General features: G+C 34.8%; 46 protein-coding genes and 8 pseudogenes (1 of these 54 running past the window's edge). 35 read left to right on the top strand and 19 right to left on the bottom strand.

Annotated elements, in window-relative coordinates; all coding sequences use genetic code 11:
* Together ACM6HU_RS11670 and ACM6HU_RS11665 are read left to right on the top strand one after the other, a co-directional pair.
* Window positions 1-143: the end of a sensor histidine kinase gene (locus ACM6HU_RS11670; protein ID WP_016113360.1), read on the top strand. It extends 1,321 nt beyond the left edge of the window; 143 of the gene's 1,464 nt are visible here — the last part of the coding sequence; its start codon lies off the left edge, out of view; its stop codon occupies window positions 141-143.
* Window positions 112-762 (top strand): response regulator, encoded by a 651-nt coding sequence (locus ACM6HU_RS11665; RefSeq protein WP_016113361.1) that lies wholly within the window; start codon window positions 112-114, stop codon window positions 760-762. The genes ACM6HU_RS11670 and ACM6HU_RS11665 overlap by 32 nt, the downstream gene beginning before the upstream one ends.
* Before the next feature lie 121 nt (window positions 763-883).
* On the opposite strand, the gene ACM6HU_RS11660 is transcribed toward ACM6HU_RS11665, so the two are convergent.
* Both ACM6HU_RS11660 and ACM6HU_RS11655 read right to left on the bottom strand, forming a co-directional pair.
* Window positions 884-1,417 carry an MFS transporter gene (locus tag ACM6HU_RS11660; protein ID WP_414848193.1) on the bottom strand — a complete coding sequence of 178 codons (534 nt, stop codon included), beginning with the start codon at window positions 1,415-1,417 and terminating at the stop codon, window positions 884-886.
* Window positions 1,414-2,853, bottom strand: coding sequence for an FAD-binding oxidoreductase (locus ACM6HU_RS11655; protein ID WP_016131657.1), 1,440 nt, complete (start codon window positions 2,851-2,853; stop codon window positions 1,414-1,416). The genes ACM6HU_RS11660 and ACM6HU_RS11655 overlap by 4 nt, the downstream gene beginning before the upstream one ends.
* Before the next feature lie 495 nt (window positions 2,854-3,348).
* Between ACM6HU_RS11655 and ACM6HU_RS11650 the strand changes: the two genes are divergently transcribed.
* The gene (locus ACM6HU_RS11650; protein ID WP_414848192.1) at window positions 3,349-4,029 is read left to right on the top strand and encodes a hypothetical protein; all 681 of its coding nucleotides are present in this window, start codon (window positions 3,349-3,351) and stop codon (window positions 4,027-4,029) included.
* Between the two features lie 106 nt (window positions 4,030-4,135).
* Here ACM6HU_RS11650 and ACM6HU_RS11645 read toward each other — a convergent pair whose 3' ends face one another.
* Entirely contained in the window at window positions 4,136-5,167 is a 1,032-nt protein-coding gene (locus tag ACM6HU_RS11645; protein ID WP_016113365.1) for a S66 peptidase family protein, read from the bottom strand.
* Between the two features lie 258 nt (window positions 5,168-5,425).
* Between ACM6HU_RS11645 and ACM6HU_RS11640 the strand changes: the two genes are divergently transcribed.
* Together ACM6HU_RS11640 and ACM6HU_RS11635 are read left to right on the top strand one after the other, a co-directional pair.
* On the top strand, window positions 5,426-7,099 hold the full coding sequence (locus ACM6HU_RS11640) for an alkaline phosphatase (RefSeq protein ID WP_414848191.1): 1,674 nt from the start codon (window positions 5,426-5,428) through the stop codon (window positions 7,097-7,099).
* A gap of 241 nt (window positions 7,100-7,340) precedes the next feature.
* Window positions 7,341-7,806, top strand: a pseudogene (locus ACM6HU_RS11635) (NADP-dependent oxidoreductase); the annotation flags it as partial.
* 31 nt (window positions 7,807-7,837) lie between these two features.
* Here ACM6HU_RS11635 and ACM6HU_RS11630 read toward each other — a convergent pair.
* On the bottom strand, window positions 7,838-8,200 hold the full coding sequence (locus tag ACM6HU_RS11630) for a hypothetical protein (RefSeq protein WP_016113368.1): 363 nt from the start codon (window positions 8,198-8,200) through the stop codon (window positions 7,838-7,840).
* A gap of 273 nt (window positions 8,201-8,473) precedes the next feature.
* On the opposite strand from ACM6HU_RS11630, the gene ACM6HU_RS11625 reads away from it, so the two are divergent.
* Both ACM6HU_RS11625 and ACM6HU_RS11620 read left to right on the top strand, forming a co-directional pair.
* Window positions 8,474-9,541 (top strand): LPXTG cell wall anchor domain-containing protein, encoded by a 1,068-nt coding sequence (locus tag ACM6HU_RS11625; RefSeq protein ID WP_414848190.1) that lies wholly within the window; start codon window positions 8,474-8,476, stop codon window positions 9,539-9,541.
* 299 nt (window positions 9,542-9,840) lie between these two features.
* Window positions 9,841-10,593, top strand: coding sequence for a class I SAM-dependent methyltransferase (locus tag ACM6HU_RS11620; RefSeq protein ID WP_088094452.1), 753 nt, complete (start codon window positions 9,841-9,843; stop codon window positions 10,591-10,593).
* 132 nt (window positions 10,594-10,725) lie between these two features.
* Here ACM6HU_RS11620 and ACM6HU_RS11615 read toward each other — a convergent pair whose 3' ends face one another.
* Window positions 10,726-11,256: a GNAT family N-acetyltransferase gene (locus ACM6HU_RS11615; protein WP_275857853.1), complete on the bottom strand. Its 531-nt coding sequence runs from the start codon at window positions 11,254-11,256 to the stop codon at window positions 10,726-10,728.
* A gap of 210 nt (window positions 11,257-11,466) precedes the next feature.
* Between ACM6HU_RS11615 and ACM6HU_RS11610 the strand changes: the two genes are divergently transcribed.
* Window positions 11,467-11,847: a VOC family protein gene (locus ACM6HU_RS11610; protein ID WP_016132973.1), complete on the top strand. Its 381-nt coding sequence runs from the start codon at window positions 11,467-11,469 to the stop codon at window positions 11,845-11,847.
* Between the two features lie 165 nt (window positions 11,848-12,012).
* On the opposite strand, the gene ACM6HU_RS11605 is transcribed toward ACM6HU_RS11610, so the two are convergent.
* The 3 genes from ACM6HU_RS11605 to ACM6HU_RS11595 form a co-directional block, all read right to left on the bottom strand.
* Window positions 12,013-12,216, bottom strand: coding sequence for a hypothetical protein (locus ACM6HU_RS11605; RefSeq protein ID WP_077295241.1), 204 nt, complete (start codon window positions 12,214-12,216; stop codon window positions 12,013-12,015).
* 149 nt (window positions 12,217-12,365) lie between these two features.
* The gene (locus ACM6HU_RS11600) at window positions 12,366-12,755 is read right to left on the bottom strand and encodes a GRAM domain-containing protein (protein ID WP_016113374.1); all 390 of its coding nucleotides are present in this window, start codon (window positions 12,753-12,755) and stop codon (window positions 12,366-12,368) included.
* 24 nt (window positions 12,756-12,779) lie between these two features.
* Window positions 12,780-13,148: a disulfide bond formation protein B gene (locus tag ACM6HU_RS11595; RefSeq protein ID WP_414848195.1), complete on the bottom strand. Its 369-nt coding sequence runs from the start codon at window positions 13,146-13,148 to the stop codon at window positions 12,780-12,782.
* A 1,470-nt stretch (window positions 13,149-14,618) separates the two neighbouring features.
* Here ACM6HU_RS11595 and ACM6HU_RS11590 point away from each other — a divergent pair.
* The 8 genes from ACM6HU_RS11590 (at window position 14,619) to colA (ending at window position 24,411) form a co-directional block, all read left to right on the top strand.
* Window positions 14,619-15,842, top strand: coding sequence for a PucR family transcriptional regulator (locus ACM6HU_RS11590; protein ID WP_016113375.1), 1,224 nt, complete (start codon window positions 14,619-14,621; stop codon window positions 15,840-15,842).
* A gap of 224 nt (window positions 15,843-16,066) precedes the next feature.
* A complete protein-coding gene (locus tag ACM6HU_RS11585) occupies window positions 16,067-16,888 on the top strand; it encodes a peptidoglycan-N-acetylglucosamine deacetylase (RefSeq protein WP_016113376.1) in 822 nt (273 codons plus the stop codon).
* Window positions 16,889-16,923: 35 nt separating this feature from the next.
* Window positions 16,924-17,565: a YkyA family protein gene (locus ACM6HU_RS11580; protein WP_375337745.1), complete on the top strand. Its 642-nt coding sequence runs from the start codon at window positions 16,924-16,926 to the stop codon at window positions 17,563-17,565.
* Window positions 17,566-17,656: 91 nt separating this feature from the next.
* Window positions 17,657-17,977 carry a hypothetical protein gene (locus tag ACM6HU_RS11575; protein WP_003195641.1) on the top strand — a complete coding sequence of 107 codons (321 nt, stop codon included), beginning with the start codon at window positions 17,657-17,659 and terminating at the stop codon, window positions 17,975-17,977.
* A 316-nt stretch (window positions 17,978-18,293) separates the two neighbouring features.
* Window positions 18,294-19,223 carry a VanW family protein gene (locus ACM6HU_RS11570; protein ID WP_016113378.1) on the top strand — a complete coding sequence of 310 codons (930 nt, stop codon included), beginning with the start codon at window positions 18,294-18,296 and terminating at the stop codon, window positions 19,221-19,223.
* Window positions 19,224-19,469: 246 nt separating this feature from the next.
* Window positions 19,470-19,907: a GNAT family N-acetyltransferase gene (locus ACM6HU_RS11565; RefSeq protein ID WP_016113379.1), complete on the top strand. Its 438-nt coding sequence runs from the start codon at window positions 19,470-19,472 to the stop codon at window positions 19,905-19,907.
* Window positions 19,908-20,002: 95 nt separating this feature from the next.
* Window positions 20,003-20,548, top strand: coding sequence for an SMI1/KNR4 family protein (locus ACM6HU_RS11560; protein ID WP_003195646.1), 546 nt, complete (start codon window positions 20,003-20,005; stop codon window positions 20,546-20,548).
* Window positions 20,549-21,522: 974 nt separating this feature from the next.
* Complete coding sequence (gene colA / locus ACM6HU_RS11555) at window positions 21,523-24,411, top strand: collagenase ColA (RefSeq protein ID WP_414848189.1); 2,889 nt, start codon at window positions 21,523-21,525, stop codon at window positions 24,409-24,411.
* Window positions 24,412-24,664: 253 nt separating this feature from the next.
* Here the strand turns inward: colA and ACM6HU_RS11550 are convergent.
* Window positions 24,665-24,851, bottom strand: a pseudogene (locus tag ACM6HU_RS11550) (hypothetical protein).
* Window positions 24,852-25,085: 234 nt separating this feature from the next.
* Between ACM6HU_RS11550 and ACM6HU_RS11545 the strand changes: the two are divergent.
* On the top strand, window positions 25,086-25,853 hold the full coding sequence (locus ACM6HU_RS11545; RefSeq protein WP_016113381.1) for a hypothetical protein: 768 nt from the start codon (window positions 25,086-25,088) through the stop codon (window positions 25,851-25,853).
* A gap of 120 nt (window positions 25,854-25,973) precedes the next feature.
* Complete coding sequence (locus ACM6HU_RS11540) at window positions 25,974-26,828, top strand: phospholipase C (RefSeq protein WP_016113382.1); 855 nt, start codon at window positions 25,974-25,976, stop codon at window positions 26,826-26,828.
* Window positions 26,829-26,964: 136 nt separating this feature from the next.
* Here the strand turns inward: ACM6HU_RS11540 and ACM6HU_RS11535 are convergent, their stop codons facing one another.
* A complete protein-coding gene (locus ACM6HU_RS11535) occupies window positions 26,965-28,836 on the bottom strand; it encodes an ABC transporter ATP-binding protein (RefSeq protein ID WP_016113383.1) in 1,872 nt (623 codons plus the stop codon).
* Window positions 28,833-31,073 carry an ABC transporter ATP-binding protein gene (locus ACM6HU_RS11530; protein ID WP_016113384.1) on the bottom strand — a complete coding sequence of 747 codons (2,241 nt, stop codon included), beginning with the start codon at window positions 31,071-31,073 and terminating at the stop codon, window positions 28,833-28,835. Before ACM6HU_RS11530 ends, ACM6HU_RS11535 begins: the two co-directional genes overlap by 4 nt.
* Before the next feature lie 387 nt (window positions 31,074-31,460).
* On the opposite strand from ACM6HU_RS11530, the gene ACM6HU_RS11525 reads away from it, so the two are divergent.
* Window positions 31,461-32,126: a YdeI/OmpD-associated family protein gene (locus ACM6HU_RS11525; protein WP_077295249.1), complete on the top strand. Its 666-nt coding sequence runs from the start codon at window positions 31,461-31,463 to the stop codon at window positions 32,124-32,126.
* A gap of 785 nt (window positions 32,127-32,911) precedes the next feature.
* On the opposite strand, the gene ACM6HU_RS11520 is transcribed toward ACM6HU_RS11525, so the two are convergent.
* Complete coding sequence (locus tag ACM6HU_RS11520; RefSeq protein ID WP_016113386.1) at window positions 32,912-34,219, bottom strand: condensation domain-containing protein; 1,308 nt, start codon at window positions 34,217-34,219, stop codon at window positions 32,912-32,914.
* 641 nt (window positions 34,220-34,860) lie between these two features.
* Here ACM6HU_RS11520 and ACM6HU_RS11515 point away from each other — a divergent pair.
* Window positions 34,861-35,886 (top strand): serine hydrolase domain-containing protein, encoded by a 1,026-nt coding sequence (locus tag ACM6HU_RS11515; protein WP_016113387.1) that lies wholly within the window; start codon window positions 34,861-34,863, stop codon window positions 35,884-35,886.
* Between the two features lie 290 nt (window positions 35,887-36,176).
* Here ACM6HU_RS11515 and ACM6HU_RS11510 read toward each other — a convergent pair.
* Window positions 36,177-37,306, bottom strand: a pseudogene (locus ACM6HU_RS11510) (IS3 family transposase).
* A 754-nt stretch (window positions 37,307-38,060) separates the two neighbouring features.
* Between ACM6HU_RS11510 and ACM6HU_RS11505 the strand changes: the two are divergent.
* The gene (locus ACM6HU_RS11505) at window positions 38,061-39,230 is read left to right on the top strand and encodes a serine hydrolase domain-containing protein (protein ID WP_414848188.1); all 1,170 of its coding nucleotides are present in this window, start codon (window positions 38,061-38,063) and stop codon (window positions 39,228-39,230) included.
* 595 nt (window positions 39,231-39,825) lie between these two features.
* On the opposite strand, the gene ACM6HU_RS11500 is transcribed toward ACM6HU_RS11505, so the two are convergent.
* Entirely contained in the window at window positions 39,826-41,241 is a 1,416-nt protein-coding gene (locus tag ACM6HU_RS11500; RefSeq protein ID WP_016113560.1) for an amino acid permease, read from the bottom strand.
* Between the two features lie 926 nt (window positions 41,242-42,167).
* Here ACM6HU_RS11500 and ACM6HU_RS11495 point away from each other — a divergent pair.
* From ACM6HU_RS11495 to ACM6HU_RS11445, 11 genes and pseudogenes are all read left to right on the top strand, one after another.
* Window positions 42,168-42,737 (top strand): dihydrofolate reductase family protein, encoded by a 570-nt coding sequence (locus ACM6HU_RS11495; RefSeq protein ID WP_016113561.1) that lies wholly within the window; start codon window positions 42,168-42,170, stop codon window positions 42,735-42,737.
* Between the two features lie 236 nt (window positions 42,738-42,973).
* Entirely contained in the window at window positions 42,974-43,489 is a 516-nt protein-coding gene (locus tag ACM6HU_RS11490) for a DinB family protein (RefSeq protein ID WP_016131647.1), read from the top strand.
* A gap of 170 nt (window positions 43,490-43,659) precedes the next feature.
* Complete coding sequence (locus ACM6HU_RS11485) at window positions 43,660-44,181, top strand: DinB family protein (protein WP_097969794.1); 522 nt, start codon at window positions 43,660-43,662, stop codon at window positions 44,179-44,181.
* A 209-nt stretch (window positions 44,182-44,390) separates the two neighbouring features.
* Entirely contained in the window at window positions 44,391-44,888 is a 498-nt protein-coding gene (locus ACM6HU_RS11480; protein ID WP_414848187.1) for a DinB family protein, read from the top strand.
* A 476-nt stretch (window positions 44,889-45,364) separates the two neighbouring features.
* Window positions 45,365-45,898: a sigma-70 family RNA polymerase sigma factor gene (locus ACM6HU_RS11475; RefSeq protein ID WP_414848186.1), complete on the top strand. Its 534-nt coding sequence runs from the start codon at window positions 45,365-45,367 to the stop codon at window positions 45,896-45,898.
* Window positions 45,899-45,902: 4 nt separating this feature from the next.
* Window positions 45,903-46,310, top strand: a complete 408-nt coding sequence (locus ACM6HU_RS11470) for a PadR family transcriptional regulator (protein ID WP_016113565.1) — start codon at window positions 45,903-45,905, stop codon at window positions 46,308-46,310.
* Window positions 46,311-46,317: 7 nt separating this feature from the next.
* A complete protein-coding gene (locus ACM6HU_RS11465; protein ID WP_016113566.1) occupies window positions 46,318-47,583 on the top strand; it encodes an FtsW/RodA/SpoVE family cell cycle protein in 1,266 nt (421 codons plus the stop codon).
* A 285-nt stretch (window positions 47,584-47,868) separates the two neighbouring features.
* A complete protein-coding gene (locus ACM6HU_RS11460) occupies window positions 47,869-48,426 on the top strand; it encodes an AAA family ATPase (RefSeq protein ID WP_016113567.1) in 558 nt (185 codons plus the stop codon).
* A gap of 843 nt (window positions 48,427-49,269) precedes the next feature.
* Window positions 49,270-49,866, top strand: coding sequence for a GNAT family N-acetyltransferase (locus ACM6HU_RS11455; protein WP_016132966.1), 597 nt, complete (start codon window positions 49,270-49,272; stop codon window positions 49,864-49,866).
* Between the two features lie 442 nt (window positions 49,867-50,308).
* Window positions 50,309-50,473, top strand: a pseudogene (locus tag ACM6HU_RS11450) (tyrosine-type recombinase/integrase); the annotation flags it as partial.
* A 187-nt stretch (window positions 50,474-50,660) separates the two neighbouring features.
* Window positions 50,661-51,857: an FAD-dependent monooxygenase gene (locus ACM6HU_RS11445; protein ID WP_016113572.1), complete on the top strand. Its 1,197-nt coding sequence runs from the start codon at window positions 50,661-50,663 to the stop codon at window positions 51,855-51,857.
* A gap of 225 nt (window positions 51,858-52,082) precedes the next feature.
* Here the strand turns inward: ACM6HU_RS11445 and ACM6HU_RS11440 are convergent, their stop codons facing one another.
* Both ACM6HU_RS11440 and ACM6HU_RS11435 read right to left on the bottom strand, forming a co-directional pair.
* On the bottom strand, window positions 52,083-52,181 hold the full coding sequence (locus ACM6HU_RS11440) for a YjcZ family sporulation protein (protein ID WP_077295726.1): 99 nt from the start codon (window positions 52,179-52,181) through the stop codon (window positions 52,083-52,085).
* A gap of 150 nt (window positions 52,182-52,331) precedes the next feature.
* Window positions 52,332-52,454 carry a YjcZ family sporulation protein gene (locus ACM6HU_RS11435; RefSeq protein ID WP_077295728.1) on the bottom strand — a complete coding sequence of 41 codons (123 nt, stop codon included), beginning with the start codon at window positions 52,452-52,454 and terminating at the stop codon, window positions 52,332-52,334.
* 727 nt (window positions 52,455-53,181) lie between these two features.
* Here ACM6HU_RS11435 and ACM6HU_RS11430 point away from each other — a divergent pair.
* Complete coding sequence (locus ACM6HU_RS11430) at window positions 53,182-54,420, top strand: YcaO-like family protein (RefSeq protein WP_016113574.1); 1,239 nt, start codon at window positions 53,182-53,184, stop codon at window positions 54,418-54,420.
* Window positions 54,421-54,547: 127 nt separating this feature from the next.
* On the opposite strand, the pseudogene ACM6HU_RS11425 reads toward ACM6HU_RS11430, so the two are convergent.
* From ACM6HU_RS11425 to ACM6HU_RS11415, 3 pseudogenes are all read right to left on the bottom strand, one after another.
* A pseudogene (locus ACM6HU_RS11425) lies at window positions 54,548-54,997 on the bottom strand (tyrosine-type recombinase/integrase); the annotation flags it as partial.
* Window positions 54,993-55,478, bottom strand: a pseudogene (locus ACM6HU_RS11420) (transposase); the annotation flags it as partial. The pseudogenes ACM6HU_RS11420 and ACM6HU_RS11425, both read right to left, overlap by 5 nt.
* 376 nt (window positions 55,479-55,854) lie before the next feature.
* Window positions 55,855-56,031, bottom strand: a pseudogene (locus ACM6HU_RS11415) (IS1595 family transposase); the annotation flags it as partial.
* A 107-nt stretch (window positions 56,032-56,138) separates the two neighbouring features.
* Here ACM6HU_RS11415 and ACM6HU_RS11410 point away from each other — a divergent pair.
* Together ACM6HU_RS11410 and ACM6HU_RS11405 are read left to right on the top strand one after the other, a co-directional pair.
* Window positions 56,139-57,047: an alpha/beta fold hydrolase gene (locus ACM6HU_RS11410; protein ID WP_016113577.1), complete on the top strand. Its 909-nt coding sequence runs from the start codon at window positions 56,139-56,141 to the stop codon at window positions 57,045-57,047.
* A gap of 379 nt (window positions 57,048-57,426) precedes the next feature.
* Window positions 57,427-57,671 (top strand): annotated as a pseudogene (locus ACM6HU_RS11405) (alveolysin); the annotation flags it as partial.

Here is a 57,671-nt window from a genome sequence, read left to right as displayed (position 1 = left end):
TGAAAGAAAGAGCAGAATTACTAGGTGGTTCATTTTTTATCAGAACGCACAATATCGGCGGGACTGAGATTATGGTGTCTATCCCATTAAAACAGAGAGAAGGGTGTCAAGATGGAAAAGACAATCAGCATAATGCTAGTTGATGACCACGCTTTGATGAGAGCGGGTTTAAAACTACTATTACAAAAAAGACCGTCCTTAAAAGTTGTAGGTGAAGCCTCTGATGGACTCGAAGCACTTCAACTTTACGGCATTTTAAGGCCCGATATTCTAATATTGGATATATCTTTGCCACGCATGGATGGAATTCAGGTTCTAACAGAGGTTAAATTACGTTATGAACAAGCGAAAGTCATAGTGCTTACCATGCATGAAGATGAGGATTATATAACATCAATCATGAACGCGGGAGCTTCAGGTTACGTCCCGAAAGCAGCTGTGGATGAAGAGTTATACAATGCCATTGATTCCGTTATGGATGGGTACATATACCTTCGCCCAAAGGAAATTTCAACGATGCTTAAAAAAATGCAAAACGAAACAGATTCTCGAAATCCGTATGTAATTTTAAGTCCACGTGAACGAGAGGTATTGCAACTTCTTGTGCAAGGTTTTTCATTGTCTGAAATTGCTCGAGAATTAACTATCAGTATAAAAACGGTTGATACTCATAAGACGAGAATGTTGAACAAACTTAATCTTTCTAAAAAAAGTGAACTTGTTCAATATGCCATAAAGTATAATTTAATAAACATGATATAATGGGATAGCGTAAGGATTACGCCGATTTAGCAAGAAATAAAACGATTTTGTTCATGACAAAATTGTTTTTCAATACTCTGTAAAAAAGAGCATTAGTAATGCTCTTTTTTTATTTATTTATTTATTTATTCTGCCTCCCTATTACAATACCGCTCACCATATATAAAGCTGAAGCAATATAAAAAATGGTACCAATCGTTAAAAAATCTACTAGATACCCTGTTGCAATAACAGCTACTGCACCACCAATTGAAGTCCATACATGGTATTTTCCTATTTCATAGCCTGCTTCTTTACTTTCTACTTTTCGTGCAAGTGATGTTTTTTCTGTGTTGCGTTGCACGGCACCTAAGCAGCCCATTATAATTTGCAGAATATAAACATGCCAAACTTCTGTAGCAATGGGAAAAAAGAGCATTAATACCGCCATAGACCAAGCATATACAATTAATAGCCTTTTATCCCCAAACCTGTCAGATATCTTTCCAACTAGTGGGTACACTAAAGCTGAAGTTAACGTAAATAAGCCATATGCCCAACCAAATTGAGAGAAACTATCTTCAACATTTCGAAGCAGTAGTATGTAAAAGGGGAATACCATACTACCGGCCATCATGATTATACTTTGCGAAGTTACAAATCTTCTATATGTCATTCACTGTACTCCTTATAAAATAAATTTACAAAACGTTCTTGCGGATCACTTTCCTTCTTTTTTTGAAGAAACTCTTCTATACGAGGATATGCTTGCTCAAGCTGCTGCTTCGTCGGATAGGAATAATAAGGTAAATAATAACTTCCATTGTGCTTTAAAGTAACATCTATCATCTTCCCTAACACTGCTTTCGTTTTCTTTATTTCACTCTCAGAACGTCCTTGATTAATAAGAAGCACAAGTGCAAACATATCATCTTTTGCATAGGATAAAACCGCATTCTCATTTTTTTCTACATAACGGATCGTAATGTTAAGAAGGTTTAATTCTTCTTTGTTTAATACATTTCGCAAATCATCTATATACGCTGTAAAGTGATCGATAGGTACAAAATATTCTTGTAAAACCTCTGTTCGATTTGGATTTTCGTATTCCATAAACGTACTATCTGATCGCATCACATTATTTCGAGTTTCATATGTTCCATTTATGCGTTCCATGTAGTTCCTTTGTATATCCCAAAACGTATTCTTTCCCCAGTCACTATACCTTGATAATCCAAGGAAAAATTTCGGTGCAGCAATAATATTTTCTTCCTTTAGTTTGCTGTATTCTTCCCGTTTATTTTGGTTCTCTGCTACAACATAATCTGTTACATACATTTCTTTTAAAAATGAGTTTGGAGCTACGGAAATACGCGCTAGGTGCATTCGAACATTCTCTTCCTTTTTCACCTTCTCTTTAAAATATGCTGTATACTCCTTATAATCTAGCGTTTTTGTCTGCATTTCATATAGTTCGTCATCCGTTAGCTTAAGCGTCACATCTAAGATCACACCGAATAATCCGTAACCTCCAATAACATAAGGAAACAAATCAGCATTTTCTTCTCTGCTTACATTCTTAACCGTACCATCTGCCATTAACAATCGAAATGATTCTACTGTATCAATGAGTGCTTCATGACGAATATCACGTCCATGTACATTTACGCTTAGCGAACCGCCAACTGTAAAAATATTTTGAGACTGCATCACTTGCACAGCAAGACCATATGGATTTACTTTCTTTTGAATATCATCCCATGTCACACCGCTTTGCACGCGAATTCTCTTTTTCTCTGGATCAAACTCTAATATTTTGTTATAACCTTTCATATCTAGCACCGTACCATTTGGATAATAAGTTTGTCCGCCTTGGCTATGCTGCATTCCGGCAATTGAAATCTTCTCACCTGAAGTATTCGCATCTTTCACTAGCTTCTGTAAGGCATGCTCATCCCCCGCATTTTCAACCCGCTTAATCTTTGTAGGAAGTAATTTACCTACATCACTCATAACAGGATTGGCGATCTGTTTTGTATATATATACACAGATGACATGCATAACAAGCCATATGCAGTAATACCTATTATTATTGTTCGTTTTTTCAACATGCACTCTCCTTTTTTAGCTGTAATATAAAGAATTCAATGTATATTCGAGATTTATATTATATCTTTTTCTAAAACCAAGGAACATTATGTAAATAAAAAAACACGTTATCGGAAGGAAAATATCTTCCGTGACAACGTGCCCGTTCACATGTATAGAACTTTGAAATGTTGATACCCCAGTATTTTCTATGTGCCTATCAACTTAAGAATATTTACTATCCTCTGTGTAAAACTGTTTGTGATTTCCTCGATTCATTAATATTTGTAACCGTACAAAATAGGAGAAAAAAGCATGTAACAAGGTATCTAATTTCATTTTCATCTAGCATACGTCATCTCCTAAAATACATAACATATTCAATACATGTATATAATTTACTAATGTTATATTCTATCTCCTTTCTTTTTGTTTTTTATTCGACATAATATGACGAAAAAGTTGTAATTCAATCTGTTAGGATCGCTTTGGAAATCTTACATTTTGGGAGGTTTAGGATGAATAAAAAACTGATTTTCGGTGTGCTAGGTGTTGTAATTGCATTTATTGTCATTATTGGCATTAGTAGTATCTTTACTACGACAGAAAACTCAACAACAAGTAGCAAAAATACGTATACGGAAGCGGAGTATAATAAATTAGTAGATGAGCACTTTAAAGAAAAAGAAAAATTAAAAGGGGATATTTCTGTATTAGAATCAGAAAATAAAGTTCTTGATGCACAAGTGAAAAAATTAAAAGAGGAATTGGCGAAGAAAGAACAGGCAAATGTCCAAACTCCGGCGGCTCAAACTGCAAAGCAAGAACAACCTAAGAAAGAAGAGCCAAAACAAGAAGCGAAGCAACCTGCTGCGCAACCAGAAAAGAAAGAAGAACCTAAAAAGGAACCGCAACAAGCTACAGGTGCTTTCACAAATCCTATGAAAAGCATTGATAAGGCAGGTGCTATGAATAAAGTGAAAGAAAAAGCAAAACAAGATTTCCCAGATGATTACATGACGCAGAACTTCGTTGCGGGTGAACAATCTAAGGCTTTCGATTTCTTAAATGGTGTTGAAATTAAATCACAAGAGGAATTAAATGTTATGAAAAAAGCATTAGGTGATTTTCCTAATGATTTTATGACTGCTAAGTTTGTGTATGAGGAACAAATAAAGGCAAAGAGTAAACAGGAATAATAAATGATAAAAAGGTTCCTTAACAAACGAAGTGTAAATGTTAAGGAACCTTTTTCAGTTGTAAAAATATATCCTGAAACCCATCAGCAAAGGAGAATTGGCAATTCTATTGCACGCCACTCTCCAAAATCGAAAATGTCTTCCTTTCACAATTAATCTCTGCCATTACACCATAAGGTAAAATAAACTTAGGTTCGGTATGACCAAAGTTTAAATTATAAAGAATCGGTAAATCTTCTAAACCATATTCTTTCATAACTGTTACAATTTCTTGTTTATATTCTTCATAATATTTCTCGTCTTTCGGTTTGCCGAAAATGAGTCCATTCGTGTTTTGTAAAATGCCTTGCGCAGCATAATTTCGTAACCAATATCTTATATAAGTTGGATCTGGTTTGTCTTCAGATGTTTCAAAGAACAGAATGCTGTTTTCCCAATATTTTTTCTCAGGCCAAAGTTCTGTTCCTTTTGCGAATTCCAGTACTTCAATACAACCTCCAATTAAACGGCCTTGTACAATACCGGAGCCTTGAAGTAGTTCATATCCAGTGTTCTGCTGCATGGTCCGCCGTTTATTCTTGTTCGATTCTATCCATTCTAAACGCTCACTTGTCCATTCTTTAGCCGGTCCAATTTCACCAATCATCTCATTTGAAAAGAGTGTTCGATTTACCATTTCAATCGTATATGGATCCATCTCAACGTTTTCAGCAAAATCGGTTAAAATGGCTGGACCGTAAAAAGAAGAAATGCCTGCTTTATGACAAAATAAATGTGAAACTGTCACATCAGAGTAACCCATAAAAACTTTTGGGTTTTCACGTATAACATCAAAATCAATATAAGGAAGCAAGCGAATACTATCTTCGCCACCAATATTCGCAAAGATGCCTGTAATACTTTTATCTTGAAATGCCGTCATTAAATCTATTGCACGAGCTTGTGGGTTCTCATAAATATAATCTGAACCTTTCAAACTATTTGGCATAGGTACAACCACAAGACCAAAAACTTCTTCTAATCTTTTTATCCCTTGCTCATAACGCCATCTAAGTTCCGGATCGCCTGCGCCTCCCCAAGAAGGACTAATTGTCGCGACTCGATCTCCTGGTTGTAATCTCTTTGGTTTTCTTAACACAATAACTCCCACCCTTATATCATTTGATTCACTATACGATTCGTATAGCATATGACCTTTTTCTACATCATCAAGAAATTCCCTGCTATTATGCAAGGGTGGGGGGGATTCAAGTGTTAGCTTCGTGACAATAGGGTACTACTAACAAAAAGCAAAAGAAAATATATAAGCTTGCATAAACTTAATAAAAAATCAAAAGCTTGTTTACATACGAATGTTAGATTGGGGATGTCGAAAACAACCTATGGAGGGACAACAATGACTAATTTTCGTAAAAAGATGATGGGACTAACATTAGCTGGAACGGTAGCACTAGGTTTGTTAGGTGCAGGAATCATGATGAACGATAACGAGGTAAAAGCTGAGGCAAAAAAAGTAGGAAAGCAGCCAAAAAATGTCATTATGATGGTTGTGGATGGGACAAGCTCTTCAGCCACAACATTGGCTCGATGGTATAAAGGTGCACCTCTTGCACTAGATCAAATCGTATCAGGAGGTGTTCGTACTTATTCGGCAGAATCAGCCATTACGGATTCAGCGCCAGCAGCAACAGCTTTAGCGACAGGAAATAAATCAAATTCAAGCTACGTGGGTGTATTACCTTCTGTTGTGAATTCACCTGGCTTAGAACCAATCAAAGAAGAAGACAAGTTTCGCCCGGTTGCCAACGTCTTAGAAGGCGCAGAGCGTTCAGGCCGCGCAACAGGAATCATTGCTACATCGGAAATTCAGCATGCAACTCCGGCTGGTTTTTCTGCTCACCATGTTATTCGCAAAAATTTTGAGGTGATTGGTGAGCAGCAAGTGTATCAAAATATGGAAGTCGTGTTAGGCGGGGGAAAGGCAGTACTTCAGCCTGCGGCAAGCAGTGGAATCCGGCAAGACAACGAAGATTTAATAAAAGTGATTCAAGACAAAGGGTACGACTTTGTGGAAACAAAGGATGCCCTGTTAAACTCTAAATCCGATAAAATTTGGGGCTCGTTCTCAAATACTGCACTTGCGTTCGATATGGATCGTGAAGCGACCAACCCTGAGCAGCCAACACTTTCCCAAATGACGAGAAAAGCAATTCAAACATTATCAAAAGATAAAGATGGTTTCTTCTTATTTGTAGAAGGTAGTAAGCCAGATTGGGCAGCACATGTCAATGATCCAATCGGGATGATTAGCGATGTATTGGCATTTGATGATGCGGTTGCAGAAGCGTTAAAGTTTGCGAAAAAAGATGGAAACACGATGGTCATTGCTTTAGCGGACCATGGTAATAGCGGTATTTCCATTGGTAATAAAAATACTACAAAAGGATATGATACCACACCGGTATCTGCCTACATTGCTCCACTGAAAAAGGCAAAAATGACACTTGAAGGTGCTACAAATAAACTAAAAGATGATTTATCTAATATAAAAGAGGTAGCTGCACTTTACGGTTTAGACAACCTAACTGATGATGAAAAAGAAAAGTTAAAAGCTGCACAAAAGAAAGCCGATGTAGGTCCAATCCTTACTAAATTATTGGCCAACCGTGCGAACATCGGTTTTACAACAGGTGGTCATACGGGTGAAGATGTATTCTTATACTCTTACGGCCCCGGGAAGCCATACGGTTTCGTCCAAAATACGGACATTGCGAAGACAATGGCCAAAGCAATGGGCTTTAACTTAGGAGAATTAACAAACAAATTATTCTTAGATGCTGAAATAGCCTTTAAACAAATTGGTGCAACTGTAACGATTGACAAAAAAGATGTAGCAAACCCGGTGCTTGTAGTAAAACACAATAAAGCGCAGGCTCAATTGTTTGTTAATAAAAATATGATCCGTATCGATGGAAAAGATTATGAATTAGGAAGCATCGTTGTAGAAAGCAATGGGAAATTCTATGTACCTGAAAAAGTAATTCATCTATTCACAAAGCATTCTCGCTAAACTAAAAAAGAATCAAAAAGGCCTGCCAACCACTTAGCCTAGCTAGGCTAAGTAGTTGGCAATTTTCTTGATATGCTGTGCGGCAGCTATAAAGTGAAACTTTAATCAGTGGGGGTTTTCTTCATCCCCCACTGATTATTAGCCCTCACCAATCGGGCTTTTACGGACCGTAACACTCCCACCTAACTTCTTCGCTTCCGCTGAATTTTGAGGTGGGAGTGTTACGGTCCGTTAATGCGGGATAAATCCAGTTGATTGGAAAACGAGAAAGGGAGAATTACAAGAGAAATTGCCTTTTTCATTCCCTATTATTTTTAGGATTAGATGCTTCAGGTATTGTAGTGAAAGTAGGTACAAATATAACAAAATATAAGCCTGGTGATGAAGTGTATACAAAACTAGCGAATGTAGGTAAGGGTTCTTATGCAGAATATGTGATTGCAAAAGAAGAACATATAGCAAAGATGCCTGAGAACCTTCGCTTTGTTCAGGCGGCCTCTGTTCCTCTTGCTGGATTAACAGCTTGGCAAAGCTTAGTGGATTATGGACGAATTCAAAAGGGTGATCGAGTGTTCATTCATGCAGGAGCAGGCGGGATCGGGAGTTTTGCGATTCTGATTGCGAAAGCATTTGGTACACATGTCACAACAACCGCTAGCTCTGTAAATCATGTTTTCCTTAAAGAGCTCGGAGCGGATGTTATCATTTAAAGCTAAGTATTCTTCATAGTGATTCACCCTATGAGTCCCCACTATCGAATGAATCAGTATGGCTTGCTGCATCGGAACTATCGTTGCTAGTTCCTGAATCATGGTCGATATTTGAATCTTCATTAGCATTTTTCATAGCTGCAGCAAGAAAAGATGTTGTCATCACTGCATTCATCCAATCTGCTTCAGCATCTTTGGTAGTTATGTTTGAGTCTTTATGTCCTGCTGTATCTGTTATTGAAGAATGTTTTTTTAGTTCTTTTTCAACAGAGCGACGATTATTCATTTGTTTTCCGAAAATCTTCATGAGTACTAATAAGATGAAACAGACTATGGATATAATTAGGATAAACAAAATGAAGTATAAAGATAAATTCAATATCTCTGTCATATGTATACCTTCCTTTCTTACGGGATAGTTAATGTGGTGAATTTTTCCTGAAATTTCGTATTTGCCATACGGACACTTTCTCCTTGAAATCCATTGTAAAGACTGAACTACATTATGTCCACATGACTATACTGGCTCCAATTACACATAGACCTACTATTCTAGTTTTGTTTGTAAACATTTGGTATAATGTTATACTGGTATTATGATATTTGCATCTTTAGATTTATACATAATGGTTCATTACTCATGAAAGAAAAGAGGTACAAAATGATGAGTACGAAAAAAACAGTAGCAATATCCACACTAGCTTTAGCAATGATAACAGGAGCTGATACCATTAATGCTGAAGTTCCTGATACCGTCAAAATACACGATTCTATCAAACAACATGCAGAAGAGAGAGTATCTGAATTAAAGCAGGCGAAACAACATGCAGAAGAGAGAGTATCTGAATTAAAGCAGGCGAAGCAAAATGCAGAAGAGAAGGTCTCTGAATTAAAACAGGCGAAGCAAAATGCAGAAGAGAAAGTCTCTGAATTAAAGCAGACGAAGCAAAATGCAGAAGAGAAAGTCTCTGAATTAAAGCAGACGAAGCAAAATGCAGAAGAGAAAGCCTCTGAATTAAAGCAGACGAAGCAAAATGCAGAAGAGAAAGTCTCTGAATTAAAACAGACGAAGCAGAATACAGAAGAAAAATTATCTGAATTAAAGCAGATCAAGCAAAATGCAGAAGAAAAATTGTCTGAATTAAAACAGACGAAACAAAATGCAGAAGAGAAATTATCTGAATTAAAGCAGATCAAGCAAAATGCAGAAGAGAAATTGTCTGAATTAAAACAGACAAAGCAAAATGCAGAAGAGAAAGTCTCTGAATTGAAACAGACGAAGCAAAATATAGAAGAGAAATTAACTGAATTAGCACGTACGAAGCAAAATATAGAAGAGAAAGTATCTGAATTAAAACAGATCAAGCAAACTATAGAAAATAAATTAACTGAATTAGCACGTACGAAGCAAAATGTAGCAGAAGAGAAAGTCTCTGAATTGAAACAGACGAAGCAAAATGTAGAAAATAAATTAACTGAATTAACACGTACGAAGAAAAATGTAGAAGAGAAAATAGCTGAATTAACACAGACAAAGCAAAATGTAGACAAGAAAGTCTCTGAATTAACACAGACGAAACAAACTAACACTCCTCTTAAAATGAAAAACGATAACAGGGAACTTCCTAACGCCGGAGGTACAGAATCCAATACAATGCCTTTAGGGATGTTATCAATTTTAGGTGGAATTATATTAATAGTGCGAAATAGAATTAAAAATACGTTTCAATAGAATTCATCTAATAGTCTGCATTCCACGATATATACAAAAATTGTTATGGCGTATAATGAAATATAATCTTTCAAATGAGGTGAAGTAGATGACTTTCCGTATTGTTCGAAGTAACTAGTTTTCGGGTTGGAAAAAAACGCGTACCAGCCATCAAGGGAGAAGTCTGCCCTTTTTCGGAAATATAGGCTTTGAATCTGTTTCGGTAGTCACTGTTCTTATCAAGCTAAGGGACTGGACGATTTCATTAACAAGTCTCAGAAACTTAGTTTTTACACTCTTTTGGAAGGTGGATATACAAAATGAATGAATTAGATTACAAAAATTTTTATGATAAAGTTGGAAAATTAAACGGCTGGGATTTTAGTAAACTGAAATACGTAACTGAAGGTGCGATGTGGGAGTTTTATGAAGAAGTAATAGAGAGATGCAAACCCTCAGATGTTTTGCTGGATATTGGTACAGGCGGGGGAGAGAATGTATTAAGAATTGCACCGGCAGCCTTATTCATGATTGGGATTGATAATTCAAGTGGAATGATAGAAACAGCACAGTCTAATTTGGAAAAAGCAAGTGTATCAAACGTTAGATTTTTCAAAATGGAGTCCGAAGGCTTGATGTTTCCACACTCTTTTTTTGACATTGTGTCTTGTTGTCATGCGCCTTTTGTTGCAGCAGAAGTAGCAAAAGTAATAAAAAAGGGTGGTATCTTTTTGACGCAGCAAGTCAGCGAACATGATAAATGGAACTTAAAAGCAGCGTTTGGAAGAGGACAATGCTTAGGGGAAAAAGACGGCACATTAAAAGAAAAGTATGTTCGAGAGTTGAAGTCTGCAGGCTTTACTGATGTGCAAATATTAGAATATGATGCGATTGATTATTACCAAACACCTGAAGACCTCCTGTTCCTATTAACACACACACCTATCATACCAAGATTTGGTGAAGAGAAAGAGGACTTTGGTATTTTGGAAAAATTCATCATAACAAATAAAACGGAAAAAGGAATCCGTACAAATTCAAAACGTTTTATGATAATCGCTAATAAATCTTAATCTTTTCACATGAATAAAAGTGTTCAATATAAGTGATAAGAGCCGATTTCCATAGTTGATAGGAGAACGGCTTTTTTTACGTGGTACCTGTTATCGTCCTTTAGTTCAAAAAGCTTCATTCAATCAATTCTACTAAACGAACTTGTACATAAGAATATCATCTACATATTCATTATCAGTCATTTTAAACTCTTTCATTTTGCGGCCTTCTTCAATAAACCCCATCTTTTTGTACAAAGAGATTGCACTATGATTTGTTGAGAAAACTCCTAAACTTACTTTTTCAATGAGAGGATTTTTCTCTGCCCAGTCTAATAAAGCTTGTAGTAGCATTGTCCCAATTCCTAGTCCTCTGTAATTTTTACTGATCATGATTCCAAAGGAACCTGTATGAGACAATCGTTTTTTATTTTCGCTAAGGAAAACAATCCAGCCAACCACTTCACCATCTTTTTCAGCAACAAGTAATGTTTCTCTTTCATTCTCCAATACGCCTTGTACCCATTCCTTTTGCTCGGATGACGTTTTATTAAATTCTTCGGATAACGAAATGAGAAACTTGCCTTCGGAAACAACGGATTTCTGTATGTCTAAAATGGCCTCGGAATCTTCTATTTTTCCTGTGCGAATCATGTAGCTGGCAGTATCTTTTGAAATTGACAATTATATACCCCCTTATAAAATATTTTGTTAATATTCTATCTTTCTTTTATAATCTCCTACTTAAACGAAAATGCTCCGTTTCTTTTAGAAGGAAGTTTTCATTTCTTGGCGTATCTATTAAGTTGTCACGGGGTTTCAGAAACCTTGGCGATGGAAAGAATTAGAAGCATCGGGTTTGGTATTTACTTATATAAGGGGGTGGGGAAGTCTATGATTCATAAAGTTGGTCAAATTATGTTGTATGTAAATAACCAAGATGAGGCAGTGGATTTTTGGACAGAAAAAGTAGGGTTTACTGTAGTTTCTGAAGAAAATAACGGTCAAGGAATGAGATGGATTGAAATTGCTCCAACAAAGGGCGCAGAAACAAGCATCATTCTGCACAATAAGGAATTGGTTGCTAAAATGTCACCTGGGTTAAATCTTGGTACACCTTCTCTAATGTTTTTCACAGAAAATCTTGATGAATTACGTAGCAACTTATTAAATAAAAATATCACAGTCGGAGAAATTGTAAATATGCCTTCCGGTAGAGTGTTTAATTTTGCGGATCATGAAGAGAATTACTTTGCTGTGATGGAGAAGAAATAAATAGAAAAACCCCCTGCTTTTTGTTCAAAAAGCAGGGGGTTTTTCTATGTTTCATAATCGGATTTATTTTCAAAATGCTTTCATTTTACTATGTTTTCAGATAAAACAAATCCCCATACAATGATATTTGTAATTACTAAGCTTTTTCCACATATGTATTCGCTCCTAATCTGTTGAAGTTCTATAGTTCTTCTTGATGATATCTCGCATGTCTCTGATAAAGAATAGAAGGAACATTATACCTATGATGCCACTAATCCAAAAATATGTATTTCCGGTTGTGAATTTGTCATAGAAGGTATAGGCATTCCAAGTTATAAGGATTACTGAACATATAGTAGAGGTTACTAATGAACCTAAACTTCTCATAATTGTCACCTCGATTCAAAATGTTGTAATTTTATATAATTATACATATAAATAAAAGGATTTAGAAGTAGTCAGGTTACAGTAACTGGGATAATTGCTAGAAAAATATGCTTAACGTTGTAAAAGCACAAAATCCTGACGCTACCCCATTAATTGGACAGAGCTTTTACTTTTTCAAAAAAATCTTTTAAGTGTATAAATTCCTCTTCATTTCCGCGGGTTGAAAAAACATCTTGATCTTGATGGGAAACAACAATAGAAGGAATCGTTTTAAAAAAGGCAAAAGGTTGTTTTTTCTCTTTTATTTTATGAATTTTATGGTAAGGTATCTGTAATGAAATAGGAAGCTCGCCAAATATTTCGCTATAAAATAAAAGCTGTCGTTCCGTGTAAGCTAGAATACCTCTCATAGGTGTAGAACTCCCATAGCCAGATATACCGCTTTGCATTTCATAATAAGCTGAAATCATACCTTGTATATTCTCATTTGAAGACATTTTCTGTTGAAATTCTTGCATTGCATGTTCTCTTAAACTCATATAAATACCTCCTTAGATTAAAATTCATTTTGAATTTTTCACAAAAAACGTGAGACGAAATATTAACAAGAAAGCTAATATTGCTAAAAACGGGATGGTTATAAATTTTTGAAAAATAAAATCAACAGCTGAGAAATCTTCATACAAATGACAAAAAGCACTTTTGGTATGCGTCATCTGTATTGTGTATTGATACGAAAAAATAAGTAATCCTATCCCAGAGAAATACTTAATATACTCATTTGCATGAGAATATTTTTTTATTAAAGATACAATATACATTATGAAAATCGGATATAAGCATATCCTTTGATACCAACATAAACTACATGGAACTAGTTTCATAATTTCACTTATAAATAAACTATCTATTGTTCCAATAAATGATATCATTGTCACATAGGACATATAATTATTATAACGTATTAATTTTGTAATATTCACCTATTTTTTTCATCTATGCTCACTCATTATCGTTATTTGTCACTATGCTCATTTAAAAACTCATTCAGTTTTTTCTGTAAGGGGTAGCAAACTTAAGTATTTGTAGTACAGAAAAGGATAGATAAGGTTTCTACTTTATCTATCCTCTTTTTATCACATATAATGTGGAATGTTTTTACCTAAAGATGTCAATTTTCTCGTTTTGGGGTATTTGTTTTTCTAAGCTTGATGGGCATGGCGTGCTACCCCTTAAAGAATTTTTGCATTTCCGGATTGTTTGGGAAGATTTGATCAGCTGAGCAACATAAAAATATACAAGAAATAGAAAATTGGGGTTAAACCGATGATAATATGTCCTATAAGGTTGACTCTCCAATGAATGTTTCGGACTCTATTCTTTCCTAACAGAAAAGTTATAACTAACACCGTTATAAGTGGACAGAAAAAAGAAATGGTGTCCCAAGGGCTGATTCTTTCAAAAATAATCCGATTTAATAATGGCAATAACAGAATAAAATTAATGATTAATAGAAGATATCCTATTACGATTCTCATTTTTCACCAACCTTTACATTTTTATCTTAATTTTAACATTCTTCTGATGATTACAAAAGAAGCTTCTTTCTTGTCCGTGACAAAATATGAAAGCCACCAAGCTTATTTTACTTGATGGCTTTCATTTTCTTTTGTTTATTAAAGAATTTTTGCATTTCAGGACTATTTGGGAATATCTCTTCAGCTTTATAAGAATGAAAATCTACTGGCTGGATCCGTTGTCGTTGTTTTAATTTTTCTTCGCCACGCATTACTCTAAGTACGTGCTAAACAGATTTAGGAAGTTCGCTTATTTGAATTTTAGTCATAATACCAACACCTCATTATATAAATCATTACAAATAAATTGTAGTTCCTTTTTCACGATTACTGGTCAAATCTCTTTACAATCCTCAAACCGAACATCGTAGTGAAAAACAAAACTATCATTACGTAGCCTAGAACGTAATCTACTCGTATCATTGAATCCTTATTGGAAATATATAAAGCAAATAGTATTACAGAGGTAGCACCACATTCCCATCAACTTAAGAATTTTATAACGCCCCAAAACAAAAAAATTGTACATTTTCACCTGGAGGTGTCAATATTGAGAAACCTCGCAGTTGCTTTTTTACGTTTTTTAAGAAGCAGAATGACATTCCTCAATTCAAATCTAAAAAGAATAAAGTTCAATCCTACACAATAAAACAAATAGAAATATTGCTATTGTTGAAAAAATCATGTTAATAAAACCCGGTCTCGTTACATTTGCAAAAAGCTAACGGGATTATGTTATTATTTTAGTAATTTACACAAGAGATAATTTCTTTTAAAGTAAATACGAAAATATATTTTAAATAGAACGGATGGATCTTGACATATATGAAAAATAATTCTCTTAAAGTCACCTTCGATAATTTGGAAGAGTTTGCTGATATAATCAGTGAAATTCTGCAATGCCCTATTACAGTAGAAGATGTAAATCATCGTCTCCTTGCATATAGTACCCATGACGAAAGAACAGACTCTGCAAGAATTGCAACTATTATGGGTAGGCGTGTACCTGAAAAAGTAATTAATAACTTATGGAAAGAGGGGGTTATTCCTACTCTTTTAAAAAGTCGTGAACCTATTCACGTAAAAAAGATAGATAATATTGGCCTCGGTGACAGAGTTGCGATTTCCATTTGGAATAAAGAGGACGTACTGGGATTCATTTGGGCTTTAGAAATCAAGCGCTCTTTAACTGAACAAGATTATGCCTTGATGAAAAAATCTGCTGAAGCTGTAAAAAGTAAGCTTCTTCAGCTCCAAACCAGAAAAAATAAAAAGGACGAACGTTCACAAGAATTTTTTTGGAAGCTACTAACTAATCATATACAAACAAATGAGGAAATTATTGAAAACTTTCAGGTACTTCATATTACGCCGGCTTCCTTATTTAACGTTGTCGTATTTCATTTTGAACAAGAAATTACGAGTGAAAAAGAAAAACAAATTTCTTATTTGTTAAAAACAAGCGAACATTTGAAAATTCTACTTTATACAATTGATCGTAACAAGTTAATTCTTCTTACTTCGTTAGATAATCTCAGTCAACCTTCTCATGAAATTAACAATTTCGTCGAAAGATTTGTTAACACGATGGAAAAACGATATGAAATTAAATCTATCAAACCAGCGTTCAGCAGTGTATATAGTGATTATCAAAAAATCAGTAAAGCTTATAAAGAAACATTAATCGTATTATCTATAAAGGAAAAATTTCCTTCCGACACAGCTAATATTCATGGCTATCAAAACATGGGGATTTATCAATTAATTGACCTTCTACTTGAGCAAAGAAAGCAGGAGGAGTATGAAAACCAAGCATTGCAGAAGCTCCATAAGTATGATTGTAAATATAATAGTAATCTTGTTGAAACGTTGGAAATATTTTTAAACAATGACAGTAATACCAGCGAAGTAGCTAAAGTTTTAAATATTCACGTCAATACACTAAGCTATAGACTTAAAAGAATCTGTGAAATCAGTGAAATCGATTTAAAAGATCCGAATCAAAAAATGGTTCTATACTTGGATCTTAAGTTACAAAAATTCATGTAGCAGCATCCTTTTGTGAAATTCCACAAAAGGATGCTGCTTTTTTCTTTTTTCTACACGATGAGAAAAAAGAAAAAAGCACTTTATAATTATATCGCAACAAAATAACTCAAAAATTTTTAAGTTACATCATATGTATTGTTAGCTAAAAGTGATTGGAGATATCATACACACTTATGTATGTGTGTATGTTGATATAGAGATTTATCAAGAAAGGGATTTGATTCATGAGAAATTTTTGTAATACCCAAAAAATAATAATTACAATAGTAGCAATTGTTGCAATAGCAATTGGTTATTATATGTTTCAATCGATTAATTCACCTGCAAAAGCTGTGGCCAAGCAAGAAAATACTGTACAGCTAGCAAGTGAACAACCAAAAATTAAAATAAAAAAAGCAACACCAACCCATTTTAATGGTAAGGAGAGAAAGGTTGTTTATCTTACTTTCGATGATGGACCAGGTAAATATACGGCTGATTTGTTAAACATCTTAAAAGAAAATGATGTGAAAGCAACATTTTTCTTAATTGGCGAAAATGTAAAACAGTTTCCAGAGTTGGTGAAACGTGAAAAGGAAGAAGGGCATTATGTGGGCATGCATAGTATGACACATGATTTTAAAAAATTATATACAAGTGGCGAATATGTAAATGAAATGAAAGAAGATCAAGGTTTAATAGCAAATATTATTAAAGAATCCCCAAAACTAACTCGTCCTCCATATGGATCCATGCCAGGATTAAATGAAGCACTTCGAAATAGAACAGTAGAAGCTAATTTAAAAGTATGGGATTGGACTATTGATTCTTTAGATTGGAAGTATAATAAGATGCCAGTTGATGCCGCTTCATCTCAGATTGTTCAAAATGTCCTAACAAATGCAAACCAGTCCAAAGAAGTGATTCTAATGCACGATATTCATCCACAATCTGTTGCTGCGGTACTAGCTATTATAAAAGGATTAAAAGAAAAAGGATATGAGTTTGAAGCGTATCATGAAGACGAGCATTTTTCAGTGAATTTTTGGCATGATAAACGTATATAACATCATAGGAGGAATTAACATTGATTTATAGGGAAATGGTATTAATAGGAGTCTTATCAATTGGATTTCTAGGTGGTTGTTTGGGGGCAAAACCCGAAGATCAATTATATGTAGCTTTTGAAAATGCAGCAAATCAAGAAAAAGCATTATTTGATAATGTAAAAACATTTGAGCAGTTAGAAACAAAAGAACAGGAATTGTATAATCAAATTATACAAGAAGGGAAAGAGCAAAATGAGGGAGTAATACAAAAAATAGAGCAAGCCATTGCAACTGTAAATGAACGTGAAAAATTGGTAAAAGATGAAAAGGATGTATTAGAAAAAGCCCAAAAAGAAACCGCATCAGTTCATAGTTATATAGATAAAATTGAGGACAAAAGGTTAAAAAATCAAGCGGAAAAAGTAGAAGAAGTTTATAAAAATCGCTATGAAGTTTTTCAAAAAATAAATAATAGTTATAAAGAGGAATTAATAGCTGAAAAAGAACTTTATGAAAAGTTAAAAGGTAAAGAAACAAAACTAAAAGAGATTGGTGAGAAAGTTAAAACTATCAATACATTAAACGAGGAAACGCTAAAAGAAAAAGAAAAATTCAATCAATATACTAAAGAGTATAATGAGGGAAAACTAAAATTCTATGAAGACGCGAAGATTAAAATAAAAGAGAAAAAGTAAGAAAAATAATTATCAATTTAAGTATCTTGCCTCCTCATCCCTAAAGACAAATCAAAGTTCTAAATAGCATTTCGTTTAAAGGAGGTTTTTCATGAGCTATGATACTGTTTCATCTTTACAACGCATGCAACGACTACAGCAAGCAGCAACAGGACAAAAAGATGTTTTAAAACGAGTAAATTCAGGTTTGGAAATTGTAATGTTTATTACGGGAGTATTCTTAGCTCTCTCGACTTTCACATTATCTTTCTGGATATATTTCTTTTATTTTTTAATAAAGGAATATACTGCTAAAACATATCTAGTAAAAAACATGGATACTGGTGAAAAATTTCGAGTTGATAAACAAGAATTTAAACAATACAAAAAAGTGTTCAGAGCGAAAGAGGTAGCAATGGAATTGATTAGTTAGTAGCTTTAATAAGTAAAAGTAATAGGACTTTAAACGTAAGAATATAGGGGTAATAATTCTTTTTTGTGGTTATTTCCTGACTTAATTTATGAGAATATATTTTGCACATCATATCAAAAAGGAGTCTCTTATGAAATATTTCTCAATATGTTTAGTAATTTTATTTCTAATTGTGGTATTTAGTTGTATTATTTTGGGTTCTCATGCAAATAGCTGAAAGAAAGCGCCCTTGAGGATGTCTTTTTTTATAGAATCGATGAACAGACACAATATAAAAAATAATTAATCAAATAATTAAAAACGAGAAAACATTATAATGAAATGGGGGAATCAATTGTTACGTAAAAGACATTTGTATGTGCTTAGTGCTCTCTGCGCCATTATATTAGTTGGATGTAAATCTCAGGTTAAAGAAGCATCTTTAGTAAGTGATATAGGCGAGAAATCTATAGGAATAAAAGACATTGGGGATACACAGATAAATTTAGTAGATCCTACTAGTGGAAAAATGGTCAAACAAATAAATTTAACTTCATTAGGATATTTTCAAGGTGAAAATCAATATAAATTAAATATTAAAAAAATCGCTAATGAAATAGGCAAACAGATTGATCAAAAAATGATACCTTCTCGTATGACTAGTGATGGAATATGGAAAGAAGGAAAGCCTTCATATGAATTATTTGAAAAAGAGTTAGTAGAGGATTTAATGGATGTGGGAATGTGGGAACGTTCCCGTGCATTGCCAATTGTTAAGAAACGGCCTATTGCTCAATCAAAAGATGCAAATCGAAATAGCGAAGTAATTGGAAAATATGTGACGGACATAGTTGGCACAGCTAATGGTAAGATAGAAAACATTCGTTTGTCGGCAAATACTATTAATGGTGTAATATTAGGAAAAGGTGATCGTTTTTCCTTTAATGCTTTAATAGGAGATACAACACCTGATAAAGGATATCAGCTTGGAAAAGAAATCGTTGCGGGAAAATTAGTAGATGGTTATGGAGGAGGGGTTTGTCAAACTTCTTCTACACTTTATAATGCAGCGGATCAAGCGGGATTAAAAATGATAGAAAGATATAGTCATTCAAAGCCAGTTGGCTATGTACCTATAGGCAGAGATGCAACTATAGCGTATCCTTATTTCGATTTAGTATTTGAAAATGCGAATAATGTACTGGTACAGATCTTTATGAAGGTAGAAGGTAATAGATTAACCGCGGAAATACATAGGTTAATCTAAAAGATCTGTTTGGAGAGTTATTCTAATTCCTACCTTCCATTAGGGGTCCTACCGCATGCCCATCAAGTTAAGAAAAACAAATACCCCAAAGCAAAAATGCCATCCCTTCTATTCTCTTTTTTTTACCATCTTATTATCTGAATTGTACTAAAAAAGCATTGTTTTAGGATACAATAGAGTCAAAAGATGAACTATTAGAATAGATCGAATCGTTGATATATCTATGTTAATAGAGGGGGGAATTATATGATTCGTGAAGCTGAACCAAAAGACAGTCATGTAATTGAAAATCTATATAAAAAATTAGCACCACATAGTAAAAACATTAAGGTTTTACCAGAAAGAATTGAGCAGATAAGGAATGATTCTAATAATTTCTTATTTGTGTATGAGGAAGATTGTAAAGTTAAAGGAAGTATATTTATGACTTTTTGTCTTGATCCTGGATATCAATTTAGACCATATACCGTTCTAGAGTATGTGATTGTAAATGAAGATTTTCGAGGTAATGGGATAGGTGAAAAGTTACTAAAACATGTAGAACGGCTATCAATTGCAAGGGAATCCACAAGAATTATCCTATTAAGTAGTATAAATAGAATAGAAGCACATAAATTCTTTTCTAAAAATGGTTATAATGGCACTATAAGTAAGGGATTCAAGAAGTATATACCGATTAATTAAGTTTTCGTTATGGGGATAATTCAAAACCTTAGATTAATAGTAATTGTGTGTTTTTTATATTGGATTTTTTGAGATATAAGCGGAGGGGAAAAGACATGATAAATCAAGCTGAATTACTATGGAAACGTATAATTAATAGAGGTTCAAGCCTTGAAGTGAACTTTCAAAAAACATTAAACCTCCAACCGGGTGCAAGTGATGAAGATTTTCAGTTAATTGAAACTACACTGGGTATTACACTTCCTAAAGAAATGAAAAGTTTTTACAGGGTGTATAACGGACAAATTTGGGAACCTGGGGTTGAATCTTTTGTAAGAAATTTGGTTCTTTCCCCAACTTCTCAAATTATAGACAATTGGACATTTCTACAGGATGAATTCGATCCAGATGATTTAGAGTCGAATATTGAAAATGAACTTAAACCTGTTCTTTGGAATTCTAAGTGGATTCCAATTGCAGAAAATGGTGGTGGGGATTATCTTTGTATTGATACAGATCCATCAGAATCTGGAGTAGTAGGACAAGTGCTATATTTTTGGCATGATTGGGGAAAACGTTCTGTTGAGGCAAAAGGTTTATTTGAATTCATAGAAATCTGTTTGAAAGAAGATAATAGAATGCAGTGTTCTAATGAAAATTAGAGTTACAAAAGAGGATGTGAATTATTATTTACATCCTTTTTTGTTTTTTAAATTAAATCATCAGAATCGCACCAGTTAGAGCAATAGAATTGTAGATGAATTTACATCAACTTAAGAGTTTTAAGTAGACCCTAAACAAAAAAATTTCTTTACAGCTAGTTATTTATAAGAGCGCCTCTTATTTAAACCTATATTTTGATGCAATTTTGCATATCCTAATAAAGGGAATCTATATACAGAGTGTGATTGAATTATATTAATAACATTAAAGGTAATGAACATGCAGGTTTCCTTTTTTGTTTATTAGTTTCATCAGAAAAGAAGTCAGATCTTTGAAAGACTTTTGTAACATTTATGAAAGTCATTTGAAACATATTTAAACTAAGATGTACATGTCGAAGGTGATTTTATTTCAGTCGGAAGTAAAAAGTATTAGCAATGTATAGTATAATTTCATCTTTTGTATTCATGTAGAGATGATAAAAAAAGGGAGAGATTGCATAAATCTAATTTAAGAAAAACATATGATTATCCAGTAGGTATTTTATTAACTCTTATATCTAAGTGAAAAACAGAAAATCAAGCTCAGCTTCATTATCACTAGCATATAGAGATAACTTTTATTATCCTGGTAGATTCCTATACAGATATGATATTGTTGATCTATATTACTACAATGAACCTGGTCGTACTAAATCTATAGGATTAAATAATTTACAAAAGGCTCAAGTAATTTACAAAATATTTATCATTTAGCATATTCAATTTGATTTAAAACAATAAGATTATAAACCACAGAAAGGTACTCATTCGACACTCAGTAGAGTGCCTTTTTTTGTTCGAATTATATCAAAACGTATCATTTTCTTTTTGATATAGTATTCTAGTGTACAGAAATAATATGAAATATCATATTTTATATTATGTTATATTAATAATGTGTTTTTAAGGATTTTATAAATGGAGGAAATGTTATGAACAAGAAATCAAAGTTTACCCAAATGATGCTCGGCATTAGTACAGTGGCCTTATCATTTGGAAGTATTCAAACACAAGTATCAGCGGAAGAAAATACACCTTATAATGTGTTACAAAAGAAACCAATTGGGATAGAAACTTCAACGGATGAAATTGCACATTCTACAAAAGCAGACGAAACGTTGTCTTATGAAGAACGTTTAAAAGTAGGCGATTTTTCACAACGTCCAGCTCCGGTCGTGAAACGAGCAGCGGCAAAACAATTTCAGCAAAAGTATTCTGTGGCAGAGCTGAATAGAATGAGTGATGACGAATTAATTGATACATTGGCAAATGTTAGTTGGGATCAAATTACAGATTTATCTCAGTTTAATCAAGAAACAAAAGCGTTTTATCAAAATAAAGGGCGAATACAAGTTATTATTGATGAATTAGGTCGCCGTGGAAGCACATTTACAAAAGATGATACAAAAGGGATTGAGACGTTTGTTGAAGTATTATATTGCGGTTTTTATTTAGGCTTTAATAATAAAGAGTTAAACTATTTAAATGAGCGAAGCTTCCATGATAAATGTTTACCGGCATTAAAAGAAATTGGAAGAAATCCGAATTTTAAACTTGGTACAGATAAACAGGATAAAGTGATATCTGCATATGGTAAATTAATTCATAACGCTTCTTGTGATGCTGAAACAGTTCAATATGCAGGGAATATATTAAAACAATATAACGATAATATTTCTACATATGTAAGTGATCCGAACAAAGGGGCTGCCATGTATAATCTCATACAAGGGATTGATGATGATATGCAGTCTTACTTGAATGAGACACGTAAAAAAGCGGATGAAACAATATGGTATGGGAAAATTGATAGTTTCATAAATGAAATCAGTCGAATGGCTCTTCTGAATCATGTAACACCAGAAAATAGCTGGTTAATTAATAATGGTGTTTATTATGCTGGTCGTCTAGGGAAATTCCATAGTAATCCAAATAAACCTTTAGAAGTACTTACACAAGCAATGCATATGTACCCTCGTTTAAGTGAAGCTTATTTTAATGCGGTAGAGCAAATTTCAACAAACTATGGTGGAAAAGATTATAACGGAAATACAGTAGATTTACAGAAAATACGTGAAGAAGGCCAACAGCAATACTTACCAAAAACGTATACATTCGATGACGGTTCTATTGTATTTAAAACAGGAGATAAAGTAACGGAAGAAAAGGTTAAGAGATTATATTGGGCTGCTAAAGAAGTAAAAGCGCAATATCATCGTGTAATTGGAAATGATGCGGCGTTAGAATCAGGGAAAGCTGATGATGTACTGACAATCGTAATTTATAATGATCCATATGAATATAAACGAAATAGCCAACTATATGGATATGATACGAATAATGGTGGCATTTACATTGAAGGAAAAGGAACGTTCTTTACATATGAACGTACACCACAGCAAAGTAGTTATACTTTAGAAGAATTGTTCCGTCATGAATTTACACACTATTTACAGGCAAGATACGAAGTTCCAGGAGCATGGGGACAAGGAGAATTATATCAAAATGAACGTATGACTTGGTTTGATGAAGGAAATGCAGAATTTTTTGCGGGATCTACTCGTACGAATAACGTTGTTCCGCGCAAAAGTGTAATTAAAGGATTATCATCTAATCCTGCAGAACGTTATACAGCAGAACGAACATTATTTTCGAAATATGGATCATGGGATTTTTATAATTATTCTTTTGCACTGCAGTCTTACTTATATACTCATCAATTTGAAACTTTCGATAAGATTCAAGATTTAATTCGTGCAAATGATGTGAAGGGTTACGATGCATATCGTGAAGCTTTAAGTAAGGATCCAAATTTAAATAAAGAATACCAAGACTATATGAAGCAGTTAATTGATAATCAAGATACATATAATACCCCACAAGTATCAGATGATTATTTAGCTGAACATGCACCAAAGCCACTAGCTGATGTAAAGAAAGAAATTGAAAATGTGGCACGTATAAAAGATGCAACAATGACAAAGCATAAGTCTCAATTCTTTGATACGTTTACATTAGAAGGAACATATACAGGTGGCGTAACAAAAGGAGAATCTGAAGATTGGAAAGCGATGAGCAAGCAAATCAATCAATCTTTAGAACAGTTAGCGCAAAAAGAATGGAGCGGCTACAAAACAGTTACAGCGTATTTTGTTAATTATCGTGTGAATGCGAACAATCAATTTGAATACGATGTTGTATTCCATGGTGTTGCAACGGGAGAAGAAGAAAAACAGACGATTAAAGTAAATATGAATGGACCATACAATGAGATGTTAAATGAAAAAGTTGAGTTTCATAGCGATGGTACAGAAAGCACAGGTGGAAAAATTGTTTCGTATCTCTGGGATTTTGGCGATGGTACAACAAGTACAGAAGCAAATCCTACTCATGTATATGGAAAAGAGGGAACATATACTGCAAGGCTAACAGTGAAAGATAATAAAGGAAACGTAGGCCGAGGACAAACAACGGTTACCGTAAAAAAGGATGAGCCAGTAGGTCATGGATATGACAGCGCAAAGGCAATTCGTTTTAATAAGCTTTTCAAAGGAAATATGGATATGCCTAATATGGCGTATATGTACACATTCAATGTTACATCTCCAAAAGAAGTAGATATTTCCTTTATAGATGAACAGGGAATTGGAATAAAATGGGATGTATATTACGAATCAGATTTAGGAAATCCTGTCATTACGGGTCAAGCGGATGGAAATAATATGAAAGGGAAATTTGAAGCGAAACCTGGGAAGTATTATGTAGTTGCATTTTTTGAAGAGGAAAACAGAAAGGGAACATATTCATTATTAGTAAAGTAAATTCGTTTAATCGTATATAACGACGAAAAGTAATGAATAAGAGACTTTTGCTATTCCTTGTTCATCTGTTTAACAAAGAATAATTTAATATTCGAGAAAAAATTGAATTAAATAAAAAAGAATCCCTTAATTCCTTTTGGGATTCTTTTTCTTGTTTAAAGTTTGCTCACACAAATGATCTGCACATCAATCCATCTTTGATATACAGATCATTTGTATGATAATTTTTATAAATAATTGCGGAATAATAAACTTACATAAATGCTTTTAAAAGCTCTTGTACGAATGGAAGTACTCCACCTACAAATTTTAAAACTGCCATTGCGATTGCCATGTTATTTCCTCCTCTTTTTATGTGTTAAGATGTGGTACATCTTTATGCTTTTATTATAGTAAGCGCTTACATTAATATCAATACATTTCGATATGCAATATTGCATAATTATATATAATTTATATATATAATTAAATAAATTAACGATAAAGCTAATGAACATGCAGGTTTCCTTCTTTGTGTGCTAGTTTCATCAGCAAATACGTCAGACCTTTGAAAGACTTTTGTAACATTTATGAAAGAGAAATGAAAGATTTGTTAGCTAGGATGAGGCTTATCTACTAGTAGAAGATGCGCGCAGATAGTAAAACCATTAGTGAAAATAAGGAGAAGTTAAGGTATGTTTATGAAAAGAAAACTGTCTATATTTGCATTTTTAGCACTAATATTTAGTTTGATAGTTACTGTTTTTCCTACAAATTCTGCTTATGCAGAGGAAGAAGATCGTATACTTGATATTTATGGTGATCCAATTACTACAAATAAAGACTATATATTAATAAATAAGTACTTGGACGTGGTGGGAGTTCATCCTTCACAACGTATAGCACCTGTAGGTCAGAATAGATTTGGAGTAACTTATGAGAAGTACGCTGGTTGGCATTATGCAATTCAGTATAGAAAAGCATCTTATTATGGATCAGCGGAAATACATAAAGATACAAAAGGCAATGAGTACTATGGTACACCTATAAGTTTTGAAACTCCAGATGGATTAAACAGTGATGGATATATAAGACATAATACGCCAGTTACCATGTCAATGTGGATTGGTGGACCAAATGCTGAGGCAGGAGGAGTAAAAAAATATATAAATGCAAAGGATGCTGGCTGGATTTATTTTAGCGACCAATCAAAAAGCAAGTTAATCGTTCAGAAAGTAAATTCGAAGGAAATAAACTTAGCAACAGGCACCACCGAGATTCTTAGAGATAAATTTGGTAGACCTTGTGATTGGTACAGTGCAGATCCAAAGAACTCTTATTATGGGGTTACATCAACTTTCCAAGTACAGATAGCACAATACCCAGGCTCAGATCACGAGAAAAGGTGGGCGATTTCTGCTCCTAAAAGCGTTGCTGGTTATGAATTAGTACCTTTACCATAGAGCATCTATTACATTTAGATTTATATAACTGTACTTATTAATATGTAATGTGTCTTTCAGTAAGGTAAGAGAAGACCCTATGAAATAAATTTAAATTATATATCAAATGGAGGAATATTTATGAAAAGAAAAATTTTTGCTATAGCTTCTGTAATTGCTTTAACAGCTCCTGTTCAGAGCGTGGCGTTCGCACATGAAAATGATGGGCAATTTGATCCACCTATTGCTCAAAGATGGTCAGCAGAATCTATACATAATGAAGGAGTAAGTTCTCATTTATGGATTGTCAACAGAGCTATTGATATTATGTCCCAAAATACGACTGTAGTGAAGCAAAATGAGACAGCTCTATTAAATGAATGGCGTACTAATCTAGAGGAAGGTATTTATTCTGCAGATTATAAAAACCCATACTATGATCATTCCACATTCGCTTCACACTTCTATGATCCTGATTCAGGAAAAACGTATATTCCATTTGCTAAACAAGCAAAGCAAACAGGAGCAAAGTATTTTAAATTAGCTGGTGAAGCTTATCAAAATAAAGATATGAAAAATGCATTCTTTTATTTAGGATTATCACTTCATTATTTAGGGGATGTCAACCAACCAATGCATGCAGCAAACTTTACTAACATTTCGCATCCATTTGGCTTCCACTCAAAATATGAAAACTTCGTTGATACAGTGAAGGACAATTATAGAGTAACAGATGGAGATGGCTATTGGAATTGGAAAAGTGCAAATCCAGAAGAGTGGGTTCATGCATCAGCATCAGCAGCAAAGGCTGATTTTCCATCAATTGTTAATGATAATACAAAAAATTGGTTCCTAAAAGCAACGGTATCACAAGACTCTGCTGACAAATGGCGTGCTGAAGTAACACCGGTAACAGGAAAACGTTTAATGGAAGCACAGCGTATTACAGCTGGATATATTCATTTATGGTTTGATACGTATGTGAATAACAAATAACAAAATACACTTATGCATAGCATAGGAAGGCACTGAAAAAGTGATTACAATGATAAAAACCCACGAAGAAAATGAATTTTCTCCGTGGGTTTTAGTCATTTAAATGGACTTTTGGGACACCCTAATCCCACCTAACTCAAGAGGCATCCGCACCTTCAAACTGACTATTATAAAGCGAAGCATAGAAACCATCAGCCTTCAATAACTCTTCATGATTGCCTTGTTCTACAATATCCCCGTCTTTCATGACAAGGATTAAATCTGCATCACGGATTGTTGATAATCTATGAGCAATGATAAAGCTTGTTCTGCCTTCCATGAGGTTTTCCATGGCTTTTTGAATCAGCACTTCTGTACGAGTGTCAATGGAGCTTGTTGCTTCGTCGAGTATGAGTATTTTCGGATCCGCTAGAAGGGCGCGGGCAATTGTTAGTAGTTGCTTTTGTCCTTGGGATACGTTGCTTGCTTCTTCGTTTAGTTCCATTTGATATTTATTTGGTAATGTTTTTACGAAGCTGTGAACGTGAGCTGCTTTCGCTGCTTCAATCACTTCTTCGTCGGTTGCACCCAGTCTACCGTAACGTATGTTTTCCATGATGGAACCGTTAAATAGCCAAGTGTCTTGCAGTACCATGCCGAACATGCTGCGCAGGTCTTCTCGCGTAAAGTCTTTTATATCGTGATCGTCTATACAGATCGCACCGCTGTTTACGTCATAGAAACGCATTAACAGTTTTACGATTGTTGTTTTACCTGCTCCGGTTGGTCCGACGATTGCTACTTTTTGTCCAGGCTGAATATGAGCTGAGAAATTATTGATGATAATCTTATCTGGATTATACCCAAATTGAACATCCTTGAATGTAACTTCTCCTTGAACTTTTTGCAGCCTCACTGGATTTTCTGCTTCTGGCATTTCCTCTTCTTCTTCTAAAAATTCGAAAACTCTTTCTGCAGCAGCTGCTGTGGATTGGAGTACGTTCGCGATTTGAGCTACTTGAGCGATTGGCTGCGTAAAGTTTCTAACATATTGCACAAAGGCTAAAATATCTCCAACTGCGATGGTTCTCTTTGCCGCAAGCCAGCCGCCTAAAATCGAGACAGCGACGTAACCGATATTCCCGATAAACATCATAATTGGCATCATCATACCGGATAAAAATTGAGACTTCCATGCGGAGTGGTAAAGAGTATCGTTCACCTCTTCGAATTTTTTCACTTCTGCTTCTTCTTTGTTAAAGGCTTTTACGATATTGTGACCACTATAAATTTCTTCAACTTGACCGTTCACGTGCCCTAAATATTCTTGCTGGGATTTGAAGTATTTTTGTGATCTCTTTACGACTCCCATGATGAGCATCATGGATACTGGCAGTATTAACAGCGCCACTAATGTCATTTGCCAGCTTATGGATAACATCATGATGAGTACACCAATGATTGTAATAACGGATGTGATGATTTGCGACATACTTTGATTTAAAGTTTGGCTCACAGTATCTACGTCATTCGTAACTCTAGATAATACTTCTCCGTGTGTCGTTTTATCAAAGTACTTTAGCGGCATACGGTTGATCTTTTCATCAATTTCTTTTCTGAAGTTATAAGATACCTTTTGTGCGACTCCTGAGATGATATATCCTTGGATAATGCCAAACACAGTGCTCGCTATATATAATCCAAGGAGTAAAATGACAATGTTTCCGATATAGGTAAAGTCAATGGCAGCACCGTGCACGCCTGTTACTTTGTCTACGAGTCCTTCGAAAAGTTTTGTTGTCGCTTTACCTAAAATCTTTGGACCTACGATTGCGAAGGCCGCACTACCGATTGCAAAAATAATGACGATTACGATCGAGAACTTATATGGCTTTAGGTATTGAAGTAACTTATTCATCGTTCCCTTGAAATTTTTTGCCTTCTCAATCTTTCTCATGCCGCCGCCCATATGACCGCCGCCAGGACCAGTGCCACCTTGTCTGTTATTTTCTATTTTTCTATCACTCATGATGACAACTCCTCTCTTGAAAGCTGTGATAAAGCAATTTGCTTATAAACTTCACAGTTTTCCATAAGCTCTTCATGAGTACCAGTTCCGACTATTTTTCCTTCATCAAGTACAATGATCTTATCTGCATTCATGATTGTACTTATTCTTTGGGCAACAAGTAGAATAGTACTTCCCGCAATCTCATTGTTTAAAGCCCTCCGCAAGGCTGCGTCTGTCTTAAAGTCAAGAGCTGAGAAACTATCATCAAATATGAAGATTTCCGATTTTTTCGTAAGAGCACGCGCAATAGAAAGTCTTTGTTTTTGACCACCTGAAACGTTCGTACCACCTTGTGATATTTCTGTACGGAAGCTTTCAGATTTCGCGTTAATAAACTCCATAGCTTGCGCGATTTCTGCCGCTTTTGCGAGTTCTTCTTCAGTTGCTTCTTTCTTACCGTATTTCAAATTACTTTCGATCGTACCTGAGAATAGAACTCCTTTTTGCGGTACATAACCAATTTTCTCTCTTAATTCGCTTTGAGATACTTCTCTAATATCCGTGTCATCTATTAATATTTGGCCGCTTGTGACATCGTAAAAGCGTGGAATTAAGTTGATTAATGTTGATTTACCACTACCTGTACTTCCGATGAAAGCTGTCGTTTCTCCAGGTTTTGCGGTAAAGGTAATATTGGAAAGCACATCTTCTTCTGCACCTGGATATTTAAAGCTAACATTTTTAAATTCAACGTAGCCTTTCTTGTCAGAAGCAAATGTTTTTGGCTCCGCTGCGTCATGAATAGAAAGGTCAGTATCTAAAACTTCTGCAATGCGCTGTGCGGATACAGAAGCACGCGGAACCATAATGGATACCATAGAAATCATTAAGAAGGCCATGATGATTTGCATTGTATATTGCATAAACGCCATCATATCACCAACTTGCATATGTCCCATATCCACTTGGTGTGATCCTACCCAAATAATAAGTACAGTAACGGCATTCATGATAAGCATCATCATCGGCATCATAAATGACATTAAACGGCTTACAAATAAATTGGTTCTTGTTAAATCTTGATTTCCTTTTTCAAATTTCTTTTCTTCATGCTTTTGATTATTAAAAGCACGAATCACAAGCATACCTGTTAAAGATTCACGAGTGATTAAGTTAATTTTATCTACTAACTTTTGGATACTCTTAAACTTGGGGATCGCGATGCTAAATAGACCAATGACTAAGCTTAAAATCGCGATAACTGCAACTGCGATAATCCATCCCATTGAAAGGTCTGTAGTAAGTACCTTAATAATTCCGCCTATGCCTAAAATCGGTGCATAGAATACGATACGAAGCAGCATAACCATAAGTGTTTGCACTTGTTGAATATCATTTGTACTTCTTGTGATTAGAGATGCAGTGGAAAACTTATCAAACTCTGCATTAGAAAAGCTTGTAACCTTCCGAAATACTTTCTTTCTAAGGTCTCTACCTAATCCAGCAGCTACTTTTGCAGCAAGTAAACTCACGATAACGGTAGCTGCCATACTTACTAAGGATAAAAGCAGCATTTTTCCGCCAGAAGTAAGAATATAATTGGATTGAAGCTTATCTGTATTGATACCGATCTTTTTATATTCATTCTCAATGAATGAAACAGCTGACTGTGTTACCATGCTGCCTGGCATATTCTTAAACTTTTCATCCGCCTTTTCTTTCATTGCATTGATTTGATCTTGAGGCAGTTTCGCAATGACTGCAAAAGGATCTGTATTTGGCGGAAGCTTCGCCGGTGCTTTGTTATCACCTGGCGCAGTGAAAGCAGATGAGCCGCCTTTTTCAATTCCTTGTGTAATTAACATTGGTTTCCCGAATATATCGTTAAGTTCGTCAATTGTATTTTTATCCTCTGTATGTAGCTTATAAAGCGGTTCTTTATCAAGCTGCGGATAATCTTTTAAGTCATTTTTCAGCTCACTTTGAGAAAGATTGTTCTTATCTAAAAGTACATAGTTGTCATCTACTTTTTTCTTCTCATTTTCATTCATAAAGAGTGTAAGTTTATCGAGCTCACTTTTACGAATAACCTTAGGTACTGCATTTTCTACACCTTTTTGTTGAATACCTACATTCACAATGTTAGACATGTAGTCTGGCAGTGATAGGTCACATACAGCTTGTATGGATAATAGACATATAACTGCAATGATTGAGGCAACAAATGGTTTTAAATGTTTGATGATCTTTAACATTTAATTCATCTCTCCATTTTCCTTTTCTAATTTTTTTAGCTTTTACTTCGGTTCCTTCCTTTATTCTTCGTATTCCCAGTAATGAATTCTAGCAGCTCTTTACATACTTTCGACTACAGATTAATTCTATGACTCTATGAAGATATGATGCAACTTTTAGGGTGTAGAATTTCATAATGAATTTGTTAAAGAATTTTAAACTATATATACATCAATTAAAAAAATTGATTTTACCATACGTTAAGAAGGTTCCATAAACGATATTTAGTATTTGTTATGGTATTTTGTTTTTGGTAAAGTCAAAAAGTGACAGAAAGAATTGGAGAAATTGAGCATGATCATTCTTGACTGTCAGCTAATCGAAAAATTGAAGAGGGGTGTTCCTTGGTGACAAATAGTGAAATGAATCCTAAAGTTGATGAATTTTTAAGTAAAGCTAAAAAGTGGAAGGAAGAATATGAGAAGTTGAGAAATATCGTTCTTGACTGTGAGCTGACCGAAGAATTTAAGTGGATGCATCCTTGTTACACGTTTGAGAAAAAAAACATAGTTTTAATACATGGATTTAAAGAATATTGTGCGCTTCTGTTTCAAAAAGGTGCCTTGTTGCAGGATGCCGATGGGATTCTAATCCAACAAACGGAGAATGTACAGGCGGCGCGCCAGATTCGGTTCACCAATGTTCAAGAAATAGTTGAAATGGAAACCATCTTAAAAGCCTATATTTATGAAGCCATTGAAGTTGAAAAAGCCGGTTTAGAAGTGAAAATGAAAGAGCATAAAGAATTCATAATTCCTGAAGAACTTCAAAAAAAATTCGATGAAATCCCCGCGTTGAAAACTGCTTTTGAAGCATTGACGCCGGGACGGCAAAGAGCATACATTCTTTATTTTTCTCAACCCAAACAATCCAAAACTCGAGAGTCAAGGGTTGAAAAATATATCGAGCAAATTCTCAATGGAAAGGGATTAAATGATTGCACTTGTGGACTATCTCAAAAGCAGCCCAACTGTGACGGCTCGCACAAGTCATTCGATAAGAAAATAAATTAATCAAACTTTAAGATATTACCTCACTTTGAGTTCATTCGAACTCCTTTTAGATCGCAGGTAACACTCAATCAAATAATTTAAAATGGAAAAAATAAAAAAGTGATTCGTAGAGTATAAGCAAACTACCGTATAACAGGCTTACGCATTACCGGTTAAGAAAAGAAAAATACTGCACACAAAAGTGTACCCTTTGGCTTTTTGCTGAAAGGTACACTTTTCTTGAACAAGCCAATCTAAAAAAGTCGGTTCCTTAGCGTACAAAATTCCCGAAATATTGGCGGTACCCCACATCCATCAACTTAAGAAATACGCTCTTCCCAAAAACGAAAAAAATGAGCTGAATTCTCATAAATAACTGTAGAGATATAAAATTTTTGTTTTGAGGATATATTTAAATCTTAGGTTGATGAGCATGGACGGTACTCCTATTATGAGTAATATGTATGAAACATTTCAAAAAAATAATAAAAAGAGCTGATTCAAAGTGTAGTTTAAATCAGCTCTTTTTTCTCTTTTTTAGTACTTTTATGCCGATATATCTTGTTTTTCTCGCGGTGCAAATTGTTTTTCACTACGATTTTCCATAAATATAAAACATAAAGATAGGTGCGATCAGAGAAGATTTAACAAAAATAGTTTATGAAGCAAGCGAAGATAAATTTTTATCGGGAGTAAGACCTGTCTGGTAAATATAGAGTTTATAAAAGAGATTAGCCGTACATGAGACGAGCCCCTAAAATACAATTCCGCTAGAAATTTTTGCGCTATATTCTCTTTTATTTTATTTATGATAGTTGATTAACAACACTTTCTAAAAATTTGTCTACCTTTTCTTTTGATGTATCCGGCGCATGATAACCAATCGTAAATGTAAGTCTTCTATTATAAAAGCTTGCACCCATTGAAAAGAATGGTGCATACATAATGGGTGATGTCATATACCCGTCCTCAGCTTGAACTTCACCAAACTGAATAGGTTCATCAGCGATCACCCCGAAATTTGTCAGTAATGGCAACGCCATCCCCATCTGTAAAGCCTGTTCGTATTGCTGATTATACATTTCCTTCACCGTAGATAGCTTCATACCTGCCAGTAGCTCCATTCCTGCTGCTGAAGAAAGACCTGGATTTTGAGACTTTATTTTATCCATTGATTGTTTAACTCGAACAAGAGTCTGATTAAATGATTCATCATCTTCCATTTTAATCACTGGCATTTCCATACCGGATAAGTTGCAAATAGCACCAGTTGTATAATTAGGCAGATATCGACGTAAATCAATTGTCAAACCGATCATTTTTTCTGCGGTGCGAGGTTCTGCATACACAGTGAAATGTGATAAAGCTCGGAAGTATGCAGTCATGATTACATCATTCAAGGTAGCCTGTTGTGCTTTTGTCCATTGGGTTAGACGTAGAGTTTGCTCATGGCTCAACCGCCGTACGGACATTTGGGGGGATTTATTTTTGTTGGGTTGAGATGGAAAAGACCATAACGATGCCTGTTGTTCTTGGTTAGGACGATACGCACTTTTTACGTCCGATATTCCAGCATATTTGAATACATGTGATTGATCTCGAAAACTCTCATTTCCCTCACCAAATTCCTTTATAATTTGATCCTTAGATCGTCCCAAGGAAAGGTGAGTATAAATTGCTCCAAGCAAATTAATATATTCTTTGACTCCTGTGCCATCTGAACATAGATGAGATAATTTCACAACTAACATATCTGTTGTAGTGCCTCGTAATAATTTTGTTTGAACCATAGGCCCCTGAATACGATCACCAGGTTCCTTAATAAAATCTATTACCATTTTTTCAAGTTCTTGATTATTTCCTTCTGCAAAAAGGCAAATAGGTGAGTTAGTGCCAGATGAATGTTCCTCCCAGTAAGGAATATCATTTTCTACAAACCGGCTGTTCAAAACTGGCTGCAATTGTAACGTTATCCTTACTGATTGTTCAAGTATTTTCTTTGATATACCTACAGGAAAATAAAGAACTGCATTAATTTGTTGATCTGCAGAATAAAGACCTAATAAATAATTCATTCGATCTTGAGGTGTTACTGAATACTTTCTTTGTTCCATAATTTTGTCCCCCTTTTAGGACCTTTTTTGTATAACCTTATTCTCCATATGGTTGTAACTTTTCTAGTCATTTTTCTTTAAGAGCTAATAATGCTTATTTTTTGAAATTTTTCACGAAAGCATCTTTTCCGTACTGGTTCCGTTCTTTTTGCAGCTCTTTGTAGGTGATATACCCATTATTTTATTGTTGTTAATATTTCCCATCTCTTTCTGGAAAATCAAACGTAAATCAATTTAGTTTAAATATATACAAACATATTGCAATTATGTCTGGGAATTATCAATAAAACAAATGAATCATTTTTATGTCTGTTAATAAAAAAACAATAATATAATACGTTCAGGGGTTACTTCATAATAAAAGGTTGATGGGCATGGGGTCCCGCCACATCGTTATCAAGTTAAGAAACTCATCGTTCTCCAAAACGAAAAAAATGAACTGGATTCTCATAGACAACTGTGGTGAGATAAAGTTTTTGTTTTGGGGGTACTTCAAAATCTTAGCTTGATGGCAATGGGGGCATCTCAAAATCTTGTCCTGAAAAACTGGACTTTATTCTTTTCTGGTATTAATGAGTAAAAGGAAATTCGTACTAAAATGGGGAATAATACATTACTATCTATGAATAAGGGGGATTATTTTGAGCAATCGAGTTTTAAACCTTACTAAAGCAATTCATAACATAATAGATGAACAATTTTCTGGAGCTATTTACATCAAGGCTAACAATGAACTCTTATTTGAATCAGCATTTGGTTATGCGAACAGGGCGGATAAAAAATTGAATACTGTTCATACACGTTTTGGAATTGCATCTGGCTGTAAGTTGTTTACAGCTGTTGCTATTTGCCAACTCGTTGAAAAGGGTTTACTATCATTTGAAACTCGTCTTGAAAATTGTTTGAACATAAAATTTCCGCATTTTAACAAAGGCGTAACAATTCATCACCTTTTGACCCACAGTTCTGGAATACCGGACTATTTTGATGAACAAGTAATGGATGACTTTGAAGACCTTTGGAAACAAATACCTATGTATCTCTTGAATGACGCAAAAGATTTTCTTCCTTTATTTCAAAATGGGGAGATGATGTTCCAACCTGGAGAGAAATTCCACTACAATAATGCAGGATTTATTGTTTTAGGTTTAATCGTGGAACAACAATCAGGACTTTCTTTTACCGACTATATTGAAGCAAATCTCTTCCAACGATGTGGAATGAATGACTCAGGATATTTTCCTTTAGATCGACTCCCTAAAAGCACTGCCTATGGGTACATAGATAATAAAGATGAAACATGGAGAACAAATACCTACTCGATTCCAATAAAAGGTGGAGCTGATGGGGGGGCTTTTATTACACCATCAGATATGATCAAATTTTGGGAAGCATTGTTAAATCATCAGCTTTTAAGTAAAGAATACACAGAAATACTTTTAAATTCGCAAATCCATGTTAAAGATGGGGTAGATTATGGATATGGACTTTGGATCACTAAAAGGGAAAAATCTATAATTAAGTATCATGTAATGGGATATGACCCTGGCGTGAGCTTCCATTCTGCTTTTTATCCTAAATCAGGAATCAAGATAGCGATACCTTCAAACAAAAGTTCAGGATCCTTTGAAGTAATGAAGGGGATTGAAGAAATTTTTGAGATATGATCAAACTTTTTTATAAGGGGTAGCACCTTATGCCCATCAACCTAAGATTTTGAAGTATCCCCAAAACGAAAATTTCATCCTTTCATAGTTGTCCATAGAAATTTAGTTCGTTTTTTTCGTTTTGGGGAAGAATGTATTTCTTAACTTGATAGCGATGTGGCGGTACCCTATTGCTATCAAGCTAAGGTTTTAATATACCCCCTAAATGAACATTTTCTTTTTCTACAGGTAGTTACTTTGAGAAGTCAGCTCATTTTTTCGTTTTGAGGGCGTGGTGTGTCAACACGAAACTAGACAATTTTTTTAAGGTGTTCCTGCCTGTACTGAACAGGGCTCAAATAGCCTAATGTGCCATGGATTCTAACATTGTTAAACCAGTTTACGTAGTCGTTCAATTCTAAAATCAATTCTTCTAAACTTGTGAAATGACGATCGCGAACGAACTCTGTTTTAAAGATTTTGTAGGTTGCTTCCGCTACCGCATTATCATATGGACAGCCTTTCGCACTTAATGAACGCTGGATTTTGAAGGTCTCTAACGTGTCATGGATCAGCTTGTTTTTGAACTCATTTCCTCGATCTGTATGAAATAAGGTAATCCGATTTAAGTTTGTTTTCACCGTTGCGAAAGCTTGTGAAACAAGCTCGGCATCTTTCTTTTGGCCTGCGCTATGGCCTATGATTTCTCGATTAAAGAGATCGACTAATAAACATACGTAGTTCTACTTTTTGTTCATACGGACGTATGTTAAATCACTTACGACTACAGCCAGCTCTTCTTGTTGGTTGAACTGACGATTGAGTTCGTTTGAAATGTTTTCTTCGTTACAGCTAACTCTCTTCGGCTTAAATTGTGCAATCGTATAGTTCGATACTAAACCTTGGTTCTGCATGATTCGCCCAATACGGCGACGTGAAATCACATATCCTACCTTTTTTAGTTCTACTTTTATCTTTCGTGTTCCATAGTTCTGACGGCTCTCTCGGAAGATTTCTTTCACGAGTGGTGACAATTCATCTCCTGTATCTTGTGCTTGTTTGGCTTCATAATAATACGTTGCTCTTGATAATTGTAGGACATTGCACATTGCTGATATTGAGTATTTATGTAGGTTATTCTTCACTACTTTTACTTTCGTCCTAGTATCAGCGCTGCTTGCTTTAAAATATCATTTTCCATAAGAAGTTGTTTGTTTTGTTTTCTCAACGCTTCCAACTCTAGTTGTTCAGCGGTCTTATTATCTTTCTCTTTAAACGAGCCAGACGTATGATTTTGATTGATCCATCGATCCAATGATGATGGTGTTAATCCATATTCCTTAATGATGTCTTTTCTTGGTTTACCATTCTGATACAGTTGAACCATTTGGTGCTTAAATTCCGCTGTAAAGGTTCTTCTTTCTCTTTTATTGTTCGTCATAGTAGATTCTCCTCAAATATATTAGTTGTAGTCTACTTGACCTTATTTTTTTTGTCTAGTTCAGTGTAGCCTATCCAGGCGTTTATTTTTCTTAAGCTGATGGATATGGAGTCCCCCCTAGGTTAAATAAATTTCCAATTAGAAACAAGTGATTTTAACAACGTTAGGAGTGTTTCATACAACACAATGTCATTTGTGTTGTATCACAAGAAGAAAAATCACATTAGAAAAGAGCCGGAATTCACCCTGTTAAGAGTAAACCGACTCCTTAATATTTAAAGGACGAAAAAAAGAAACACAGAAGCAAAAACCCTCTGTGTTTCTTTTTGATTCATATATTTATTGGAAAATATTTTGAACTTTCCGGCACAGATTCTCCTTCTACCCTATTATAGAAGCTATTTTGAACGTAAGTAATTTGTAAGGAATGGGTAAGGAAAAAGAGATTTTCATTGTGTATGATCAAAATATAAAGAGGCGTGAAAGGCGGAACAGATATGACTTATATATGAAAAACAAACCAGTAACAAGAGTGTTTCAAGGAAAAGAAGTAATTTCTGGGGTTAACATACATGTGGAAGAAGAGGGATTTACCGTTTGTTAGGAGAGAATGGCGTTTGTAAAAATAATAATTATGAAGATGATTACGAATTCAATGTTGACCTTTTGTCATTGGTGGAGATGATAGATGTGTGGTTAGTATGAAACAGCAAGCAACCACCTATACAATATGAATAGAGGAGAGGAATGCCTTATGAAAACACGTAGTCAAATTACATTTGCAAGTCTGGCCCTTTTTATAGCTGGAAGTTCCCTGTTATACACAACGCCCACCTCAATTGTAAAAGCAGAGCCCAATCAAAATGTATCTAGTTCGTTACAAACAAGCACTGAGCGAGATCGTAATTCCGTCAAACAAGCAATGCGGGATACATTGCATCTTGGATTCCCGGGGATACTTACTAAAACTTCCGAGGGTGGAAAAACGTGGAGTTATGCCGCTGGGGTAGCGAATCTGAGCACCAAGAAACCAATGGAAACAGATTTTCGCTTTCGCATTGGCAGCGTGACGAAGACGTTCACCGCAACGGTTGTACTTCAATTAGCTGGAGAGAACCGCCTGAATCTAGACGACTCCATCGAAAAATGGTTGCCTGGTGTCATTCAAGGAAACGGATATGATGGTAAACAGATTACCATCCGGCAGATATTGAACCATACAAGTGGTATCGCTGAATACACAAGGTCAAAAGACTTTGATATTATGGATACAAAAAAATCGTATACGGCTGAAGAATTAGTAAAGATGGGGATTTCTCTGCCCCCAGACTTTGCCCCAGGAAAGGGCTGGTCTTATTCAAACACAGGATACGTATTACTGGGTATCCTTATTGAAAAAGTAACCGGAAACAGCTATGCGGAAGAGATTGAAAATCGGATTATTGAACCGCTTGAATTGTCGAATACATTCCTACCTGGCAATTCAAGCGTTATTCCAGGCACCAAGCATGCCCGTGGATATTTCCTACCAGACGGAGCAAGTGAGCTAAAAGACGTTACTTATTATAACCCAAGTATGGGTAGCTCGGCTGGAGATATGATTTCTACTGCTGACGACTTAAACAAATTCTTCTCTCACTTACTCAGTGGCAAATTACTGAAGGAACAGCAACTAAAGCAAATGCTTACTACAGTTCCTACAGGAGAAGCTGAACTCGGCAGATATGGTCTTGGAATCTATGAAACTAAGCTTCCAAACGGTGTCTCAATATGGGGACACGGAGGTAGCATTCCAGGGTTTGTTACTTTTGCTGGGGGTACACTTGGAGGCAAACATACGTTGTCCGTCAATTTGAACAGTATGGGTAGAGCTAACAGTCCTGATCCTTTTAAAAATATTTTACTTGCTGAATTTAGCAAGTAGGCAACAAATGACATCGGATAAATTTTTTCATAGTTTTTATGGTTAAACATATACCTTTCTGGTTCAAACCCATCACATCGCTATCAAGCTAAGAAAAGCAAATACCCCAAAACGAGAAAATTGGCATCTCCAGGTGAAAATGTACAATTTTTTGTTTTGGGGGGCGTTATAAAATTCTTAAGTTGATGGGCATGTATGGTGACCCCTTAGAGGGATTTTAGCAAGATACATAGGTATATCTGGATTTGGATAAAGGAGCTTAAACTCCTTCGGGTGATGCATTATTTCCAACTGTGAATTTGAAACAGAGTCACGATGTTTTGAATAAAGTTGTAATGTTTATAAAAAAGATACGATGCTTTATCTTTTTTTATCGAAGGATTCTAAAGTGATTGCGTATAAAATTATTTATATGAACATCAAATCAGTAAGGGATAATACTAATCTGTCCCTTTTGTAAAGGGCATTTCGAAAAAAGTTATGTAACATCAAGAAGCTGATTTCTGTATTCAACAGAAGTCAGCTTCTTGAAATTTCATTGATATCTATGTTACTCAACTATCGATATGATTATTAATAGAATTGCTTGTGACTATTATCTCGCCATTTTATCATGTGCTTTTGAAATCGTTTCTTCATTTAAATTACTGTGCTTTATCGAATAAATGAAATATATTACTGCTCCAATAGTTATCCAAATACTGAAGTACACCCATGTTCTTAATGGTAAATTTAGCATTAAGAACACACAACATATAATTGAAATGATTGGTAATATGGGTACAAACGGTACCCTAAATCCACGTTTTAAATTTGGATGTGTTTTACGAAGGATAATAACCGATACACTAACTAGTGCGAACGTTACCAAACCACCAATATTAACTAAATTCGCTAATTCTTTTAAATCAATAAATCCAGCTATCACAGAGCTTCCTATTCCTGCTAATCCAATTGTAAAGGTTGGTGCTCCAGTCTTCTTATTAATCTTCGCAAGTGATTTTGGTAACAGTCCATCACGACTCATTGCAAAGAATACTCGTGTTGCTGCGTACATAGTCGAGAAAATAACAGCCATAAGACCAATTACAGCTCCTACAGCAATTACACCAGCGACTTTCCCTTGCCCTACGGCTTCCATTACATAAGCCATTGCCTCAGGTACATTTAATTCTTTATAGGAAACCATCCCTGTCATAACAAGGCACACTATAACGTAAATAAGTGTACATATGATTAACGATATAATAATAGCGATGGGAAGATTACGTTGTGGATTTTTCACTTCTTCTGCCGAAGTTGCTAATATATCAAATCCCATAAAAGCGAAGAATACGGCTGCCCCACCAGTTACAACGCCACTTAAACCGTATGGTGTAAACGGTACCCAGTTCTCTGGCTTTACATAGAATACACCAACTACAATAAATAATATAACCATTCCAATTTTAATTAACACCATTATGTTATTGATACGTTTACTTTCCTTTGTACCACGTGATAACATCCATGTTATTATCAATGTAATGATTACCGCTGGTAGATTCATAATACCACCTTGTGATGGAATCGTTAACAGAGCTTTGGGTATCTCTAATCCCAATCCACTTATTAAGTTGTGGAAATATCCTGTCCATCCACTAGCGACAGCTGCTGTTGCTACGATATATATTGAGAATAACGTCCAACCTACTAAATGTGCTACAAACTCACCGATTGTTGCATAGGAGTACGTATATACACTACCTGAAGTCGGGAGTGTAGAAGCAATTTCTGCGTAACATAAAGCTATAAATCCACAAACAATCGCTGCAAGTATAAATGAAAAAATAACTGCTGGACCAGCATCTCTCGCTGCTACTAATCCAGTTAACACAAGAACTCCTGTTCCAATTATCGAACCTATCCCTAACATAATCAAATCAAATGTTCCTAATGTTTTCGTTAAGGTCTTACTCTTATTATGCTCTAACAGTTGTGTAACAGATTTCTTTTTTAATAACTTACTCATATTCTCTGTATCCCCTTTAAAAAGTAAGGTATGTTCTTCTAATGCTTGTGGTATACATAAATTTATATAGATATTAGCAAAACTATTAACTTTGCAATATAAGGGATTGAAATATGCGATAAATTTACCGATATTCTTTTCAAAATTTCTATGGGAATCGATTCCATTAACACTGTCCCATATTGGGTATCTAATTTTATTATCTTATCCACCTATTAGATTTATAGGGACGATGCAACAGGAAAGTCGTGAATGTTCGCCTTTTTCTGAAATTTAAACCCCTATTTTTCGTCGTATTTTGTCGAATTATATGAACTATTCTAATTAAAGGTGTTGTGTTTGTAAAGTATTATTTTTTAGAAATCTCTTACAATAAAAACAGATGCTAGAAACCAGCATCTGTTTTTATTTCTCCTATTTGGGGTAGCACCATATCGCTATCAAGCTAAGTAATTTATCACCCCACAAAATGGAAAAATGAGCTTAATACTCAAATATATCTGCAAAGATATAAAATTTTTGTTATGGAGGTGTCGCTTTTAAATAAAGTCACGGTGATTATAAAAAAGACGCGATGTTTTGAATAAAGTCGCGACGTTTATAAAAAAGTTGCGATGTTTTACCCCTTTGGATTTGTTTATCTAAAGGTGTGTTTTTATAATGAAAAGTGAAAAGAATATCTGAACTGAAAGGCGGATTAAGGAACTGTTGAGTAGCAATAAAGTTACTCCACTAAAGGGCCATATTCTTGAATAACTAATTGTGGAAATAATAGGAATTTGAGATAATTTTTATTAAGTTAAAGGGTAGGTTAGCAGTTTAATAACATCAGTAACTTTATTCAGAAATAAATGCTGTAAATAATGAAAATATAAAAAAACTTGGCGGGAGAAACAATATCTAAAAGATTAAAGGGAGGAAGAATTATGTCCAATAACATAAGACCAAGAAGAATAATTTTAGATTTAGCAGTTACTTTAGATGGTTTTATTGAAGGGAAAAACGGGGAAGTTGATTGGTGCATCATGGACCCTGAAATGGGATTTATTAATTTCTTAAATCAAATTGATACTATTTTATATGGAAGAAAAAGCTACGATTTATGGGGACAATTTAGTCCAGAAATTGAAGATACTGATACTGAAAAAGAAATTTGGGAGTTAGTTCATAGTAAAGAAAAATATGTGTTTTCCAGAACGCAAAAAGGGACTGATAATAAAGCAATATTCATAAATGATAATATTCTTGAAGAAGTAAATAAATTAAAGAATAAGCCTGGTAAAGACATCTGGATATATGGTGGAGCAAGCCTTATTACAACTTTTATCAATTTAGGGCTTGTTGATGAATTTAGATTATCTGTTCATCCTGTTATTTTGGGAGAAGGAAGACCGTTGTTTATTGATATAAAACAGAGGTTGAATTTAAAAATGGTTAATACCAGAACGTTCTCGTCTGGCGTTGTGCAACTAATCTATCATTTGAATGGGAATTAATAATATTGCACATTTCAAAGATAAAATACAATAAATATCATTAGGAAATACTCGATAGTAATTGTCACTTCTTCAACAATCGGGCGCTTTTCTGAAATAAGGAGAGCGTCTTTCTTCATGAAAAGGGCCAGTTTGTAGAGGATTTTAACAGGTTTTTTAGAGTTATTATTTAAATAGGGATTTTGAAGTTTTTTGGTGAATATTAAATGTTAATCTAAAAGATGGAGGTTACTGTGATGTTGAAACTGTTTCAATATAACTGGCAAGTTCGTGATGATTGGTTTACATTGTGCGAAGACATACCGGATGAAGAACTATTAAAGAAACGGATCGGTGGGTTCGGCAGTATCCTACATACCCTATTTCACATTGTAGATGTGGAATATATGTGGATCTTAGGTTTGCGAGGTGAACCAGTGCCTGAGGAGCCATTGTTTGAAGATTATGCTAACTTACAAAAAGTGAAAAATCTTTCAGCTCAATACCACGAGAAAGTGAAGCCATTTGTAACATCTTGGACAAATGAAATGGATTCTCGGAAACTTTCAGAAACTGATTTCAATGAAGAACCGATTAGCTCTAGAGATGCACCAATTAGGCGCCGAGTCATTGAATGTACACACGGAGAGATCATACGTCATGTCATTGTCCACGAAATTCACCATATCGGCCAGATATCTATATGGGCACGTGAAATAGGAAAGGAGCCTGTTTCTGCAAATCTGAGAGGAAGAGGGCTATTCGATAATTAGACTGCCTTTGCCAATTTCACAATCGGGCGCTTTTCTGAAATAAGGAGAGCGTCTTTCTTCATGAAAAGGGCCATTTAGTTGAAGATCTCATCAGATAAGTAATAATATTTAAAGGCATAATTCATTCTGATAAAGAATATTAAAAAATGTGATGATAAGGAGGCGATTGTATGGTTAATCATGTGGAAAATCTATATAACTATCATGTATGGGCAAATCAACGGATTATTGATCATCTTAAGACACTTTCTCCTGAGAAATATCAAAAGGAAATGAAAAGTGTCTTTTCTTCTGTTTCAAAGGTTTTGTCACATATCTATTTAGTGGACTATGGATGGCTTAATATCCTCGAAGGTCAGAATATGAACGAAGCAATGCAATCTTCATTACAACTTCAAGAAAAGATAGAGAAACTGCCCATTGAAGACCTAGAAATGGAATTCCACACTTTATCAACTCGGTTTAAATCCTTTTTGAAAAGTCAGGAGGATATAGAAAAGAGAATTATGCTGGATAATCCATGGGCGAGTTTAAGAGAAACAAGTCTATCTGAAATGATCTTACATGTTGTAAATCATGGAACCTATCATAGAGGGAATATTTCAGCTATGTTGCATCAATTGGGTGATTCTTCAGTTATGACTGATTATGCTTTTTATTGGTATTCTGATAATGTGATTCATCAGAAATAGGTAAGAGAAGAGTAATCCATTTTTTCGTCAAAAAGGTGACGTTTGTTGAGAACGAGATCTGTTTACACAGCTCTATCTTTCAGCTAACAGATAGCTTTAATCAAACAATTGTTGATCTAAAATGATCTGACTCTTCTATGATATTTAACATTAGCAGCTAGAATAAGTTAATTGCTTTTACAATACCCCATAAGGGAGGAGAGGAATTTATGGTCAAAAAACTGATCGTCGGCGACGCAACGTATGAACTGGCCACTACGCGCCGCATTCTGGAACGCTTGCCCGAGGAGCATATGTCGTGGAAGCCGCATGAGAAATCGATGGCGCTCGGCGGGCTGGCCACGCACCTGATCAACCTGCTAAACTGGCAAGTCGCGATTTTTCAGTACCCGGAGTTCGATCTTTCGACCGTGCCGCTGAGGCGCGAGCCTTTAGAAAAACGCGCTGACGTTCTGGAGGAGTTCGACGCAAACGTCGGCAAGTTGGAAAATCTGCTCGCCGAATGCGAAGAGAAAACGCTCGACGAGGAATGGACGCTGCGCCACGGCGACCATATCATCCTCCGAGAGCCGCGGGCGATCGCGCTCCGCACCTTCGGATTAAGCCACATGGTTCATCACCGGGCGCAGCTCGGGGTTTATTTGCGACTTCTCGATATTCCGGTGCCGGGCATCTACGGCCCCTCGGCCGACGAGGAAGCCCAATGAATTAAGTTTCTCGATCCAATACTCGCCAAAAAGTCGTAGGGCACTGACATGATCGCCGGTACTCTACTACAAGGGACAAGAATGATTACAATCCTTGATCACTAACAGTTGAGGATTTTTAATTGAACAATACCAGTTAATATCAGCTTTTTGTTTATTCAAGAAAAGGGCGCCATTCTTAAGTAAGAGGGCGTCTTCTTTTATTGGGCCATTTAATTGAATAAGTCTTATTAAACGAACGGTGGCAGGATAATGAATTTCATGGAGTAAAATAAGAAATTAGAGTAGAGAATTATTTAGAAAACAAAAAGGGATATGCCTTTGTTAAAATAAAAGATTTATTTTTAGTAAAGAAAAATTAAGCTTGAAATAAAGGTTTAAAAAACGGTATGGACATTGCAAACCGTTTTTTTTTAGGGATTTATAAAACTTTTCAATGGAGTGCGTCGTCTAATAAATGGGAAGGAGGAACTGATGTGGATGAATTAACAGCAGAGGCGTTTGAAATAGAAGATAAGGAGGACCTTATAGATGAGATAATGAACAAGTATGGACAGGAAATCTTACAGCTTGTTTATTCATATGTGAATAATAAAGAGGTCGCTGAGGACTTAACGCAAGATATATTTGTTAAATGTTATAAATCTCTTCATACATACAAAGGGAAATCAAATGTAAAAACATGGTTGTGGAGAATTGCCATTAATCATTGTAAGGACTATATAAAAAGTTGGTATAACAAAAAGGTAATCGTTACAGAGGATGAATTTACGTATATTGGGATTCAAAAAGAAAGTGTTGAACAAACTGTTATTCAAAATGCAGAGGACCGTAGGCTGGCTTCTGCAGTAATGAATTTACCGATAAAATATCGGGAAGTGATTTATCTCTTTTATTATGAAGAATTGCCAATCAAAGATATTGCTATGGTAATAGAAGTGAAGGAAAACACGATAAAAACAAGACTAAAAAGAGCCAAGGAACTCTTGAAGAAAGGATTGGAGGAATAATCAAATGGAAGATCGATTAAAAGGTCTACGAAAATCAATGGAGAATACAACTTTTAAACATTTGAGTTTTTCTGATCAGCATCGAAAGCAGGTACACGAAAAAATTAATCAATCATACGAAAATGAAGAAGATATCCTTTTAGCAGTTTTGCAACTTCTCATGAATGAAAAAACAGGGTACGAATTGGCACAGCTATTGCGTGGGAGAGGGATTCAAAAATTCGAAGGAAATGAAGGTTTTTTATACACCTTATTACATCGTCTGGAACAGAATCGTTTTATCCAATCAAGTTGGGATCATTCAGGAGCTAAATATTATCAATTAAATGATAAGGGAAGAAAGATGCTACGAAAGGCAGAAAAAAATTCTACAAAGGCACGATTTATATTAAAAGGATTAGTACAGGGGTGAGACAAATTTGAATAAAAAAGGGGAGCGTTTTTTAAAAGAAGTTACCAATCATATTAAATCAAAAGAAGCGAAGAACCTTGTGGAAACTGAACTGGATTTTCACTTGAAACAGGCGAAGAATATGTGGATAGAGAAAGGGTTAAGTGAGGAAGTTGCTGAAGACAAGGCTGTTGAACAAATGGGAAGTCCAATCAAACTTGGTCAAGAACTTAACAAACTTCATAAGCCAAAGGTCGATTGGTTCATTATTATTTTATTAGTGACTGCTATGGGGCTAGGCTTTTTGCCAGTTGTAGCTTTTGGACATACGAATGATTTACTAATAAATAAGGTGATATTTGTTATTCTCGGTGTTGCAACGGCTCTTGGGATGATGCTGATTGATTATCGGAAATTAGAGAGACTAGGATGGCTGTTTTACACAATCGGAGTACTCATCCTTTTAATGCTATACTGTTTTCAAAACGCTTCCATGAATGGAGAGCCGTTAATAAAAATTGGTCCCATCGCAATTGAATGTTTAATGGCAGTGCCGTTCTTTCTTCTAGCTTGGGCTTCTTTTTTCAATAACAGTAGGTTAAAAGTTATGCATCTTCTGATATTGTACTTATTTTCTTTGTATCTATTCTTAACTATATCAATTCTTTCACCAATTTTTATCTATATCACGATGGTATTCGTTATGCTTTGGTGGAGTAAATTAGGAAAGAAAAAGGCATGGATCATTACAATTGTACCAATTTGTTTATTTATTATCAGAGTATTCTATTCCTGGTCCTCAGTAAAAGGATACCGGATGGCTAGAATTTTAGGGTACATAAATCCAGAGCAAGATGCAGGTGGCGCAGGGTTTATGTATATACGTTTAAAAGAGGTAATGTCATCAGCAGGTTGGTTTGGTACATCTGGAAATGTAAAGTCTATCCCTGCTGCAGATACTGATTTTGTGTTTGCAAGTTTGACTTACTATTATGGGTATTTGTTTGCGCTAATCCTTGTTTTGATTCTTTCTCTTTTTGTAGCAAGGATAATGGTCATATCTTATAAAATAAATGCTCGGTATGGTAAATTGCTTCTTGTTGGTGGAATGACTCTTTTTGTAGTCCAGTTCATTTATAACGTTGGAATGATCATAGGCTTATTACCGATCGCTTCTATATCATTACCTTTTATTAGCTATGGATTGATGCCAATTCTATTTAATGCGTTTTTAATGGGTATCGTGTTAAGTGTGTATCGACGTAAAAATTTGATATCAAGTAGTTTCATTTAGAATTGAATCTAAAGTTTCTTTACATTAATTTAATAAGGAAACTTTACACTGACATGGGTATTTAGCTTATTCCAGAATAGGGCGCTTTTCTGAAATAAGGAGAGCGTCTTTCTTCATGAAAAGGGCCATTTAACAGCATAACTATTTCAGGTAAACAAATTAAAAACGTTAATGTGGAATGTATTTACTGAACAGCCTAAAATTTTTCAGATAGTATGAAGTTTGTGAAAAAGGGTACTTGAAATTACTGATATAATAATAAAAAATCATTAATGGAGGAAGTCTATGAAATTTGTACTTATATTTGGTCCGCAAGCAGTTGGTAAAATGACAGTAGGGCAAGAGTTAGCTAAAGTAACTGGATTGAAACTATTTCATAACCATATGACCATTGAATTACTTGAGCCCTTATTCAGCTTTAGCCCGGAAATGTGGAGGGTGTCAACTTTATTTAGAAAAGAAATATTCAAGGCAGTGGCTGAGAGTGAACTGGAAGGTTTGATTTTTACATATGTGTGGGCTTTTGATCAACAAGAGGATTGGGACTTCGTAGACCAGACATGTGAAATCTTTGAATCCCAGGGTGCCACTATTTATTTTGTGGAATTAGAAGCCGATATGGACGAGAGGCTGGAAAGAAATAAAAGTCCGCATCGACTTGAGCATAAACCTACCAAAAGAAACGTTGCTTGGTCGGAGAATGAACTAAGAGAATCAATGGAAAAATACAGATTGAACTCCCATAAAGGTGAAATTAAAAATGAGAACTACATAAAAATTAATAATACAAATTTGAATGCTGCAGAAGTAGCTGAAATAGTGTCAAAAAGGTTTGAATTATAAAATCACGTGAATGATCTTCTGTAGATTTAAAAGAAAGTTGTACCGTTTTGAAGAAAGTTGCACCGTTTATAAAAAAGTTGCGATGATTTGAAAAAAGTTTAACCGTTTTAGAGGGGGATTTTTAAAGAAAACATTGTTGTAGCAAGTTTCATGAAAACTTTTGATCGAACTTTTTTATAAAATTTGTACACTAATTTACAATGATTATTCTGTTTTTGATCAAACTTTTTTCAAAATAAATTCTTTTTGGTTCTCACTAAATAAGGATTTTCAAAACATTTCTAATCAAACTTTATTCAAAAGCTACATCTTCAATTATCGGGCGCGATTGTTGAGCAACATAGATAGGAAATGACCAAACTTTTTTATAAAAGAATGAACCAACTAAAAATATTAAGAGCGTGTTTTGATCAATCTTTTTTTAAAAAACGCTCTTTTCTAAGATCGTTTATCAAGGTTATTAGTATCGATTTGATCAAACTTTATTTTAAAGTAACAGGAGGATCATTTTAAAAGAAAATTGGATAGTGGCAAATTTAAAATATTGCTATAGACTTCATCAAATGGTACACTTATAGTACGAACTATTTGAATTTTCTCATTTGTAATCATATAAGACATACAGATTCGAGTCTTTAGACAGTCGCTTAAAGAGCTATCTTTAAGCCGTTCTAAAGGCTTTTTTGTTGTTCCCGCAAGTTTGAACGCTAGTAAAAATCATTAAATTATTGGAGGTGATGGAATGAAACTTGCCTTGCAAAGGCTGTGAAGGAATGTGTTGTGGTGCTGTCCTAACTCAAATGAACTAAAGAATATTCTGTTTAAAAAGGAGACAGTAATACTATGATTATTGAAACAGATATATCTCTAGAAGGAAATTCAATTTCGCTTATTCCTCTCGAGGTGAAGCATAAGGAACAATTATTTGAAGCTTTAAAAAGCCCTGAAGTATGGAAATATTCCTGGCGAAAAGTTACCACAGTGGAGGATATAGAGCAAATATTAATGATAGCTGTTAATAATAAAAAAGATGGGAAACATATACCTTTTATTGTTAAGGATAAACTGAAAGGTCAAGTATTAGGGACAACTCAAATTTGTGGTATTGATAAAGTAAATCGTAATGTGGAAATAGGTTGGACTTGGCTTTCACCAAAAGTTTGGAGAACAAAAGTAAACACAGAATGTAAATTCTTATTACTTAAGTATTGTTTTGAAGAATTAAAAGTAAATCGTGTCCAATTTTCAGTTAGTGGAGAAAACATACGTTCTCAAAAAGCTGTTGAACGAATAGGAGCAACAAAAGAGGGAACTTTTCGTAAACATAGAGTAAAGGCAGACGGAACCATTCAAGACAATATATTTTACAGTATTATTAATGATGAATGGGAGTCAGTAAAAGAAAGATTGATTTATTTATTAGAGAAAGCATACTGTTAGTATCACCTCTTCTTTTTTAATTATCAACTTGATTCAATATTGGTCCAATTAGGACTTGTCCTTTTTCATCACTTGATTCTGAATAATATTTCACTTATTTCTCAAACCAAAAACAATAAATAATTAAGTAGTCGTTGTTCAACTATCGGGCGCTATTCTTTTATAGAGAAAGCGTCTTTTTCTTGTATTTCAAGTGTTCTCATGGTTAAGTAATTTTTTTGTTTTCTACGATTGTTGAATAACTAGCGTATAAAAGAGACTCTCCTTGAACATAATAGAATCTAGATTAATTGATTTATAGAATGGGAGCGTGAAGAATAATGTTATTATCTGAGGCCTGGGAACAGTATCAATTAGATAAAAAAATTGAGGGATATTCACCTTTGACTTTAAAAATATATTGTTTTCAATATAATCTCTTATTACGTTATTTCGGTGACATCATCCTCATCAATTACGTCACAGCTATGCTACACATATGATTAACAACGGTGCGCCACTTGAAGTAATACAAAGCTTACTTGGTCATGAGAAGAGTGAAATCACGAGAATATATGCTCAGCTGAGCGGAAAGTTGAGACACGATTTTTATATTAAATATTTTTGAAAGCTACTGAAATTAATCTTTAATCAAAATCGAGGCATGCATATAAAAAGACGTATCTTTTTGAATTGGGCCATTTTGTTGAATAATTAAATTCCTATTATTTTGTTGTGGTAAATAAGTAGAATAGGTCGTGAATATACTGTGGATATGTTAAGACTTTAATTAGGATGGGAGTGAATAAGCAATTATGATACAAACGATGAGCGTCCTTATTTCTGGTGCGAGCATTGCCGGCACGGCACTCGCTTACTGGCTTCACCGCCACGGATTCGACGTGACTGTAATAGAACGTGCACCAGCATTGCGCACGGGTGGTTACGGGGTTGATATCCGTGGTGCAGCCGTTACGGTGCTTAAGGGGATGGGTATACTTGATCAAGTTCGTGCAGCTGACACGAACATGACTGGTGTTTACTTTGTGAACAGCAAAGGCAAGTTCGAAGGTCAAATAAGCGAAGCGAGTATGGGGAACCAGCAGGGGCTGGACATCGAAATCATGCGTGACGATCTTAGTAACATTTTGTACGATTTAACCAAGGATACGGTTGAATACATTTGGGGCGATTCGATTACCGCTATACATGAGACTGAAGCTGGTGCAGAAGTTCAATTTATTCATGGCAAGCCACAGACATTTGACCTGGTCATCGGTGCGGACGGGCTCCATTCTAATGTGCGCACCTTAACTTTTGGCGACGAAGCACAGTTTAAACGTACGCTTGGCTGTTATATCTCGATTTTCACCCTCGAGAATTACCTCAACCTCGACCACCGCCAGCTGCTTTATACGATACCAGGCAAAACAGTAGGTATGTATAGCGCTCGTGACAATACCGAAGCAAGGGGTATGTTCTTGTTCCAATCAGAGGCATTGAAGTACGACCGCTATGATATAGAATCTCAAAAGAAATTTGTAGAAAATGCCTTCTTAGGCCATACAGGTTGGGAAACCTCGCATCTACTCAAAACCATGAGAGATGCGACAGACTTTTATTTTGACGAGATATGCCAGATTCACATGCCGACATGGTCAAAGGGGCGGATTACATTGGTAGGCGATGCGGCGTATGGCCCATCACCTCTATCGGGTCAAGGATCTAGCCTGGCGCTTGTCGGGGCTTTTGTATTAGCTGGTGAACTCAAAGCTGCAGATGGCGATTTCGCCCGTGCATTTGTTGCCTACGAACAAAAAATGAGAAAGTTTGTTGAGAAAAATCAAAAAATAGGACTAATAGCTGCCGGGAGTATGATTGAAAAATCAAACTTCAAAATCTTTCTTCGCAATTTAATGTTGCGTATACCAACCATTATGGTTGTACAATTTAAGATGATTTCGAAAATGATAGCGAAAGCTGCTAACGGGATAAAGCTGAAAGATTATTGATATGGATAGTTATAAAGGAGTTTTAGCCCAGCATTAATTTATCATTTTAACCGAGAAGACCCCCTCCTCTAAACGAAGTGAAGTGCACCCCAATTGTTAGAGGTAGGTGGGGGTAGTTCAATTCAAACCAACAGGAGGAGGTACTTTAAAATCTTAGGTTAATGGATGTGTGGCGAGACCCCATAAAGAAAAGACACTTATAAGAGTGTCTTTTCTGATTGTTTTTTAGCAGAAGCAAGCAGCTCCAACTATGATTAATAATATAAAGAGCACAATGATTAGGGCGAATCCGCCGCCAAAGCCACAACTACCACCAAAGCCCATAATAGTTCCTCCTTTCAATAGGAGGGGAAAACATTGAGTCATTCATGTGTTCTAACGGTTTACATTACCTTATGTTTTTAGAGGATATATGAGCAGGTCCTTTAAGAAATAAAGAAAAGACACCCATATGAGTGCCTTTTCTAATTGTTTTTAGCAACCTCCGCCGAATCCTCCGCCCCAACAGCTGCAACCAATGATAATTAGCAGGATGAACAGTACAATTAGTAAAGCGAATCCGCCGCCAAAGCCACCACAACTACCACCAAAGCCCATAATAGTTCCTCCTTTCAATAGGAGGGGAAAACATTGAGTCATTCATGTGTTTTAACGGTTTACATTACCTTATGTTTTTAGAGGATATATGAGCAGGTCCTTTTGAAAAAAGAAAAGACACCCTAAGGTGCCTTTCTCCGACTTGAACCATCTTAATCTTAATAATATGTATTGGACTCCCATCCACTTACCATTTTACCATATTTATCTATATCGGTTATTGAGAAAATAAAAGAACCCCTTCGAGTGCTGATACCTACTTCACTACCTTATACTAAAAATTCACTTGCTAATACTCATTCAAAAATAAGGAAAATGCATTATCGTTTATAAAGGTATACTTATATGGACATATTGAGAGTTCTCCTTATCACTAAATACATAAAAATTATAATTACACTCAAAAGTGTAATTATAGAAATAGAATTTGTTGAGAAATTTGAATTTTCATAATAATAGGTTGTTTTTCCAATATTTCCCCTCTATAATTTGGATGTACCACATGATTATATAATGAAGGAGGAGTTCATTATGGGACGTTGGATTATAGTAACAAGTGAAAAGCATGAACCTAAATTAACAGTGTCTGAAACAAAAGAATTACAGAAACTACAAGAAAAAAAATAAAGAAGATAAAGAGGACAATCTTATGATGTCCTCTTTATCTATACATAAATCCATGAAAGTTTGTATTCATTTACTTTATATTTAACTGGGGGTTATTAGAATGCTATATTCTTGGGAAAGAGAAACCTTAGAAGAAATTGCGCATCAACGTATTATGGATACGTTCAAAGAATTAAATTTTTCAGTGAAAAAAAAAGCTTTTGGAGATAAAATACAAACCACATACGTGGAATTATTTAATTTAAATCAACAGATTGAATCATTCGGCGTAGGAAAAGGGAAGTACAATGAATTAGGCGCATTGTTTGAGGCCTTAGAGCATTATACTCTGGAGAACATATCAATGAAAGAGTGTGATTTTTTCTCTTCTCATCATATTGCGAAGAACCCAATATTTGACGGAGAGCGTGTTATGCAATTGATAGTAGAAGAACCAGATCAACAATTACTTTGTAAAAAATACTATGCTTTGAATGATACACAAGAACATGTATGGTATCCATTTTTTATTGCTAATCCACATTATATGCAACATCCAATTGAAACGGATACTTATCAGTATCAGAAAGTACAACGATACAGTTCTAATAGTGGCACAGCCATTGGTTCCACTTTACATGAAGCAATTATTCATGCAACGAATGAAGTCATTGAAAGGGATGCCTTTTCTTTATTCCTACTTCAGCATTTCTATTATGATATGCCAGATCATACATTAAAGATAATTCATCCAAATACGCTTCCACCATCCCTAAAAGAAACGATTGTACACGCAGAAGAGGAATTACAAGAGGAAATTATACTATTGGATATTACAACGGAAGTTGCAATTCCAACTATATTAGCTGTTACAAAAAATAAAAAGCATACTGGTATATTTGGGCTCGGTACATCTTTATACCCTGAATATGCTATCTTGCGAAGTATTACAGAACTGATTCAGGTGAATCATATCGCTTCTGCAAATATTGGTGATGAGCTAGCACATCGAGAGCATTTTTTGAATCATTTACAGCCGTATCCTCGTCACTATGCTTGTGCAGAAATGAATATGTGTTCCGTATTTAATCAATTTCCAGCCACTTATGTTTCGTTTGAGGATTTACCGAGATTTTCAGAACGTAATTTAATACTTTACATCGAAGAACTGCAAGAACGATTACACCAACAACATTTTTCTATCTATTATTCTCCAGTCAAAGAGTTTTCCAATGGTATAAAAATCATACATGTACTAATTCCACAAATGGAGCGTTTTTTATTGATTACAAATGGTCAATTGGTGTTCCCGTCCGAAAGAGGTATGAAAAAGAGTCTTAAATTAAAGTCCAGTTTATAAAAAAACACCCTATAAAGGGGACTAAGAAAAATGCTAATCCGCCCTATATGAGGTACCATCAACATTTTAACGTTTGTTGACAGTACCTCATATATTTTCAACAAAATAAAAAAGCATCTAATTTAAATTAGATGCGGAATATATCAAGTACATTATCTTTTTCTTCCTTATTAATTCCGATATATCTCAATGTAATTTGTAGTGTGCTATGATTTAGTATTTCTTGTAGCATAGCAATATCCTTTGTTTTCTTGTAAAACCAATATCCAAATGTTTTACGCATAGTATGAGTACCAATAGATTCTACTTTGGCAAAATTTCCGGCTTTTTGTAATTGTCGATAGGCTTGAATTTTACTAATGGGTTTATCACCTTTTCGAGAAGGAAATAACCAGGTACTTTTTAGATCTTCAGCGTATGGAAATACTTCCTCAAAAATAGATGTAATATTTATGATACGCTCCTTTTTTGTTTTTCCTTCTTTAACTTTAAATTCTTTCCGTTTTTTTCGCTTCAGTTTTAAAACCTCAGTCGTTTCCATTTTAAGTAAATCACTTACACGTAATCCGGTTCTGGTGCACAAATTTATTTTTATTTGCGTTCGCCTTTACGTGAGTGGAATCTGTCATTAATGCACGTCCTCCCACCATACGATGTTCCATCGCTTGACGTACGATTTCATCGAAGATTTCTTCAAAAATGTTTGTATGAAAAAAACGAGTGCGACGATTCCAGCTAATTGTGGAGTGATCTGGAACGGAATCTGATAAAGAAAACCCTAAAAACCAGCGGTACGCAATATTTGTTTTAATTTCTTTTTCTAATTGACGTTCCGATCGAATACCGTAAAAATAACCAATAAACATCATTTTAAATAAAACGATAGGATGAATAGAGGGACGACCATTGTTTTCACAGTAATAGGGACGTAACTTCTCCTCAATAAAATCAAAATTAATAGTGGCTTCAATTGCACGAAGAAAATGATCGTGTGGAACTAACTCTTCTACAGAAACTGATACGCGTTCATCGCGATGATTTTTTAATGCATCCATCATCAGAAATCTCTCCTTTTCCTCTTTTTTATCAGTGTTGACAGATAAAAAGAGGCTCAGACACAAAAATAGGCTGTGGAGAAGACTTTCTCCACAGCCTGAACATCTTTCAGTATGAAAGATGTTATTAAGATCCTAGCTGCATAAATTTTTCTTTTTACTTGTTTTGGGTAAGTATACTTATCTTAGGTTGATGGGCATGCCCTTATAAGGGTTCATCTTATTTTTTTCGTTTTGGGGAACAGAGAATTTCTTAAGTTGATGGATGTGTGACGCTACCCCATCGCTATCAAGCTAAGCTCATACAACGTCAATTATAGTAGAGGTTGTTTCTTTTTTCTAAAGGTTGTTTTCTAAAAGGCTGTTGTTTTTGTCGTTCATTTACAGTCTCGTGTAGTAATCCTTTAAGTTTTGCGAATTTCTTGTAGTTAGTGGCTGTATCTGTGCATAACAAAGCAGATGGGTGAATATATTCACCTATCACAGTGTCAATTTCTTCGGCTTTGACACGCCCTGTTCCTGCTTTTCGAGCAATCATATTACCGTTTCTAAATTGTTAAACCAAAGTGAGTTTTGGCCAGAATAAGATAAATTTTTAATGGATTATTGCCATGATTATATTGATAAAACTCATCAATATTTTTGTCGAAAGGAGGAATTAAAATGAAGAGAGATGATAATAAGATTGGTCACTTTACATCTGAAAAAGGAAAGGAAGACTTTCAAATTGCTTACGATGAATCAATGGCACTTCTTCCAAAGCCTAACGATACGAAAGATATAAAAACTAAATATGGCACAGTTCGTGCTTATTACTTTACTAAAGAGGAAAATAAACATAAGGAACCAATACTCTTACTCCCTGGACGTGGTGCATCTACTCCAATGTGGGCACCCAATTTAGAAGGGCTAAGGGAGGAAAGGCCTGTTTACATGATAGATTTACTTGGTGAACCTGGAATGAGTGTGCAAACGAAGGTGATTGAAAACCAAAAACAACAAGCAGAATGGTTAAATGAAGTGATTGAAGGATTAGGTTTAGAAAAAGTGCATATCGTGGGTGTCTCAGTTGGTGGTTGGACAACAATGAATTTGGCCAGATATAATCCAGAGCATATTGCTTCGGCTAGTTTATTGGACCCAGTCTTTGTATTTGCGCAAATGCCCGTAAAGATGATTCTAGCATCTATTCCAGCTTCCGTCCCTATTGTACCTAAGTTTATAAGAGAAAAGATGTTAAGCTATGTTTCTGGAGGAGCAGAAACAAATGACGATGAGCCTATTGCTAAATTAATCGAGTCGGGTATGCGTAACTATAAACTTAAAACGCCAGCGCCTGATCTATTTAGTAAAGAAGACTTAAAAAATATCAATGTTCCAGTGCTTGCATTAATGGCCGAAAAAAGTACAATGCACAATTCAGTAAAAGCAGTTGAAACTGGGAAAAAATATGTTAAAGGTATCGATATAGTTAACTGGAAAAATGCATCTCACGCAATCAATGGTGAGTTCTCTAACGAAGTTAATGCTAGGATCCTTGATTTTGTAGAAAAACATTCTAATGAAAACTAAGTTGAAAGTGGAAAATATGTTGTAATAACAACTTTACATTATCACTTTCATTTTTCATAATCGGTATAAAAAATATGATTAATGCTACTCTTATTAACAATGCAAAGGGAGCTTGCTACATTCTTATATGTAATATTGCATATAAGAATGTATTGATAAAAATGTAAGCGCTTACTATAATAAGAGTATAAAGATAAATCACATCTTAGCAACAACAAAAGAGGAGGAAATAATATGACAATCGCAATGACAATTTTAAAATTTGTAGGTGGAGCACTTCCATTCGTTCAAGAACTTTTAAAAGCATTTATGTAAGTTCACTATTTGGCAATTATTTACAAAAAATTATCATACCTTAATACGAAAAAAAAGGAAGAAGTTGATTTTCTTGAAAATTACGAAAAATAATAAAGGAATAAAATTCCTTACATGTTTATTAGTTAGTTTATGCACTATTAATTATTCATCTATTTCCTTCGCGGAAACACAAACAGGTAATTCAGCTGATACAACAAAAAATGCTAGTGGCATTAATACTGGCATAGCAAATTTAAAGTATGATAGTAGAGATATTTTAGCAGTAAATGGTGATAAAGTAGAGAGTTTTGTTCCGAAAGACAGTAT

The organism is Bacillus sp. IT-79MI2, assembly GCF_949768135.1.
Lineage (GTDB): Bacteria > Bacillota > Bacilli > Bacillales > Bacillaceae_G > Bacillus_A > Bacillus_A pseudomycoides.
Note: the sequence above shows the minus strand (reverse complement) of the source record. Positions and strands in the feature narration are given on the sequence as shown.

Excerpts from the sequence above, each read along its gene's own strand:
- ACM6HU_RS11595 (WP_414848195.1), bottom strand. The coding sequence starts at position 13,148 with ATGATATCATTTATTGGAACAATAGATAGTTTATTTATAAGTGAAATT.
- ACM6HU_RS11445 (WP_016113572.1), top strand. The coding sequence starts at position 50,661 with ATGATACAAACGATGAGCGTCCTTATTTCTGGTGCGAGCATTGCCGGC.
- ACM6HU_RS11665 (WP_016113361.1), top strand. The coding sequence starts at position 112 with ATGGAAAAGACAATCAGCATAATGCTAGTTGATGACCACGCTTTGATG.
- ACM6HU_RS11630 (WP_016113368.1), bottom strand. The coding sequence starts at position 8,200 with ATGACAGAGATATTGAATTTATCTTTATACTTCATTTTGTTTATCCTA.
- ACM6HU_RS11535 (WP_016113383.1), bottom strand. The coding sequence starts at position 28,836 with ATGAGTGATAGAAAAATAGAAAATAACAGACAAGGTGGCACTGGTCCT.
- ACM6HU_RS11585 (WP_016113376.1), top strand. The coding sequence starts at position 16,067 with ATGAGAAATTTTTGTAATACCCAAAAAATAATAATTACAATAGTAGCA.
- ACM6HU_RS11460 (WP_016113567.1), top strand. The coding sequence starts at position 47,869 with ATGAAATTTGTACTTATATTTGGTCCGCAAGCAGTTGGTAAAATGACA.
- ACM6HU_RS11655 (WP_016131657.1), bottom strand. The coding sequence starts at position 2,853 with ATGTTGAAAAAACGAACAATAATAATAGGTATTACTGCATATGGCTTG.
- ACM6HU_RS11505 (WP_414848188.1), top strand. The coding sequence starts at position 38,061 with ATGAAAACACGTAGTCAAATTACATTTGCAAGTCTGGCCCTTTTTATA.
- ACM6HU_RS11610 (WP_016132973.1), top strand. The coding sequence starts at position 11,467 with ATGATTCATAAAGTTGGTCAAATTATGTTGTATGTAAATAACCAAGAT.
- ACM6HU_RS11540 (WP_016113382.1), top strand. The coding sequence starts at position 25,974 with ATGAAAAGAAAAATTTTTGCTATAGCTTCTGTAATTGCTTTAACAGCT.
- ACM6HU_RS11565 (WP_016113379.1), top strand. The coding sequence starts at position 19,470 with ATGATTCGTGAAGCTGAACCAAAAGACAGTCATGTAATTGAAAATCTA.
- ACM6HU_RS11520 (WP_016113386.1), bottom strand. The coding sequence starts at position 34,219 with ATGGAACAAAGAAAGTATTCAGTAACACCTCAAGATCGAATGAATTAT.
- ACM6HU_RS11480 (WP_414848187.1), top strand. The coding sequence starts at position 44,391 with ATGGTCAAAAAACTGATCGTCGGCGACGCAACGTATGAACTGGCCACT.
- ACM6HU_RS11470 (WP_016113565.1), top strand. The coding sequence starts at position 45,903 with ATGGAAGATCGATTAAAAGGTCTACGAAAATCAATGGAGAATACAACT.
- ACM6HU_RS11580 (WP_375337745.1), top strand. The coding sequence starts at position 16,924 with ATGGTATTAATAGGAGTCTTATCAATTGGATTTCTAGGTGGTTGTTTG.
- ACM6HU_RS11600 (WP_016113374.1), bottom strand. The coding sequence starts at position 12,755 with ATGAGTTTAAGAGAACATGCAATGCAAGAATTTCAACAGAAAATGTCT.
- ACM6HU_RS11435 (WP_077295728.1), bottom strand. The coding sequence starts at position 52,454 with ATGGGCTTTGGTGGTAGTTGTGGTGGCTTTGGCGGCGGATTCGCTTTA.
- ACM6HU_RS11605 (WP_077295241.1), bottom strand. The coding sequence starts at position 12,216 with ATGAGAAGTTTAGGTTCATTAGTAACCTCTACTATATGTTCAGTAATC.
- ACM6HU_RS11500 (WP_016113560.1), bottom strand. The coding sequence starts at position 41,241 with ATGAGTAAGTTATTAAAAAAGAAATCTGTTACACAACTGTTAGAGCAT.
- ACM6HU_RS11625 (WP_414848190.1), top strand. The coding sequence starts at position 8,474 with ATGAGTACGAAAAAAACAGTAGCAATATCCACACTAGCTTTAGCAATG.
- ACM6HU_RS11575 (WP_003195641.1), top strand. The coding sequence starts at position 17,657 with ATGAGCTATGATACTGTTTCATCTTTACAACGCATGCAACGACTACAG.
- ACM6HU_RS11495 (WP_016113561.1), top strand. The coding sequence starts at position 42,168 with ATGTCCAATAACATAAGACCAAGAAGAATAATTTTAGATTTAGCAGTT.
- ACM6HU_RS11545 (WP_016113381.1), top strand. The coding sequence starts at position 25,086 with ATGTTTATGAAAAGAAAACTGTCTATATTTGCATTTTTAGCACTAATA.
- ACM6HU_RS11455 (WP_016132966.1), top strand. The coding sequence starts at position 49,270 with ATGATTATTGAAACAGATATATCTCTAGAAGGAAATTCAATTTCGCTT.
- ACM6HU_RS11620 (WP_088094452.1), top strand. The coding sequence starts at position 9,841 with ATGAATGAATTAGATTACAAAAATTTTTATGATAAAGTTGGAAAATTA.
- ACM6HU_RS11485 (WP_097969794.1), top strand. The coding sequence starts at position 43,660 with ATGGTTAATCATGTGGAAAATCTATATAACTATCATGTATGGGCAAAT.
- ACM6HU_RS11570 (WP_016113378.1), top strand. The coding sequence starts at position 18,294 with ATGAAATGGGGGAATCAATTGTTACGTAAAAGACATTTGTATGTGCTT.
- ACM6HU_RS11640 (WP_414848191.1), top strand. The coding sequence starts at position 5,426 with ATGACTAATTTTCGTAAAAAGATGATGGGACTAACATTAGCTGGAACG.
- ACM6HU_RS11560 (WP_003195646.1), top strand. The coding sequence starts at position 20,003 with ATGATAAATCAAGCTGAATTACTATGGAAACGTATAATTAATAGAGGT.
- ACM6HU_RS11440 (WP_077295726.1), bottom strand. The coding sequence starts at position 52,181 with ATGGGCTTTGGTGGTAGTTGTGGCTTTGGCGGCGGATTCGCCCTAATC.
- ACM6HU_RS11590 (WP_016113375.1), top strand. The coding sequence starts at position 14,619 with ATGAAAAATAATTCTCTTAAAGTCACCTTCGATAATTTGGAAGAGTTT.
- ACM6HU_RS11490 (WP_016131647.1), top strand. The coding sequence starts at position 42,974 with ATGTTGAAACTGTTTCAATATAACTGGCAAGTTCGTGATGATTGGTTT.
- ACM6HU_RS11430 (WP_016113574.1), top strand. The coding sequence starts at position 53,182 with ATGCTATATTCTTGGGAAAGAGAAACCTTAGAAGAAATTGCGCATCAA.
- ACM6HU_RS11410 (WP_016113577.1), top strand. The coding sequence starts at position 56,139 with ATGAAGAGAGATGATAATAAGATTGGTCACTTTACATCTGAAAAAGGA.
- ACM6HU_RS11650 (WP_414848192.1), top strand. The coding sequence starts at position 3,349 with ATGAATAAAAAACTGATTTTCGGTGTGCTAGGTGTTGTAATTGCATTT.
- colA (WP_414848189.1), top strand. The coding sequence starts at position 21,523 with ATGAACAAGAAATCAAAGTTTACCCAAATGATGCTCGGCATTAGTACA.
- ACM6HU_RS11660 (WP_414848193.1), bottom strand. The coding sequence starts at position 1,417 with ATGACATATAGAAGATTTGTAACTTCGCAAAGTATAATCATGATGGCC.
- ACM6HU_RS11530 (WP_016113384.1), bottom strand. The coding sequence starts at position 31,073 with ATGTTAAAGATCATCAAACATTTAAAACCATTTGTTGCCTCAATCATT.